This is a genomic window from Noviherbaspirillum suwonense (assembly GCF_900182955.1).
Taxonomy (GTDB): domain Bacteria; phylum Pseudomonadota; class Gammaproteobacteria; order Burkholderiales; family Burkholderiaceae_D; genus Noviherbaspirillum_A; species Noviherbaspirillum_A suwonense.
The window spans coordinates 115,344-173,014 of sequence record NZ_FXUL01000012.1 but is presented as its reverse complement, the minus strand read 5'-3'; the positions used below and the strand labels follow the sequence as shown (position 1 = coordinate 173,014).

Below are 57,671 nucleotides of genomic sequence, written 5' to 3'. Positions count from 1 at the left end.
GGCAGCTGTCGTTGCGGCTACGGCCTGCATTGCGCCACTCCCCTCCATGGCGGCCAGCCCAGGCAACGTGCTTTATCAGGGAATGACCCTCCCCTCAGGCCTTGTAAAAATTGGCAATGACTACTGGGTTTCGGACCATGTATTTGGCTTTTGCAAATTGGTTGCCGGCGCAACTGGATCTGCCCCTGGGTACGTAGACCAAGGCTCCTGCAATACAGCGCAAGTCTCCCCTGGCCAAGCCGCTGCAAAGGAAGCAACAGATCCAAATGACCCAAACGCGAAAGTTACTTATGCCTATGTACCCGACAACTCATCGAAAGGCAGAGGCGTCTGGCGACATACCATTAAAGATGGGTACGTGCTGAATTCAGTCATGTTACCCAACGCGAGCATTGATGGAAATCGCCCGATGGCGGTTGCCATGGGACCGGACGGGCATCTCTATGTTTCGCTTGGGCGTAACAACAGCATTATGAGAATCAGAAACCCTGATCCGAGTTTTGATGGCACTCCAGCACAGAGGACCGAAAAAATTGGCAGTAGTGTTGTTAAGGTTGGTCCACCTGCGCTTGCCTTTGTTGGCAATGCCTTATATCTGGCAGAAAACACGGGACTGACTGCCATCGGTGCCGAGCAGAACGGTAACGCGACTACGTGTGCAGGGGCATGTACGGCAAGATCTGTCAATACTGGGGTAGGCGCGCCGGTATTCGTCGCATCCGACGCAACCACCCTGTACCTCGCAGATCTGGGCAATGCCTATCGCTATAGCCCTGCAGCGTCAGGTATTCCCGGCTGCCTCAAGCCATTAGGAAGCGGGTACGGAAATGTTGCGTCGCTCGCGGTGAACCCAGCCACTGACACTGGCCCGGCCAGCCTCTATGTTGCGGATGATCCAACCGCTGGAACAGCATTCTTCAAAGCGATAGTCTATGGCGTCGATCCCAATTCAAGCGGCAACTGCGTCACCGCCGGCGGCCCTGTAATCGGTGGCGGAGGCGGAGGCGGCGGAGGCGGCGGTGTCGGCGCGCCACCGGTTGCCACGGCGCCGACGACGATTAGCGGCCCTGCAACGGGCGCCACGTTGCCAGCAGCACTCATCCAAATTAATACTGAAACTTGGATATCAGACCATTTACAAGGATTTTGCCGTCTCGGCGTCAATGGCCCTGAAACATGCGTTACCAATGCTGCCCTCGCCCCTGGCCAGGCAGTGGCCGTGCCATCTACGTTAAATGGTGCAGCAGTAACCTATGTGTATGTGCCTGACACGGCGTCCAAAGGCCTAGGCGTGTGGCGGCTTCTGCACGACGGAACCCGTATTGTTAATGCGACTCTGTTGGCGCCGGGCAAGCTCTCAGGGGCTCGGGCTTCTGCAGTGGCCTATGGGCCAGACAAAAAGCTCTATGTGGTTGCGGGGAAAAATAACAGTGTCATGCGAATCGATACCCCCGAAGGTAATTCGACCAATGTTGAAAATATTGGATTTGTCAGTGGTCGGGCAGGTCCAGCATCAATGACATTCCGCGGGGAAGACCTTTATTTTGCAGAGGCGACAGGTATCACTACAATCCCCGCCGCCAAAAACTGCAGCAGCAGACTCCTTTGCACGGCACGCACTTTCGCATCGCCTGTTGGGGCGCCGGTTTTTGTTACGTCCGATGGGAATTACCTGTATATAGCTGACGTCAGCAAGGCATATCGCTTTACGTTTGCAGGAACGAGTCCCAGCGCAATCACTGAACTGGGCACCGGGTTCGCCACAATAAGCGCAATCGGTTTCAACAGCCAGCCGCCAGCTAGCGGAATGCCTGGTCAGACCGTGCGTAACTTGTTTGTGGGCGACGACACGACAGCAGGAACCTTGACCGGTACAGGGCGCGTATGGAGGCTCGACATGTCGAACCTGACTTGGCCGTAAGCAGGTAACCGCGAGAGGCAGCTTCACTGCCACAGAAACATTCCTCTTGCCGCTCTCGCACGGCAAGAGGAATGGTAAGTAATCGGGGAGACATATGCCTTCTCTGGGAGAATGACCCTTAATTTCTAAGCAGGTAATAATGAACAACTACTATGGGACATTCCGTTACCTGATCCTTGTATCGATAATCGGGAATAACTTCTTCTCTTTCAGCAACTTCTGTTATTAACAGACGCCGCTTGCTGGCATGTCGTTAAAAAATATGTCGCTGCCAGGTCCAGACGACGAGGCGTTTATGCAGATCGTCAAGGACAAGAGACGGCAGCAATTCAGTCGGGTAAATCGCTGTTTTGGAATCCGCGGGTTGGCAGTGACAACAAGACGGCCTGTGCCACCTGCCACTTCAATGCAGGCGCGGATAACCGGACCAAACTCAAGTGAGTCCGGGTCTGCTGACCCGGTTTCCAAACCTGGCACCGGACAATCCCGACAAGACATTTCAGTTAGAAGGTACGCCAAATTATGTGGTTGGTTCTGCCAACTTCCCGCTGACTAGTTTTAACTCAGTAGATAGCAACGAGCCCGCCACTCGCTTTGATGTGAACGATGTCATTTCCTCTCAAGGCGTATTCAACGCTGTATTTCAGGATGTCAGCACGAATGGCAAAACGGCTGCCGATGGGTGCGTGAACCAGCCGGATCCAGACGGTTTCAACATTCATGGCATCAACACACGGCGCGTTGAGCCCAGAAATTCACCGACGGTGATCAATGCAGTTTTCAACTTCCGCATTTTTTGGGATGGACGTGGGAACAATGTATTTAACGGAGGTGACCCATTTGGTCTTCGGAATGCTGCCTCGCTGGTCTGAAAGTTTGAGGCTGGCCAGCTGCGTCCGGTTAGGGTTGCGCTGCCATCCTCTTCCTTGGCCTCACAAGCGTCCGGGCCGCCATCGTCCGGGACCGAAATGAGTTGCCGCAATCGTACTTTTGCCAAACTCGCTCATAAATCGCTCGGACATAAGATATTGGACGGACGAACCATCGCTGCAACAGGCAGTGTATTGGAACAATTCGCTCGTAGTGCCCCGACTTATCGTGCGTTGGTAAGCAGGGCTTTCCAGTCCGATCATTGGCAGGCGCCTAGTGTAGTTAAATTTACCACCCGGATTCCATGTCCTTCTAGGCGAGCATCAATACGTTCGGAATATCGGCTGCCTTCTCCCGCGGTCCACACTGATGGTCTGGGGTTGCAATTTGCAGGATCGTTTTCGATTCAAGAGGAAAAATGGCTTCTTTCTACCCGGAGGTTGCTCACGACCGCCGCATCAGTTCCATCTTGGGATTCATCTAATTTCCTTCCACATCGAACCGGCGCATCGTTTGCATGCAGCTTGGCTCGGCGGAGGCTTGCAGCTCGCTTTAGGCTGATCTGCTCCCCATTATTACAAGGCAATTACCGATTCCATGACGCAGGTAGGCGGCATTTCAATGAAGACCCATCCAGAACCGGTCGACTTGATCCTTGCAGCGACAACGCATGTGGAATATTTGACGCTGCAACCCATGCTTCGACTTCACAAATCTGCTTAAAAATTAAAAATTCGCGCATGCCCCGACAAGGATTGGCGTTGAATGGCTTAAAGCAGGCGCCCGGAGCCAGCCCATTATCGGATGAAAATCCTTATTACTGGAAGGTTTGTACGTAAAGCATCATTGTCCACTAGCTTTTGCTAGCGCGAAACAGATCATCAACCTAACCCCCTGCCATCATTTATGGTCACCAGAGTCGAAAAAAATCAGAGCAAGCAAGCATTGATGTTGGTCAGCGCAGAATCAGGAAAAAATCTTAGAGTGGTTAGGCTGCAGACGGGAAAATGTAACCATTCACCTTACCAACTAGGAGGTTGAAATGCGCAAAAAAAAATTATTAGCAAGTTTATCGGTATGTACGGCCTGTTTATTTGCCATGCATAATGCAACGGCAGACAGAGGCAACGAAGATCACAGCAATCAGCATGAAAATTCGCGCGAAAACCGAAGCGGACACAAGTTTAGCGTCACCGTGTCGTTCGGTGCGGGCTTAAATACCGCGCAGCCGGGTAATTCGGCGAATCATCATATCCTTCCGCCACTGATCAAGATTGCCCAAGGCGGCGTAGTCAATTTTGCGGTGGCTGGTTTTCATTAGATTATGGTCTACCAGCCGGGTATTCAGGCGGCAGATATTGCCCTTCCTGTAGATGCCAATGCGCTCTTTATTAACTTTACGCCGAACTTGTTCTATAGGGGAATCGCTCCTGCTGGTGGCCCGCCTCCCTCTAACCCACCTACCATTGAACCATCTAATGCCTCCAACCGGATAGAGTCAGTTTCTTTCCCGCAGAAGGGAAAATATTTGGTCATTTGCAATGTGCGTCCGCATTTTACGGACGGGATGTACGCTTACGTGCAGGTTGACTGATACGGTAGGGATCCAAGAATGCCGCAAAAAAAATAATCACTCGGCGCTGGCGGGAGGTTGCAATAAAGCCAATGACAATACAAGGCATCCAGCACAAGCGGCAATTATTTAAATACGCATCGGCTTAAAGACTTCATGCTCTTTTCACTTCTTCGGATTTATTTCAACAAGCAACTTGCTCATTTTTCTTTGCGATTCTTGAACGCCGGCAATTCGTGTCAGCTTCTATCAAGCAAAGCGCATGCGGCTCCATACGCAATGCGCTCATTCTACGTTCGAGACTCGTTCACCGGATTTACTACCACTCAGGTTTAGGATTGCCTTGTCCCTTCACCACGTGCACGTGGCAGTCACTTTGGCACATGTCCATCACTGTCTGGCAGATCAATAGCGGCACCCTGGCCGATTCATGCTGATGCGGCCGAACAAATGATGCTCGTCGAATTCCATTCGCTTAATCAAGTGTTGAATCGATCAATATCGATGCTTGATTTCACTTCGTCTGAACTTTTTCGAGAAATTTGATCCGTCGTGATGGCCTTGTACAGTATGGCCAGGCGACTAAAGATGGGTTATTTCAATTTGCCAGCTCCGCCTGCAGCGTACTGGATGGTCAACGATTTATATAGCGTTTTGGCCATCACGGAAAACGCCACATCTAGGTCAACCGTGTTGACTTCAATAACCTACATTTGAAAGCCATTGGCTTCCGATTCATTTTTCAGTTACCAGATCTGAAGCTTGATCACGCTAAACCCATCCACGACGCGTAAAAGCCCAACGCCCGTGGCCAACCGGTCAAGTCACGCGTCATTGTCTTTTACGCACATCAATGGCGCACACTGGAAGCAGACAGCGTCTCCCCACTAAACCGATCCCGGACGTGGACTGGGAGTAATGTCAATAGCGCATGGGGCAACAAAGGCACCAACATGAGGTCGTCGACGATGCCTAGCGCAAGAACGGCAATGTTCTACGGTACGGTGGCATACAGTCCTAGGGCGACGGCGGCCGGCAGCAGCCAGCCTGGGCGGATTGGATGCTCCAGTGCAAACCGTAGCAAACGCAGGTCGGCTTTACTCATCCGTCACATCACCGTTAAAAATCTCATCGAAATCCCAGTTATAAAGTAAGGCACAGGACGGATATGCAACCATTCATCGGCGATTGGTAGGCAAACAAGCACAATTAATTCGGTCCAAGCGCGCCGGGAACTTCGTGATCCGCATCCGTCGACCAGTCCTTTCCTTTTGCATTGCCGCAATACCGGAGACCAGCATGAACGGCGGTAATCGTGTTCTCGCCAGTTCTGCCTAATGCTGATGCACGGCATTTGGCGTTACAGGCAGTTACCGCTGAAACAGGTTGCCGGCTATTAACGTCGCAGGGAACCCATTACTGTAGAGACAAGACAAACACAGCGCATTCCTGGAGGATGAAATGAACCAAGCACCGAACCGCATTCACCCCTTAGTCGCAGGCGCCGCCGCCTCGGTCATGCTGGTAAGCCTTGTTGGCGTGGCTGCTATCACCGGCCTGTTTCCAAATTCACACAGCGTCGCGGCCGATGGCTCGCGTGCTTCCAGCCAACCGACAGTTGGCATTGCGGCAGGCCCGACGCCCACTCTCGTGGCGGCGCCAATTCAGCAAGCCGTATCGTCCCCTGCCCCGGCACAGCAGTACGCGCTGGTTCCTGTCCAGGCCCCACAGCAACAATCCGCCCCCGTGGTGGTCCGAGAAGTTGTCGAGCACAAGACCGTTGTTCACGACAGATATGTACAGCGCGCGGCTACCCGGCAGAACCAGCACCGGGCGCAGTACGCACAGTACGATCCCGCGCCACGTCATGCGCCTGCACCGGTCTACCAGCAGCCGAGTGCGAGCGCCGCTAACAGCCCGATCGGCATGGGCATTGGCGCGGTCGTCGGAGGCTTGGTAGGAAGTCAGATCGGCGGCGGCAATGGCAAGACCCTGGCAACCATCGCCGGCGCCGTCGGTGGCGGCTACCTGGGCAACGAGGTCGCGAAGCGGAATTTTTGAGCCGTGAAACATTCTTGCAAAAACCGGCAGAGCAGGTGTTAACCACATACTAGCGACGCGGAAACGACTGAAACTCGCTATTCATCGCGATAGAAAAAACCGTTAGACGGCGCCGTCGCATTGGGCATGGACTGACGATCGACCGTCATGCCAGCCTGCGACAGCGCCGCAGCTTTTAACGGCAAACCGCTTCACGCGCTTGCAGTTCCACTAACTATTCTTCCTCCTGGTCAGGCAGCTTGAGGCGGCCTGTATGGAAATCATATTCGTATACCTCTCCGTAACGCCCCCACTCCACCGCAATCTCCATTACCCGGCTCGCTTCTTCCTTCTCGAGAAACTCCTCCAGGAGTTCGATGAAGGGTGCCTCTGACACCGTTCCGGTCGGCTCTTCCTCAAGCTGCTGCCGAATGCGCGCCGCCAATGGCACGTGCGTTAAAAGCTGTTGGCCGAAGATATCGTGCCGTAGAGGTTGCTCGGCTTCCGCATAGCGCTGGCCCAGCGGTGTCAGCGCGATATCCCCTTTTTCGACCTGCGCAAATCCAAGCAGGCTCAGCGCTTCGTAGGTCGGGAAGAGCTCCTCGTCGGACAACTCCGTTTCTTCTGCCAGCTTGGGCAGGTCGGCCCGGCCATTGAACGGCTCGTCCGCCAGCAAAGCCAGCACCCCTTCAATATGGGTGACGTCCGCTTCCGGCAGGCGGTATCCGGGATGCGTTGCCGGCGTGGACGTGGCGACTGCGCCAGCTTGGGGCCGCATGGTCATCAGCCCATATACTTCGTCGATGAGCGCGCGTGCCTCCACAGAATCCGCCACGCGCGGGCGCACCAGGTCGACCTGAAATTCGGTGGAGATGCGCCCGGGCCCGCTCGACAGAATGATGATGCGGTCGGCCATCATCACGGCTTCCTCGATGTTATGCGAGACGATGAGAATGCCCTTGGTTGGAATGCGGCTGCTATCCCAGAGCGCGAGAATATCGTCACGCAGCGTCTCGCCGGTCAGCACGTCCAGCGCGGAGAATGCTTCGTCCATCAGCAGCACATCGGGGTTCGTGACCAATGCGCGGGCAATCCCCACACGCTGGCGCATGCCGCCGGAGAGTTCGCGCGGCAAGGCGCCGCCAAAGCCCGCCAGGCCCATCAGGTGCAGCATGGCATCGGCGCGCGCTTCCCGCTCCGCCGGCCGCACCCCTTGCGCCTCCAGCCCGAGCTCCACATTTTGCTGAACGGTCAGCCACGGAAAAAGCGCAAACGACTGAAACACCATGGCAATGCCCGATGCCGGTCCGTGGACACCGCGGCCGCGATAGGACACCGCCCCTGCATCTGCCGGAATCAGGCCCGCCATGATGCGCAGCAGCGTCGACTTGCCTGATCCCGATTTACCCAGCAGCGCGACGATTTCCCCTTCTGCCAGCGAAAAGTCGACGTCATCGAGAACCAGCCGGGGTGCGCCGTCCGCGCTGCGAAAGGACTTCGAAACGCCCTTCAATTCCATCAATTTATCCAGTGCCATGCGCCTACCTCAACGATTGCTATTTTCAGCGAGCAGATACAGCTTGCGCCAAAAAAACCGGTTTAATGCCATTACAAAGATGCACATCACGCCGATGCCGAGGGCAATGCGGTGAAAGTCGCCGACATCGGTCATCTGCTTGATATAACTTCCGAGGCCATCCGCGACCAGCGTCGTTTTGCCCCATGTGACATATTCGGCGACGATGCTGGCGTTCCACGAGCCGCCGCTGGCCGTGATCGCGCCGGTGACATAGGCCGGGAACACGGCGGGAAGATATACCCGCTTCCACTTCAACCAGCCTTTCAGGCCGAGATTGTCCGCAGCCAGGCGCAGTTCGTTCGGGATCGTCGAGGCGCCGGCCACGACGTTGAAGAGGATGTACCACTGGGTGCCGAAGACCATCAGCGGGCTGAGCCAGAAATTCGCGTTGAGCTTGTAAGTGACCAGCAAATACACGACCAGCGGAAACATCAGGTTGACCGGGAACGCAGCCACGAACTGCGCAATCGCCTGGACACGCTGGGAATACTGGGGCCGTAAGCCTATCCACACGGCAATGGGCACCCAGATTGCAGAAGCCAGCGCGATGAGGATCAGCACGCGCGCGAGCGTAATGAAACCGAGGACCACGACGTGGGCAGCCTCGCCCCATCCCACATCGCTATGCACGAACACGACCAGGCGATAGGCAGCAAGCGATGCGGCAAGCAGGATGAACACGTCCCAACCGCGTTCCCAGGAACGGCGACGCGTCTTTACGTGACGACCCGCACCGGTGCTGTCCCGCCTGACGCTGAACCATCCGAGCGTCCCGCGCATGGCCACCCAGAACCGATCGGTCAGGGCCCGGATCATGCGGCTGCGGCGACCCCAGTCCAGCAGCCACGAACGCTGGGCTGTGTCGCCCTGCGATTCCTCGAATCGGAACTTGTCCGCCCACGCCAGCAATGGACGAAAGAACAGTTGGTCATAGAGGAGGATGCCCGCCAGCATTGCGCCGATCGCCCAGGCAATCGCCCGTCCATTTTCCGCTTCGATGGCCACTGCGATATACGCGCCGATGCCTGGCAGCTTGATATCCTGCCCGGCAACCGACACTGCCTCTGCGGCGACCAGGAAGAACCAGCCGCCGGACATCGACATCATCATGTTCCAAAGAAGCCCTGGCATCGCATAGGGCAGTTCCAGGCGCCAAAAGCGCTGCCAGCTCGATAGCTGAAATACGCGCGATGCTTCGTGCAGTTCCGGCGGCACGGTGCGCATCGACTGGTAAAGGCTGAATGCCATATTCCACGCCTGCGATGTGAAAATGGCGAAGATCGCTGCGCATTCCACGCCGAGCAGGTTACCGGGAAACAATGCGATAAATGGGGCAATTGCAATGGCCTGAAATCCAAGGATGGGGACCGACTGCAACACGTCGAGTAGCGGAACCATGATCTTTTCTGCCGGCTTGTACTTGGCTGCGACCGCCGCAAACACGAAGCTGAATGCCAGTGCGCATGCGAGCGCGGTAAACATTCGCAGAATGGTGCGCAGCAGGTAATACGGCAGATATGACGGGTCCAGCGAAATCGGCGTGGGCTGGCCCACGGTGAATGGCCGCGTCATTTGCATGGCGCCGAAGGCCAGGGCCGCCAATACGGCAAGCACCAAGGGCAACAGGATCCAGTCCCAGCGGTTAAGCGGCGTTTTCAGCAACGACCGGTCACCACGGCGCGGATTGAACAGCTCAAACATCTTGCCCTCGCGGTAGTACTGCCCATGCATTCGAAGGAGGCCCAGAGTGACTGAGCCATGGTCTGCGTTATACGCTGGATTAGCGGTACGCCGACAGTCCACGCTCCCCACATCCCCTCGCCACGCCAGCACGTTAACAGGCTTCGACGGTTGATTCCGATTGGCAATTGTATCGACCGCCGCTGGTAACCCCACCATACCCTTGACCTTCGTGCCAGCCGAAAAGGAACTTCCGGTTCGCCAACACTCCATCAAATGGCGGCAAGGGATTTGCTCCGGTCTTGCCTGTAAAAACAAAATGCGCTTCCACAGCAGGTTGGTCCTGGCTGCCGACCTCTTTCGCCGGGGTGAGGCATACACCCTATTTCCTCACATAAATCCGCCGAGGAAGAGGCGCGGTAGTTTTAACTTGCCTGCAAGGACGGCCGGCTGCTGGAACCTGATGCTGGTCAACGCGGTTGCGCACAAGGGCGGATCAAACAAAAAGCCGCGGAAGTCCGCGGCTTGGATCAAGCGAATGCCTGGTTACTTCTTGACAGCGTCGACCTTGGTTTCGTTAGCGTCTTTCTTGGCTTCAGCTACTTTCTTGTGCGCCTTGGCATGGGCTTTGGCTTCATGCTTCGCTGCCTTTGCATCTGCCTTGGTCACTTCGACTTTTTCATCGGCCTTGGCCTTCGTTATTTTTTCCTGAGCCTTTGCATCTGCCTTTTCCACTTTTGCTTCCGCGTTCACATCGGCTTTCGTCGCAGGCGCAGCAGTGTGCGCGGCAGCGAAGGCCGACAGGGAAAACAGGCCAGCAACCAGGGCGGCGATCAGTTTGTTCATGTGTGTTCCTTTGAAGGTTAAGCAGTTTTGCCTGCCCGCCTATAACGGGCGGAGGTCAATTTCTGTTGACCGCAAATCTGTGAAGATTTGTAACGCCCTGCTCCGATGACGGCAGCAACGTTGTGCCCGCCTTCGGCACGGTCGGCCGCCGGCCGATCCGCCGCGCAGGTTTCAGCTCCTCTACACGCCAGGCGTCGCGACATCCGGGACGCGGGGTGGATGATTCAACGACGATTCGTTCACCGCCGCACCGTGTTTTCCACCAGGCAGCGTGTGACGACCGGCGGGGTTTCGCCGATGTGGAACGCCAGCTTGCGTTCGCGCAGGGCGACGTCGGCTGCGGTGACCCGGTCGAAACGGCGCAGGTGCTCGGTCCAGGACTGGTCGACGATCTGCTCGATATATCGCCCCGGGACGACGATATCGCGCAGCAGGTCCCACGACAGTGCGCCCTGCCGCAAGCGGCTGCGGCGGCTTTCCTGCATCAGCGCGCGGAATTCGGCCGCGCGCGCCGGCTGGATCAGGTACTCGATGGTCACCAGCACATGCCCGCTCGTCGGCGGATCGTCGGCGACGGGCACCTTGAATGCCTGGGATGGCGTCAGGTCTTCTTCCATCTCCCGGTCCACCACCAGGCGGTGCGCGCCGAGCATGGTGATGACGCCGGAAATGGCGGCGATCAGTAGGCTGGTCTTCACGGAAGTGACGGTCGCGACCTGGCCCCAGAAAGCCGCGCCCAGCGCACTCGCGCCCATGATGGCCATCTGGTACATCGACATCCCCCGCGCGCGGACCCAGTCCGGCAACGCCAGTTGCGCCGACACGCTCAGCGAATTCGCGGTGGTGATCCAGGCCATCCCGCCGAGAAACATCGCGCTGGCGGCCATATAAATGTTGGGCGCGAGCGCAACGGCCGCGGTCGCCAGTGCCTGCAGCACCGCGCCGGACAGGACCAGCCGGTCGCGCGCCATGAGTTGGCGCAGGCGGGGCAGGAACAGCGCCGCCACGATGGCGCCGCTGCCCATGGCCGCGAGCAGCACCGTATAGGTGCCGGCGTTTCCGCCCGCCATGCCGCGCGCAACGAGCGGCAGCAGGGCCAGCAGCGCCGTCGAATGGAGGAAGAACAGGGAGATGCGCACCAGCACCGCCTTCAACCGTGCGGACTGGAACACGAACTGCAGCCCGACCCGCATTGCGCTCACCAGGCGCTCCCGGCCCAGCGGGCTGGGCTTGTGCTCCCGCCGCCAGCGCATGATGACGAAGCCCGATGCGACGGACAGGACGGCATTGAGCACGAACACGTAGGCGCTGCCGAAGCTCGCGATCAGCGCGCCGGCAACGAGCGGACCGACGATGCGGGACGCATTCATTGCAATCCCGTTCAGCGCCAACGCCGCGGGCAACTGCGGCCGCGGCACCAGCTCCGGGACGATGGCGGCGAAGACGGGCCAGCGCATCGCCAGGCCGATCCCGTTGGCGAAGGTCAGCGCCAGCAGCAGCGGCGCGGTCATGCGGCCGGAGAGGATCGTCGCGCACAGGACCAGCGCCACGGCGGCTACCCAGAACTGGGTGACGATGAAGTAGCGCCGCCGATCCAGGATATCGGCCAGTGCGCCGCTCGGCAGGCCCAGCAGGAACACCGGCAACGTGGACGCCGTCTGCACCAGCGCGACCCAGATCGGCGACGCGGACAGCGACGTCATCATCCAGGCGGAAGCGACGTCGTTCATCCACATGCAGATGTTCGCGGTCAGCCACACGCACCACAGCATGCGGAACGTGGGAAGGCGCAGCGGCGCCAGCGCGGACTGCGACATCGGATGGGCCGGGGCGCTCTTGGCAGCGTCTTCGGTACGCGACATGGGCATGCTTGTTCCTCTGGTCCTGTTGACTCGCTAGAGTGTAACGAACATTGCCCATCGATCCATTACGCGGCAAGACACGGGTGCATCGCTTCCCGCCGATTTGATTCGCACTGCCCTGTCCCGGTGCCAAGCCAGCCAGCGGCTCAGTGCCCACAGCCACAGCGTGAACGTTAGCTCGCCATCGATGGCAGCGCAGCCGACCGCACCCGTTCGCGGATGCGGGAAGGCCTGGCCCCGGCGCCCTATTCCACCTTGATATTGCCGGTCTTCACGACCGTTTTCCACATCGCCAGTTCGCTATCGAGCATGGCCTGGAACTGGTCCGGGGCGGCGCTGTAGGCTTCCGCGCCTTCATTGACCAGCCGTCCCTTGAGCGGCTCCCTGGCCGAGGCTTCGTTGACCAGCGCATTGAGCCGGGCCACGATGGGCTTGGGCAGCCCGGCAGGTCCGACCACGCCCCACCAGGTGGTGATGTTGTAGTCCGGAATGCCGGCTTCGGCCACGGTCTGCACCTTCGGGAACAAGGGCGAGCGGGTCGTGCCGGTGGTGGCGATGATATCGACCGCGCCCGACTTCACGTACTGCAGCATGGTGGGAAAGGTCGCGAAGAAGGCATGGGTGCGGCCGGCCAGGAAATCGACGGTGGCGGGACCGCTGCCCTTGTACGGCACATGGGTCAGCTTCGCGCCGGTTTTCTGGATGAACAGTTCGCCGGCAAGATGGGTCACGCTGCCGGCGCCCGACGAACAGAAGTCCAGGCCCTCGGGCTTCTTCTTCGTCGCCTCGACGAACTCCGTGACGCTTTTCACGCCCAGGCCCTTGTAGGTGACGATCATCAGCGGGCCGCGCCCGATCATGGCAATCGGCGTGAAGTCCTTCCTGACATCATACGCGGCCTTGGTATCGGTGGCCGCATGCGTGACGAAGGTCGAGGTGACGAACAGCAGCGTATGGCCGTCGGGATCGGCCCGCGCCACCGTCTTGGCGGCAATAGCGCCGCCGCCGCCGCCGCGGTTGTCGACCACCACCGGCTGGCCCAGTTTTTCAGACAGGTACTTGGCCAGTTCGCGGGCAATGCTGTCGGTGCCGCCGCCGGCCGAAAACGGCACGACCAGCGTGATCGGGCGTTTCGGATAGTCCTGCGCCTGCACGGCCAGCGGCAATGCGGCAAGCGCAATCGCCAGCCGGATGGCCGTGCGTCGCCGCTGGCGCTGTTGGTCGGATGTCATGGTTGTCTCCTCGTTGTTTGTTATGAATACGCGATGCGCACCGGCCCGCGCGGCCCGCCGGGTCAGTCCGACCCGAGCTGCAGCTTGCTGGCCTGCCGTTTCTCGATGGCGGCCTTGAGCAGCGCGGCGCTGCGGTAAATGCCGTGGGCGAACTTGCCATACGGGAGGGTCGCAAACAGCGCCATGACGACGCCGAGGTGCACCGCCAGCAGCAGGCCCATCGCGCCGCTGTCGCGCCAGGCCAGCAGCGCCAGGCCGGTGGCGCTGGTCAGCAGCAGCAGGGCGATGAATCCGCGGTCCATCGGCCGCTGCCGGAGGTCGCCCTGCGCCGGATGCCGGCGCAGGTTCAGCCACAGCAGCCCGGCCGGCCCGACCAGCAGGCCGATGCCGCCTGCCGTGCCCAGCAGCACCGGCAGGCTGGTCAGCGCATAGGGCGCCGGCAGTCCGAGCAGGTAGTGGTACAGCGTGGCGACCGAGGTCGACGCGAAGCACAGCATGAAGCCGTAGAACGTGGCGTGATGGAAGCGGCGGCGCACCAGGGTGAACCGGTCGTCTTCCTCGTTGCAGCCCTCCCCGTGCCCGCCGCCCAGGTAGGTGAGCGCCAGCGCATGGTGCGCGGCCTCGGCCACTGCCGCGCCGGATGCGCGGCCGGGCGACACGTCCCGCCAGAAGCGGGTCACCCCGATGCCCAGCGCCAGCACCGCGAAGCCGAAAACGGCGCCGAACAGCGCGGCCATCAGGTTATGCGGGAAGATCGCATAGAAATTGCCGGCCAGCGGCGCATGCAGCAGCGTGCCGTTGCGAGCCAGTCCCAGCACCAGGAACAGCGCCAGGCCGGCGGCCAGCGCCAGCGCCACGGTCAGCCCGTTGCGCCGGTACAGCGCGCCCATGGCGGGCGGCCATGCATATTCCGCGTAGGTCTGACCGCGCACCACGGCCATTGCCTGCGGCACGTTGACGGCAAACTCGTGCGGCGGCGCGTACTGGCACGCGTGGTAGCAGGCGCCGCAGTTGTGGCACAGGTTGGCAAGGTAATGCACATCGGCCTTGGCGAATTCCAGCCGCCGCGTCATGGCCGGGAAGACCGCGCAAAAACCTTCGCAGTAGCGGCAGGCATTGCAGATCTGCATCTGGCGCGCGACTTCGGCTTCCGGCGCGGTCAGCGCCTGCACTGGTCTCTCCGGCTGCGGGCCGCCGGCCGGGCGCAGCACGCGGTCGTCGGAAGGGGCGGCCTGGTCGCGCGCGTCGCGCACCAGCGCGTCAAGCTGTTGCATGGTGTTGTCCTCGTCCTTGTGTTGCTTGCGCTGCATGCAGGGCGGCTGTCGCCGCGCGGGCGCCGGCGATGCGGCCGAATGCGGTGCCGATCGACATACCCACGCCGGCGGTGTAGCCCTTGCCGAGCACGTTCCCGGCCATCATTTCACCGGCCACGAACAGGTTGTCGCTGGGCTGTCCGCCAAAATGCACCGCCGCATGCTCATCGACCCGCAGGCCCAGGTAGGTGAAGGTGATGCCCGGCCGCAGCGGATAGGCATAGTACGGCGGCGTGTCGATCGGTCGCGCCCAGTGGGTCTTGGCCGGCGCGATGCCCTCGGTATGGCAATCGTCCAGCGCGGTGTGGTCGAAGGTGCCGACCCGGCAGGCCGCGTTGTAGTCCGCCAGGGTGCGCAAAAAGGGTTCGCCCGGCAGCCCGAGCTTTTGCGCGAGTTCGTCCAGCGTCGCCGCCGTGGTGCCGGGAAAGACCGGCGGCATGAAGCGGCCGATGGCCTTGGCGTCGATGATGGAATAGCCGATCTGCCCAGGCTGCTCGGCGACGAGCCGGCCCCAGATCGCATAGCGCTTCGGCCAGAAGTCCTCGCCTTCATCATAAAAGCGCTCGCCCTGCCGGTTGACCACCACGCCCAGCGAGACGCAGTCGATCCGGGTGCAGATGCCGCCGTCGTACAGCGGCGCCCGGGCGTCGATAGCCACGCAGTGCGACTGCGACGGGTCGCCGATCACGTCGGCCCCGGCGTCGATCATGTATTTCAGCAGGACGCCCTGGTTGAAGCGGGTGCCACGGATCAGGAAATTGTCGGCGGGCCATTCGCCCGCGGCGTTCTGGCCCCATGCCTCGCGCATCCAGGCCAGGTTGGACTCGAAGCCGCCGGCGGCCAGCACGCAGGCGCGCGCCTCGAAGCGCCGCTCGCCGCTGCGGGCGGCGAAGAAGCGGCCATCATCCAGTTCGATGGCGTCGACTGGCGTGTCGTACTGCACGGCCACGCCCATCGCCTCGGCGCTGCGGTAGTAGGCGTTGACCAGCGCCTTGCCGCCGCCCATGAAGAAGGCGTTGGTGCGCGCCACATGCAGCGCGCCCGACAGCGGCGGCTGGAAGCGCACGCCATGCTTCTGCATCCATGGACGGCAAGTGGCGGACGCGCGGATGGTCAGGCGCGCCAGGTGCTCGTTGGTCAGGCCGCCGGTCACTTTCAGCAGGTCCTGCCAGTATTCTTCCTCGGGATAGGCGTCGACCAGCACGTCCTGCGGCGCGTCATGCATGCAGCGCAGGTTGCGCGTGTGCTGCGAATTGCCGCCGCGCCATTCACGCGGCGCCGATTCCAGCAGCATCACCGATGCGCCGGCCTCGCGCGCCATCAGCGCCGCGCACAATGCGGCATTGCCTCCCCCGATTACCAGCACGTCCACCATACTTGTTCTCCCGACAGTAGGCGGACTGTATGCCGTGCTGCCGGATGGCGCCAGCGCCTTGCCGGCAACAGGCGTTCACGGTTCGTGAAGAGTCGCGCCCGGCCAGCGCCCCGCTTCGACGAGTTCCCGCGCGACGCGGTCCAGCACCACCCGGGCCGCGAGCCCTGCCGGCGACAATTCGTCGTCGGACAGGCTCACCAGCAGGTTGGGCCGGCGGGCCGCGCTGTCGACGACCTCGAGCACCGCCAGCGGTTCGTCGGTCCGGCGCGCCAGCGCGGCGCCCGGCTGGATGGTCGCGCCGTAGCCGGCATGGACCGCGTCCATCAGCATGGCCAGTCCGTCGATTTCCGCGACCACGTTCAGCGCGGAGCGGCCGCGGCTGGCCGCGGCATTGAGCAGCGCGCGCAAGCCGTGCTGGTTGCTGGGCAGGATGAGCGGCACGTCCGCCAGTTCATCGACCTCGATCGTGTCCCGCTCGGGCAGGCCGAACAGGCCGCGCCGGGCGATCAGGAACAGGCGCTCGTCGAGCAGCGGCAGCACGCTCCAGCGCTGGCCGCGGTCGGACTGGAACAGCACCGCCAGGTCGAGCTGGCGCGCGCGCAGCATCGCGGCCAGATTGCCCGACAGGCTTTCGACCAGGTGCAGGCGCACGTCCGGATAGTGTTCCCGCATGGCCGCCATGAACGGCAGGCCCAGCACCGCGCTGGTGCTGGGCGCGAGGCCAACGCTGACATGGCCGGACAGGCGTGCGAGCTGGGCGGCGCGCACCGCGTCGTCGGCATGCCGCAGCGCCAGCTGGGCCTGGCGCCAGAATGCCAGGCCGGCGTCGGTCGGCAGCACGCCGCTGGACGTGCGCTGCAGCAGCCGGGTCGACAGCTCGCTTTCCAGACGGCTGATCTGCTGGCTCAGCGCGGAGGTGACCACGCCCAGGTCTTGCGCGGCGCGGCCCATGCTGCCGAGTTCGACGATCCGCACGAAGTAACGTAACTGGCGCAATTCCATGATGCGCCTCAGCAGCCCTGCCGCTGCGGGCGGCGCTTAGCCGGCATGCCGGACGTCCGGGCTGCACAGGTGTGCGAGCAGGCTGCCGGCATGGCTGTCGCCGCTGTGCTGCGCGCGCATGCAGGCGTAGAACTGGCGCTGCGCCCAGTCGTCGTCGATGCGGACGAGCGACAGGCCGAGCGGGCCCAGGTAACGGCGGGCGACGTCCTCGGGCACCATGGCGATGCCGACGCCCTCCTTCACCATGTGGCAGCGCGCCTCGAAATTCGACACCGACAGCACCACGGTCGGCGGCCGCGACAGCGACGCGCCGGCCAGCTCCAGGAACAGGTCGAGGCTATGGCGCGGGAAGTTGCCGACCAGCGGATAGTCGAGCGCCTCTTCGAAGAACACCGCGCCGCGTGCCTGCAGAGGGTGGCCGTTCGGCACCACCAGGCCGATGCGGTCCTGCCGGTAGGGCGTCGACAGCACGCCGGCCGCCGGATACGGCGCATGGTAGATGCCGACATCGGCATGGCCGTCATGGACCATCGCCGGGATGTCGACGCTATGGCCTTCGGTCAGTTCGATCGAGGTGTTGGCGCGGCCGGCCAGGAAGCCGGCGATCTCGGCCGGCAGGCTTTGCAGGATGGATGTCTGGTTGGCCAGCAGCCGGATCTTGCGCACGCCGGTGCTGTCGAATTCCGCAAGCGCCTCGTCGGCGGCGCGCAGGCTGCGCAGGATGGATTTCGCATACAAGTAGAGCAGGTCGCCGGCGGCGGTCGGCTCGATGCCGCGGCCGTGGCGCTTCAACAGCGTGCGGCCGACCTGGCGCTCCAGTTCATCCATGCGCTTGCTGACCGCGGACACGACCAGGTGCATGTCCCGTCCGGCCTGGGTCAGGCTTTTTTTCTCGATCACGGACACAAAGAGGTCCAGCAGGTGGGTGTCGAGCGTTTTTGTCATGCTGCGTATGCCGTGAAACAGGGTGAGGCCTTCCGGTGCCAATGCCGGCCAGTGTAAGGCATGCGACATGGCCGCGTCACTTGTCGAGCCTTGAGCCGCGCGGAATGCATATGGCGTCGGCAATGCTGCCTTTCCAATCCGTCAACTCGGCCCGGCCGGGAATGGCTAGAATGCGTCAGCCATTCCGGCATCGATCCACCAACCGCTTCCGCAAACGATGCTCACGACTCCAGCCCGGCCGGCGCCGGTCATCCTGCTGTCGGACCAGGCCGCCGCCCATCTGGGCCCGGGCATGGCCCGGCTGTTCCAGGACCAGCCCTATACGATCGTCCGGCCTTCCGACCTGCCGGCGACCGGCAGCCACGACATCGATATTGCGTTCATCAGCCGCGACGTCACCGGCACGTCCAGCAAAACCGTGCTGACCGATGCGCTGCTGCGCTTCTACGACATCCTGCGGCATGCGCCGCGCCTGGCATGGGTGCATGGTCATTCGGCCGGCGCGGACCGGCCGATCTACCCGGAGCTGCGCGCCCGGGGCGTCATTGTCACCACCTCGTCCGGCGCCAATGCGGAAGCGGTGGCGCAGATGATCCTGGCCGCGCTGCTGGCGCTCGGCCGACGGCTGCCCGACCTGATGGCGGCGCAGCGGCGGCATGCGTGGGAGCCGCTGCTCGGGGCACGCGCGCCGCGCGACCTGGCCGGACAGACAGCGCTGATCGTCGGGCTGGGGCCGATCGGCCAGGAGGCCGCGCGGCTGCTGAAGATGCTGCGCCTGCAGGTCATCGGCGTGCGGCGCAGCGACGCGGCGACGCCGCACTGCGACCGCGTGCTGCCCTTCGACCGCCTGAACGAGGCATTGCCGCTGGCCGACTGGGTCATCCTCGCCTGCCCGTTGACCGGTCAGACCCGGGGACTGCTGGACGCGGCGCGCCTGGCCCTGCTTCCGGCAGGCGCCCGCGTCATCAACGTCGCCCGCGGCGAGGTCGCCGTCGAGCGCGACCTGGTCGCGGCGCTGGCCTCCGGCGCGCTGGGCGGGGCCTTCCTCGATGTCTTCGAGACCGAGCCGCTGTCGCCGCTGTCGCCGCTCTGGGACCTGCCGAACGTGATCGTCTCGCCGCACACCGCCGGCCATACCAGCGGCCACTATGCCGCGGTCGCCGAGCTGTTCCTGGACAACCTGGCGCGCTGGCGCAGCGGCCAGGCGATGCGCAACCCGATGCCCTGAAGGCATCGATGAATTATGAATGGATGAAGGAGACGACGATGGTAAAAGATGGCGTACTGCAGATTGCCAGCATGAAGGACCGCTGCTCCGAGGCGGAATGGGAAGCCCGGGTCAACCTGGCGGCCTGTTACCGGCTGGTCGAGATGTATGGCATGTCCGACATGATGGCCAACCATATCTCGGCGGCGATCCCCGGCGAGGAAGGCACCTACCTGATCAACCCATACGGCATGATGTACGAGGAAATCACGGCGTCCTGCCTGCTCAAGATGGACCACGATGGCAGGATCGTTACCGCGCCCGACTTCGGCGCGCTGAACTACACGGTCAACAAGGCCGGCGCGGTGATCCATACCGCCGTGCATGCGGCCCGCAGCGATGTCGGCTGCGTGATCCACACCCACAGCTGGGCGTCGATGGCCGTGTCCTCGCTCGCCTGCGGCCTGCTGCCGCTGACCCAGACCGCGATGCGCTTCCTGAAGATCGGCTATCACGACTACCAGGGCGTGGTGCTCAACGAGGCCGAGCAGGCATCGCTGATTGCCGACCTTGGCAGCGGCGAAGCGCTGGTCCTGCGCAACCATGGCGTGCTGACCGTGGGCCGCACGGTGGGCGAAGCCTTCAACTGGATGCACCGGCTGGAACTTGCCTGCCGCTCGCAGCTGGCGGCAATGGCGGCCAACAGTCCGTTCGCGCCGGTGCCGCAGCAGGTGCTGGAAGAGACCTGGAACAATTACCAGCCCGGCACGCGCCGGCCCTACGGCCTGATGGAGTGGCCGGCGCTGCTGCGCAAGCTCGATCGGCTGGATCCCAGCTACAAGACCTGATCCGCGCCCCTGGCCGCCGCGCCGGCGCATGCCGGGCTGCGCCGCGGACGGCAGTCGCTGGCCGTGGCTGCCGTATACTTTGCGCACAGGAGACGTCATGGCCAAAATAATTCCACCGCTGAATCCACTGCGGGTGTTCGAAGCGGTTGCCCGGCTGGGCAGCTTTACCAAGGGGGCGGACGAGTTGCATGTGAGCCAGTCCGCAGTGAGCCGGCAGATTTCGCTGCTGGAGGATTACCTGCAGGTCAGGCTGTTCCACCGGGAACAGCGCGGCATCAGCCTGACCGAGGCGGGCCGCGCCTACCAGCAGGAGATCGGCCCGGCGTTCGCGCGCATCGTGGCCGCGACCCAGAACCTGCTGACCCAGAGCCGCGGCGGTCCGCTCCGGGTGCGCGCCTACACGACCTTTGCCGCGAAATGGCTGATGCGCCGGCTGCCGGCGTTCCAGCAGGCGTACCCGGAAATCGATGTGCAGCTCAGCACCGATGTCACGCCGGCCGATTTTTCCAGCGACGCGCTCGACCTCGCGATCCAGTTCGGCGACGGCGGCTGGCCGGGCGTGCATTGCGACCCCCTGTTCGACGACTGCATCACGCCGGTCTGCAGCCCGGCGCTGCTGGACCGGCCGGGGATGCCGCTGCGTTGCGTCGACGACCTGAAGCACCACCGGCTGCTGCACTCGCGCTATCGCAAGGAGGACTGGCCGTACTGGCTGGCCGCGGTCGGCCAGCCTGCGCTTGCCGCGCACCCCGACAACATGGTGTTCTCGAGTTCCATCCTGACCTACCAGGCCGCCGTCGACGGCCTGGGCGTGGCCATCGGCCAGGTGCGCCTGCTCGACCATGAACTCGACAGCGGCACGCTGGTCTGCCCGCTGCCCAGGGTGGTGCGCAAGGGCCTGGCGTATTACCTGCTGCGCCCGCAGCGCGACGCCATGCCGCGCAAGGTCGCCGTGTTTCGCGACTGGCTGCTGGACCAGACCCGCCATACCCGGGCCTGATGCCTGCCCGGGCGCCGCGTCAGGCCAGGCGCACCAGCGCGTCGACCGCGGTGACGCCCTGCCCGGCCGGCAGCACGATCAGCGGATTGATCTCCGCCTCGGCCACCCGCACATCCTCCAGCAGCGCCAGGCCAGACAGCGCGACGATGGCCGCGGCCAGCGCGTCGAGGTCGCCCGGCGGCTTGCCGCGATAGCCGGCCACCGCCTGCAGCGCCCGGACCTCGCCGATCATGTCATGCGCGGTGTCGAGGTCGACCGGCGCCATGCGCAGGCTGCGGTCGCGGTAGATTTCCGTCAGCACGCCGCCGGCGGCCAGCATGACCAGCGGCCCGGCCTGGGCGTCGACGCGGTAGCCGATCAGCACTTCGCCCAGGCCCCTGACCATGGACTGCGCCAGCACCCGGTCCACCGTGGTGCCGGCCCGGCGTTCGGCAACGTCGTGCGCAATCGTTTGCACCGCGCGGGCCAGCGCACCGGCGTCCGCCACACCCAGCACCACGCCGCCGACATCGGTCTTGTGCGCAATCTCGGCATGCAGCACCTTGACGGCCAGCGGGTAAGCGAGCGGCACCGGCGGCAGCGCCTGGCCGACCTCGATCGCCATGACCGGCGCATGCGGCACGCCGATGCGCTCCAGCAGCGCATACGCCTGCAGCTCGTCGAGCAGGCGGCCGCCGGCCGGCGCCGCTTCGCCGTGTGCCGGCTGCGCCGGGATCGCCCTCGGCGCGCGGCGGCCGAAGGCGGCGGCGATCGCGTCGGCGCAGGCTTCGGGCGTGCGGAAGTTCGGCACCCCGGCCGCGGTGAGCAGGGCCAGCGCCTGCGGCGCTTCCGGCACCAGGAAAGCGACCAGCGGCCTGGGGCCATCCTTGCTGTCGATGATGGGACGCACTGCCAGGTCCGGATGATAGCGGGCCGACGAGCCCGCCACCGCCACGATCAGGTCGAACTCGGGGGCCGACGACATCACGTCGATCGCGGCTTTCATCACGTCATAGCGGGTGCCGGCCAGCGTCAGGTCGACGATGGCGCCATGGCCCACGTTGACGCCGGCATCGGCCAGGCGGCGGAAGGTGTCGTCCGACGGCCGGACCACGTTGACGCCGCGCATGCCGAGCTGGTCGACCACCATCGCGGCGCCGCCGCCAGTGGTGGTGAGCACGCCGACCCGCGCCGGTCCGCGCGCGGCGACCGGCATGCGCGAAAGGAGCGGCAGACATTCGATGAAGCCTTCCAGCGTTTCCACCCGGGCGATGCCGCAATCCTTCAGGAAGGCGTCGGCCACGTCATCCTCGCCGGCCAGCGCGCCGGTATGCGACACCGCCAGCTCCGCCGCGGCGGCGGAACGCCCCAGCTTGAATGCGGCCACCGGCTTGCCGCGTGCGGCGGCGGCCAGTGCGAACGAGCGCAGTTGGGCGCTCTGGCGCAGGGTCTCGAGAAACAGCAGGTAGCCCGTGATCGCGGGATCGTCCAGCGTCGCCATGCAGATTTCGCCGATGCCGAGATCGGCCTCGTTGCCGACCGAGACCAAGCCGGCGAAGCCGATGCCGCGCTCCTTGCCGCGCGAAACCAGCGCACCGATCATGCTGCCGCTGTGCGAGGCGACAAAGATGCCGCCGGGCGGCAGCTCGGGCTCGGCGAAGGCGGCATTGGCGGTGATCATCGAGCGCAGGTGGACATTGACCACGCCCAGGCTGTTGGGTCCGACCACCCGGATGCCGGTGCGCTTGCAGATCTCGCGCAGCCGCGCCTCGCGCGCCATGCCGTCCGGACCGGCTTCCGAGAACCCGTTCGCCAGGATGCTTGCCACCCGCACCCCGGCACGGCCGCATTCCTCCACGGCGTCCAGCACCAGCTCGGTCGACGTGACGATATACGCATGGTCGGGCACCTCGGGCAGGGCCGCCACCGAGGGCCAGGCCCGTTCGCCCAGCACCGTGTCGCGGCGCGGGTTGACCGGGTACACGGCCCCGGCAAAGCCGGCGCGGCGCAGGAACAGCACTGGCCGGCCGGACGTCTTGGTCGGGTCGTCGGAAGCGCCAATGATGGCGATGCTGCGCGGTGTAAACAGAGCCTGTCCCAGGCTGGCGTGCGGGATATCGGGCATGACGTTGTCGGTCCTCCTGGTTGCGGTTGGTGCGGGGCTTGCCGGATTATTGCACCTGGCTTTCCGCGCTCCGATTCCGATTGCGAATGCCGCCATGCGTTTTTGTAAAAGCCCTGCGGCGCGGTGGCTGCCATGAGTTTTTCTCATGCCGGCGTGCGTAACCGGAAATTGTCAAAGCCGGGACGTCAGCGCACACTGGCCCCGCCTGCACTCCTGCATCCCTGCACCGACAAGACCAAGGAACCGTCATGAATTTCGACCTGAGCGAGGAACACCGCGCCTTCGCCGACGCCGTGCGCCGCTTCGCCCAAGACAAGCTCGCCCCTGGCGCACTGGAACGCGCCCATTCGCGGCAGTATCCGTGGGACGTGGCCGCCATGCTTGCCGAACAGGGCCTGCTGGGTATCGCCTTCGACGAGGCCGACGGCGGCCAGGGCGGCACCCTGATGCACGCGGTGCTGGCGATCCAGGAAGTCGCGCTGGCCTGCCCGAAGAGCGCGGACATCGTCCAGGCCGGCAACTTCGGCCCGATCCGCACCTTTGTCGAATATGCCAGCGCCGACCAGAAGGCGCGCTTCCTGCCCGGCCTGCTGGCGGGCACCCGGCTGATCGCGCTGGGCATGAGCGAGCCGGACGCCGGGTCCGCGGTCACGGAGCTGAAAACCAGCGCGACCGAAGACGGCGACGGCTACCTGATCAATGGCAGCAAGGTGTTCTCCACGCACAGCCCGGAAGCCGACCTGTTCCTGGTCTATGTGCGCTTCGGCCCCGGCGTCAACGGCATCGGCTCGGTGCTGGTCGAACGCGGCACGCCGGGATTCTCGGTTGGAGCGCCATCGTCCTTCATGAGCGGCGAGCAGTGGAGCCAGCTCTATTTCGAACATTGCCGGATCCCGCGCGCGAACGTGCTGCTCGGCGAGGGCGGCTTCAAGCGGCAGATTTCGGGCTTCAACGTGGAGCGGCTGGGCAACGCGTCGCGGTCGCTGGCGCTGGGCCGCTATGCGTTCAATGCGGCGCGCGAGCATGCGCTGGGCCGCAAGCAGTTCGGCCGCGCGCTCTGCGAATTCCAGGGCATTCAGTGGAAGTTCGCCGAGATGGCGGTCAAGCTCGACGCGGCCCAGCTGCTGCTCTACCGCGCCGCGCTGGAAGGCGAGCACGGCCTGCCGTCGGCCCAGAGCACCGCGATGGCCAAGCTGGCGTGCAACCAGGCCGGCTGGGACGTCGCCAATGAAGCGCTGCAGGTTATGGGCGCCATGGGCTACAGCCAGGAGATGCTGATCGAATATTGCGTGCGGCGCACCCGCGGCTGGATGATCGCCGGCGGCTCGATTGAAGTCTTGAAAAACCGGATTGCCGAGGGCGTATTCGGCCGCACGTTTTCGCAGCGGGCCGCCAGCGCGACCTGATGCCGCAGCAGAAGCATGACCATCACAAAAATCAGAAGACGGAGACGCCAGACATGACCTTATCGACCACCATCCGCAAGCTCGCCATTCCCGTCGTCGGCATCGCGCTGACGCTGTTTGCGCAGCAGTCGCCGGCGCAGGACCAGGACTGGCCCAAGCGGCCCGTCAACATCATCGTCGGCTTTTCCCCGGGCGGCACCACCGACATCATTGCCCGCATGCTGGGCGTGGAGCTGAGCAAGGCCTGGGGCCAGTCCGTCATCGTGGAAAACCGGCCCGGCGCCGGCGGCAATATCGCCGGCGCGCTCGTTGCCAAGGCCGCGCCCGACGGCTACACGCTGTTCATGGGCTCGACCGGGCCGCTGTCCGTGAACACGAGCCTGTACAAGCGCATGCCGTTCGACCACCTGAAGGACTTCACGCCGATCTCGCTCGTGGCCGATGTGCCCAATATGCTGGTCGTCAATCCCAAGTTCATGCCGGCCGCGACATTCAAGGACTTCATGGGCCTGCTGAAGGCCAATCCCGGCAAGTATTTCTATGCGTCGACCGGCAGCGGCACCGCGTCTCACCTGGCCACCGAACTGCTCAAGCATGAAGCCAAGGTCGAGGCCACCCATGTGCCGTACAAGGGCGCGGTGGCGTTGAACGACCTGCTGGCCGGGGATTCGGTGCACTTCATGTTCGCCACCATTCCGTCCGTGGTCCAGCATGTGCGCAGCGGCAAGCTCAAGGCGCTGGCAGTGACCAGCAAGAAGCGCTCGACCGGCTTGCCCGAGATCCCGACGGTGGCCGAATCGGGTTACCCGAACTTCGATGCGAGTTCCTGGTTCGGGCTGGTCGGCCCGGCCGCGATGCCCAAGGCTGTCTCGGAAAAGATTTCCGCCGACATTGCCCGCGTGATGGCCACGCCGGACATGCGCGCGAAGTTCATCGAACAGGGCGCCGAACCGGTGGCTTCCACGCCGGCCCAGTTCGGCGACTACATGCGCAGCGAGACCGCCAAGTGGGAAAAGGTCGTCAAGCTGTCCGGCGCGAGCGCGGAATAAACGGGGAACCCATGACCATCGTCGAACAATTCGCCGGGTTCGCCGTCGGCTACCGGGCCGCGCCGATGAGCGCGGAAGTCACGCACCATGCCCAGCGGGCCGTGATCGACTGGTATGCGGCGGCGCTCCCGGGCGCCGTGCTGCCGCCGGCGACCTCGCTGCAGCAGGCGCTGGCCGACGAGGTCGGCCATGGCCGGGCGCGCCTGGTGTCTGGCACGCCGGCGACGATCCGTGCGGCGGCGCTGATCAACGGCACGGCGGCGCATATCGTGGAAGTCGACGATATTTTCCGCGAGGCGATCTATCACCCCGGCGCGCCCACCATTGCCGCGGCCCTCGCGCTGGCCCAGGCCAGGAAGGTTTCGGGTGCGGACTTCCTGCGGGCGGTGGTGGTCGGCTACGAAGTGTCGACCCGCATTGGCGCCGCGATGGGGCGCGCCCATTACCGCTACTGGCACAATACCGGCACCATTGGCTGCTTCGGCGCCGCTGCTGCTGCCGCCGAGATCCTGCAGCTCGATGCGGACCGGTTCGCGCATGCGCTGGCCACCGTGGCGACCTTTGCCGCCGGCCTGCAGCAGGCGTTCCGGATGGATTCGATGTCCAAGCCGCTGCATGCCGGCCGTGCCGCCGAAGCCGGCGTGACCGCGGCGCTGGCCGCAGCCGAAGGCGTGACGGGCTCGCTCGATATCCTGGAAGGCGACAGCGGCCTCGGCCGCGCGATGAGCGACGGCCCGGACTGGCGTCAGGCGGTCGCCACGCTGGGCCGGGACTTCCATATCACCCGCATCACCTTCAAGAACCATGCGTGCTGCGGGCACACCTTCGCGCCCATCGACGGCGCGCTGGCGCTGCAGGCGCAGCATGGCGTGCGTCCAGACGACATCGAGCGCATCGACATTCTCACTTACCGTGCCGCGCTGGAGGTGGCTGGCTACGAGCATCCGGCCACGCCGGCGGAAGCGCGCTTTTCCGTGAAGTATGCGGTGGCCAGCGCGCTGTGCCACGGCAGCGTGCGGCTGGCGGCATTCGAGCCGGCGCGGCTGGCCGATCCGGCGACACGGGCGCTGATGACCCGCATCGTGCTCGGCGTCGATCCGGAGCTGGACGGCGCCTTCCCCGGGCGGCGCGCGGCCCGCATCCGCATGCAGCTGCGCGACGGCCGCGTGCTGACGCTGCTGCAGCCGACCCGCAAGGGCGACCCGGAGCAGCCGCTCACCGATGACGAACTTGCGCAGAAATTCGACGAACTTGCCGTGCCCGTGCTGGGCCAGGCCGCCGCCGACGCGCTGCTCGGCCGGCTCCGGCAAATCGACAGGCTGGACACGCTGTGAACGATCGGGCCGGTGTACCCATGGCTGTCAGCGGTTCCCGGGGGTCCATGCAGGACGAAGACAGGGAACGGAGCGGCACGCCGACAGACCCGCGTTGCCCACCCGAGGCCGGCGCGCTGGTGCACGGCATGACCGACACCTCGCTGGGTCCGCTGCATTACGTGCGGGCCGGCAGCGGCGCGCCGCTGGTGCTGCTGCACGGCGGCTTCGGCAGCTGGCGGCACTGGGAAGCCAACATTGCCGCGCTGGCCGAACGGCATACGGTGCTGGCGCTCGACCTGCCCGGCTTTGGCGGGTCATGCGACGCGCCGCCCGACAGCAGCATCGAGCAGCTGGCGCGGCCGGTTGCACAGGCCATTGCCTCCCTGTGCGCCGGCCTGCCGCCCGGACTGCGCAACGTTCCGCCCGGGATTGCCGCGTTTTCGTTCGGTACCGCGGTCGCCGCCACGATCGCGCGGCTGGACCCGACGTCGGTGCGCGCGCTGCTGCTGGTCAATCCGCCGGGACTGGGGCCCGTGTCGGCGGAAGTCAAGGCGATCCAAGCGCGCGCCGCCGACGCCGCGCGGGCGAGCGGCTTGCGCGCCGGGCTGGAGATCACGCTGCGCGAACTGATGGTGCATAATCCGGCGCTCGCCACGCCGGCCGCGCTCGACCTGCTGGAAGACTGCGTGCGCCAGGCCCGGTTCGTCTCGCGGCCGCTGTCACGCGCGGTCCAGCTGCGGCCGGTGCTGGCGGCGCTGCCCATGCCGGTGCAGGTGGCGCTCGGCGAGAACGACCCGCACCAGCGGCATGAACTCGTCGAACGTCACGCGTGGCTGACGAAGGCGCTAGGGCCCGACCGCGTGAGCGTGGTCGGCGCATGCGGCCACTGGCTGCAGTATGAGCAGGCCGCGCGCTTCAATGCGCTGGCCGCCGAATTCTTTAGCGAGCCGCTTCCATGAAGATTGCCATCCTCGACGATTACCAGGATGCCGTCCGGTTCCTGCACTGCTTCGGCAAGTTGGCAGGCCACGAAGTCACGGTCTGGCATGACCATGTCGAGGACGTCGACCTGCTGGCCGAGCGCCTTGCCGAGACCGAAGTGCTGGTCCTGATCCGGGAACGCACGCCGGTCGGCGCAGACCTGCTGGCGCGGCTGCCGCGGCTCAAGCTCATCAGCCAGCACGGCGTGACGCCGCATATCGACCTCGCTGCCTGCAGCCGGCACGGCGTGCTGGTGTCGGCCGGGCAGTACGGGCGGCCCTCGTACGCCACGGCGGAGTTCACCTGGGGCCTGATCCTCGGCGCGTTTCGCCATATCCCGCAGGAAGTCGCGCAGCTCAAGGCCGGGCGCTGGCAGACGACGATGGGCGACGTGCTGCATGGACGCACGCTCGGCATCTTCGGTTACGGCCGGATCGGCGCGCTCCTTGCCGGCTACGGCCGGGCCTTCGGCATGCGGGTTCTTGTATGGGGCCGCGCCACGACGCTGGACAAGGCCCGCGCCGACGGTTACGACACGGCCGGCAGCCAGCGCGCGCTGTTCGAGGCGGCCGATGTGCTGACGCTGCACGTGCGGCTGAATGCGCAGACCCGCGGCATCGTATCGGCGAACGACCTGGCGCGCATGAAGCCGGACGCGCTGCTCGTCAACACGAGCCGGGCGGAGCTGATCGAACCGGGGGCGCTGGTCGCGGCGCTGCGGGAAGGTCGGCCCGGGCGCGCAGCGGTCGATGTCTACGAGCAGGAGCCGCTGCCGCCGGACGACCCGCTGCTCGCGCTGGACAACGCGCTGTGCACGCCGCACCTCGGCTACGTCGAGCGCGATGCGTATGAATTCGGCTTCGGCAAGGTGTTCGACCAGATCCTTGCCTATGCGGCCGGGCGGCCGGAGCATATCGTGAACGCGGGATAGCTGCGCGCGGGGCATGACAGGCGCCGGTTGCACGCGGCCGCGTCAGGCAGGCGACAGGACTTTCGCGGGGACATGCCATCCGTGCGGCGTAGCGCCGGCGCTGCCATGCCGGGCCGGCAGCGCCGCTTACTCGCCCTTGATGCCGGCGTCCCGTATCAGGCTGGCCCACTTCCCCTGCTCGGCCCGGATAAAGCTGGCCGCCTCCGACGGCGTGGCGCGCATCGGCACGCTGCCCTCGGCTTCCAGCGTGGCCAGCAGCGTCGGCTGCGTCAGCGCCCTGGCCACTTCGCCGTTGAGCCGCTGGATGACGTCCGCGGGTGTGCCCGCCGGCGCCACGACCGCCTTCCAGTCCATCGCCACGAAATCCGGGTAGCCCGATTCGGCCACGGTCGGCACGTCCGGCAGGATGGCCAGCCGCTTGCGCGAGGTGACCGCCAGCGCGCGCAGCTTGCCGCCCTTGATCATGCCGATGACGGCTTGGGGCGTGGCGAACATCGTGTCGGTCTGTCCGCCGATCAGGTCCGTGATTGCCGGCGACGCGCCCTTGTACGGGATATTGAGCACCTGGATGCCGGCGCGGCGGTTCAGCAGTTCGCCGGCCAGGTGGCCCACGGTGCCGGTGCCGGCGAGCGCCTGCTTCATCTCGCCGGGCTTGGATTTGGCAGCCTTGATCGCGTCGGCCAGCGTTTTCCACGGCGCATCCGCGCGCACCACCATGACGGTCGGCAGTTCGGCCACCAGCGCCACCGGGACCAGCTCGCGCGCCGCATCGAACGGCATTCTCGGCGTCAGGGCCGGATTGATCGCCAGGTTGGATGTCTGGCCCATGCCGATGGTGTAGCCGTCGGGCTTGGCCTTGGCCACCGCGTCCATGCCGATGTTGCCGTTTGCGCCTGGCTTGTTGTCGACCAACATGACCCACTTCGTGCCTGCCGTGATCGTTTCCGCGACATGACGGGTCACCGTGTCGGTGCCGCCGCCCGGCGTATAGGGGACGATGAAGCGGACCGGCTGGCTCGGCCAGGCGCCGTTCTGGGCAAGGCTGGCGCCGCCCGCGAGCATCAGGCCGGCAGCGACGGCGCCGAGGGTCAGGCTGCGCCCGAGTGTAGGCATCGTGTTTTCTCCTGTCAGTTAACGGACAATCTGTTGGCGCTGCAGCTCGGCGATGGCGGCGTCGCCATAGCCGAGTTCGCGCAGGAGCGCTGCGCTGTGCTCGCCCAGTCCGGGCGGGTTCAGGCGCACGCCGGGCCGCCTGCCGCCCAGCGTCAGCGGCAGCAGCGGCGTCTGGGTCGTGCGGCCGTCGGGCAAGGTGATCGGGGCCAGCCCGCCCGTGGCCTTGAGATGCGGATCGTCCAGCAGGTCGTGCGGGCGGGTGATTGGCGCAAACGGCAGGCCATGCCGCTCGAACACGGCCGACAGTTCGGCCGCGCCGTAGCGGGCCATTTCCGTGCGCAGCGCCGGCATCATCCAGTCGCGCGCCGCCACCCGGAGGTTGTTGGTGGCCAGCCGGGGGTCGGCTTTCAGTTCGGCCAGCCCGAAGGCGTCGCAGAACAGCGCCCACTGCGTGTCGGTGACGACTGCCAGGAAAATCTGTTCGCCGTCCTTGACGCTGAAGACATCGTAGACCGCCCAGGCCGAAATGCGGCTGGGCATCGGGGCGGCCGGCTTGCCGGTGACGGCGTACTGCATCATGTGCTGGGCCACCAGGAAGACATTGTTTTCATACAGCGCGCTCTGCACCTCCTGGCCGCGCCCGGTCTGCGCGCGCTGCGCCAGCGCCGCCATCGCGCCCAGCGCGCCGAAGACGCCGCCCATGATGTCGTTGACGCTGGTGCCGGCGCGCAGCGGGTCGCCGGGCCGCCCGGTCATGTACGCGAGCCCGCCCATCATCTGCACGACCTCGTCGAGCGCGGTGCGGTGGTCGTAGGGGCCGGGCAGGAACCCCTTGTGGCTGACGTAGATCAGGCGCTCGTTGCGCGCCGACAGGCTGGCATAGTCCAGCCCGAGTTTCGTCATGGTGCTCGGCTTGAAGTTTTCACTGACGATGTCGGCCGTGTCGATCAGCTCAAGCGCCAGCGCCAGTCCCTCGGGCCTATGCAGGTCGATTGCGATACTTCTCTTGTTCCGGTTGAACATCGGGAAAAACCCGGCGCCGGAGCCCAGCAGCGCGCGGGTGTTGTCGCCCGTGATCGGCTCGATCTTGATGACGTCGGCGCCAAGGTCGGCCAGCACCATGCCGCAGGTCGGTCCCATGACCATGTGGGTGAATTCGACCACCCGGATGCCGGCGTACGGGAGCGGGCTAGTCGACATGGACGGCATCCTGGACAAACCCCTTCGGCAATCCGGCTTCGGGCAGCATGCCGTACAGCGCTTCGCCGGGCAGACCCGCCTTCAACGGCTCGCGGGCGGCAAGCAGTTTCGCCAAATCGATGCCGGTACACACGCCCATCGCCTCGAACATGAACACCAGGTCTTCGGTCACCACGTTGCCGGATGCGCCCGGCGCGTAGGGGCATCCGCCCAGGCCGCCGAGCGAGGCGTCGAACGTGCGCACGCCGGCCTCGTACGCCGCCAGGCAATTGGCCAGCCCGAGGCCGCGGGTATTGTGCAGGTGCGCGGCGCCCGCCTTGTCGCCGATCTCGGCCCGCAGGCGGCGGAACAGGCGGCCGACCTGGGCCGGGTTCGCGTACCCGGTGGTGTCGGACAAGCCGGACTCGTCGACGCCCGCGGCGACGCAGAGGGCTGCGGTGCGGATGACATCGTCTTCCGGCACCGCGCCCTGGATCGTGCAGCCGAACGCCGTCGACACGCCGGCCTCGATCTTCACGCCGGGGGCAAGGGCATTGCGCAGCGCGACGATGTCCCGCACCGTGGCCACCATCTCGTCCCGCGACTTGCGCACATTGGCCAGCGAATGGGCTTCGCTTGCCGACACCGGGATCGTCAGCTTGTGCACGCCGGACGCCAGCGCCGCCTGCGCCCCGCGCAGGTTCGGCACCAGCGCCATGACGGTCAGGCCAGGCAGGGTCAGCGCATGGCGGACCAGCTCGGCGGTGTCCGCCAGCTGCGGCAGCGACGATGCGGGCACGAAGGAGCCGACTTCGATCTCGCGGATGCCGGACGCATGCAGCGCGTTGATCCAGCGGATCTTGTCGGCGGTGGACATGATGGTCTTGACCGACTGCAAGCCATCGCGGGGACCGACTTCGCTGATCAGCACCGCGGGTACGGCCACGGAAGGGAGATGCACAATCGACTCCTTGTTCAGGCCCGGCGCGCAGCAGCCGGACGGTTCAGCGTCATCTCATCCAACAAACGCGTCCAGGCTGAGCGTTCCGTAGGATAGAATGCCGTTCCAATAATGCATTTAGTGTGCGGTCGAGCAGGCCGCCTGTCAAGCGCATCGCAGTCCAGGAGGCAGTGCCCATGCCCAAGAAAGCCCAGTTTCACTCCGTTGCCGATGCGAACGCGGCGCCCAGCGGCGCAGCGTCGGTCGACAAGGCCCTGTCGCTGCTGTCGGCGTTCCGCGCAGGCGATGCGTCCCTCACGCTGGCCGAACTGGCCGAGCGCAGCCAGCTGTACAAGAGCACCGTCCTGCGCTCGCTGGCCTCGCTGGCGCACGCCGGCTATGTCCAGCGGCTTCCCGACGGCCGTTACGCGCTGGGCAGCGAAATTGCCCGCCTGTCCGCGGTGTATGCCGCGTCCTTCTCGCTCGACCGCATCGTGCTGCCGGTGCTGCAGGCGCTGGTGCAGCACACTGGCGAGAGTGCGGCTTACCATGTCCGGCAAGGCGGCGCCCGCCTTTGCCTGTACCGTGTCGACTCCCCGCACCCGATCCGCGACCATGTCCGGGCAGGCGAAGTATTGCCGCTCTACCGCGGCTCCGGCGGACGGGTGCTGGTCGCGTTCGACGATACGCTGCTGACGGATGTGCCGGCCGTCGACCGGGCGCTGTACCAGCAGATTGCCGCGCAGGGTTATTACGCGGCGACGGGAGATCGGCTGGCCGAGGTGGCTGGCATTTCGGCCCCCGTGTTCGGGCGGGACAAGCGCATTGCAGGCGCGCTCACGCTGACGATGCCGGTGCACCGGTATAAGGAAGAGTATGTCGCGCAGGTGATCGATGCAGCGGCGGACCTGTCGACCCGCTTGGGCGGACTGTAGGTCGGACAGGCGCAAATGCCTGGATCGGCCGCGTTCGGGCTTACGATCTGCGCCGGCATGGCGCTGGCCATGCCGGCCAGGAATCGTCGATAGCCAGTTGGGACAATCCGCGGTTCCTGGCGGATCTTTATTTCACCGTTAAAAAGCATATTCAGGCAACGCATTTCCCCGCAATTGCCGGGCGCTCACGCGTGTTTTTGCCCTCCGGATTTTGTATCTCAATCGGCGCCATTTGATAAAACACAAGGAAAAAAGAAAATGCGGCGCAGCAAATATTGCCGATCCGACCAAGGGCCCTGTCGCCGAATATAAACCTTTGGTAACGTGTTTTTTATGTACCGAACATTAAATGGCCGGCAGGCCTGATGTCACCGATGAGTTTTACGGTTCAGGCCCGGCACGTTTATCCCGCTCACGCAGCAGAAACCTTCGCAAAGACAGGAGCAGTGGCCATGGAGACGGTGGAGAACGCAATAGAGAATGCAGCGCTCAGGAACACGCTCGAATATGCGGAAGCCCGCGCGTTGCTGATGGAAAGGGACCGGTTACGCGCCGAGATTGCGCTGATCGATATCCAGATCGGGAACATCAGGAATTCGGCGCCGCTTGCATTTCAACTGGCAAAAGCCGATATGCAACTCGCTACGGAAAGTATGCTCTGCGCAGGTTCGCAAGAATACGATTCGGCGATCAGGGGACAAAATATCCAGCCCGATTTTCATTCACGCAATCTGCATAACATCCTGTCGCTGGGCCGGCATGCGCTGCAAGCAACGGACATGGATGCGGAGCGGATCAATATCCGCCTCCAGCGGTTTTTATCGGGCATCGACCAGGCAGTGCCGTGGAGCGAAATTGAAGCCCTGATTACGCCCGTTTATGAACGATGGTCATTGTCCACTCCCCGGGTCTGCCTCCTGTCCATGATACGGCTGTATTTTCTTCACCAATGGTGCAGCTTATCCGATGAGGAAATCATCGATAAGATCTATCACTGCCCTGTCATCCGCGGTTTCATAGGCATACACCCGAGATACACGGTGCTGCCCGACCAGGCGGCGCTAATTCAGTTCAGGGGCCTGCTGGAACACACCGGCCTGGCGCAAAAATTATCGATGCTGATCGTCGACGCGGTAGCGCCCCGGAATCAGGATCGTTGCGATGTCACCTGAACGTCCTCACCGCATCGGGGCGGGCAGGACCGGAAAGAGCCGGAAAACTGGGAACCGCCTTGGCCCCTGGGGTAGAAAGCGCAGGTTTCCGGCGCTGGGCGAAACTGGCACCCCAGCGCCGTTCCGTTTGCTTAACTGGAATGCCGACTCGTTAAAGCCTGCTACTTGCGGACCGCATGTTTCACCGCGAGCAGCGCCGCCTCGACCCGGCTTCGTACCTGTAATTTCTGGAAAATATTGGTCACGTAGTGCTTGATCGTCTTTTCGGACAGTTGCAGGCGCTCGCCAATCGCCCGATTGGTCAGGCCCGCGCCGATCAGGGCAAGGATTTCATGTTCGCGTACGGTCAGTTCCTGTAACGGGTCCAGCGCCGGGCGACGCCCGAGGGAAACCAGGATCTCGGCGGCCAGCGAGGGCGGCACGTAGACCTCGCCGGCGGCGACTGCGCGCACCACCTGCACCAGCTCCTGCCCCGCAACGCCCTTGAGCACGTACGCACGGGCGCCGGCCTTGAAGGACCCCATCAGCATGTCCTTTTCCTCCGAGACCGTCAGGATCACGATCCCGGTCGCGGGGCACACCATGGACACCTTCTGCATCGTCTCCAGGCCGTTCCAGCCTGGCATGCTCATGTCGAGCAGCATGATGTCCGGCATCAGTTCAGTCGCCAGCCTCAACGCCTCCTCGCCGGATGCGGCCTCACCGACCACCGCGATGTCGGGCGCGGTATTGAGCGACTGGACGACTCCCTGGCGGAACAGCGGATGGTCGTCGACGACAAGAACGCGAACGGATTCAGGCATAGTTCATTCCGGGTACGGTTAAAGGAAGTGTGACGTGGATAACGGTTCCGCTATCCGAACTGCTTATCTGGAAAGTCCCTCCCAAAATCTCGACGCGGCCCCGCATTCCCTTCAGGCCGAGATGCTTGGCATCCCTGTCGTCCTGCGGGAAAAATCCCTTCCCGGCGTCGTTCACCCGCAAGTGGATCCTGCCGTCGGCCTGCACCATGGACACGGACTGGCCGATGCCGCCGGCATGACGAAACCCGTTGGCCAGCGATTCCTGCAGCACCCGATAGAGCGTGATCTTGACCGGCAGGATGCTTTCCGGTTCCAGTTCCGGCTCCGATCCCGATTCCGGCCCGTCCATGCCGGGCGAAACGGCCACTTTCACCATCGCTCCGCTCTTGCCTTCATAGTCGCGCACCGCCCTTTCGACGACATCCGGAAGCGGCAGGTTCGTGATGTCCGGCAGGCACAGTCCTGCCGAGATAGTCCGCAGTTCGGCCATTGCCGACCTGAGCGACTGGCTCAGGGTATGGAAGTCCCCGGCGCCGAAGTTATGCGCCTGTTCCCTGCCTGGACATGCCATGCAGCGCGCGATGATCGTGTCTATCTGCATCAGGGCAAAGCCGAGATCCTGGCCGGGACCGTCGTGCAAATCCGAGGAAATACGCCGCAGGAAATTTTCATTGAGCGAGGTTGCACGGGCGGCCGCACGCCGCACCCTGTCGTTCAACATCTGGTTCTGCTCATTCAGTTCCATCAGCGTCCCGATCTGACGTTCCAGTTCGCTTCGCTGCCGCGTGATCGTGTCGCTGCCCTGGCGTACCAGTCCCAGCAGCAGCAGGTAGATGGCCAGGAACGTTGCGGCGACGATGACCCAGCTCTGCAACTGGGCCATGCTGGCCTCGCGCGACAGCTCTTCCGTGGTCTGGTAAAACTCGGCGACGGCGATGATGCGCTCGTCGCCAGGCGTGCGGATCGGCACGTACGTCTCGATCAGCCGGTCCCAGCGTGCCTGTTCCGTCGCATGCTCCTTGTGGGATAACTGGCTGATCTCCGAATGGATATTGCCCGCATAGGCTTCCGCCAGGCCATCCTCTATTGGAAAAGACTTTCCGATGAGGGAAGCATTTGGACTGTAGAGAATTTTCCCTTCGCGATTCCACACCTTGAACGCGACAATTTTTTTCCCTAAGGGCGTTCCTTTGAGGATCGATTGAAGCGCTGCCCGGTCCTGTTCGGTCAGATCGCCGCCGCGGGCCGCGGATTGCAGATAATTACCGATGAAGCTCTCGACATAGAGCGCGGTCACGCCGCCGAGGCGATAAGCAACGCTATTTTCAATTTTCTTTGAAACCCAGGTCCCGATCAGCAGGGTGGATATCAAAAAGATTGGAAAGCTTGCGAGCAAGAACTGGCACCACAAGCTTTGCTGCGAGAACGGCTTGATCTTCATTCTTGCGTTTTATCGAGTAAAGATACGTTGAAAATCCGTTGCCGCACCCCGTGCGCTGGAAAATGCAGTCCATTTATTCTATCTATAATTGCACAATTGGCAACTGTTATGCGCCTTTAATCCATGAATTATTCTCGCTGTCGATCAGTTCAATGTCCTTTTGCGCGAGCAACACTACTTTCCGGGATAGGCGCTGGATACCCCTGAGATCGACATCGATGGCCTGGAGCTGCAGCTTGTAGCTTCTCTTGAGTTTCATGAGAAAAATGGCCTCCTGGTATTCGGCGCCTGCCCGCGAATTCCGGCCAGGTTTCGTATTGGTCTTCATCTGTTTCCTTTCGCCTGAACGCGGTGCAATGCTTGATCGCAGCCAGCCGCTGGCATGCAGGCGACAGGGATTGATCGAATTGGATTCTCTGCCTGGAATGAATGGATGCCGTAACGCCGGCACCTCGCATTCATGCGAATACCTGTCCAGAATCCCCGCCCTTTTCCCGTGAGCGACAATACGCGCGCCTTCTTCCACTCGACAACCTGTAAATAAACGCGAGGATCCTGCTCGAAAACGGTGGCATCGCTGCCGATTACTGTTGCCCCATGGTTTAACGCGAGATCTCCGGTACCACCCCTATAACCGGACGTGTTTCGATCCGTTCATTGCAAACGGCATTTTTATTTGTAGGCACATACCGGCCTGCCAGGCATCTGCTGGCAGGCCGGCTGTATCGTTTCAGCGCGGTCCTGGCGACTGGATACGAGGTTTATCGGGAAGCCATCAGTCACGGAAACTTGATCCGTTCCATGACGCTCGGCACGCTGTATGCCTTGCCGCGAATCCCGATCTTGACGTTGACTGGAACCGCCCGGCCAGTGTTGCCGCCGTAGGTATAGTTGTCGACGCGGAAGCGGTAGGAACCTGAACCCGGTGTGGCGGCGTCTTCGGTGCATGTGGCATTCGTCGCTGCCGTTTCGGGAACCTTGTCGAGGTTTCCGAGGTCGGACTGGTTCGTCGCGACATTGTTCGGCATGAACCATCGGGTCACGGGCGCTGTACTGCCGGCCGGAATGGCGGTGCTGTCCACCACGATCCGGATTGCCTGCGTGCGGTTCGGCGCGGCCCCCGAGACGTCGAGCGTCTTCGAATCGCCGATCACGCATCCTCCCCTGATCTCCATCCGCGAGGCCGTCGTGCTGCGAAACTCCAGCGTCGCGCGTTGCACCGTCGGTGCGGGCAGCTCTTGCACGGGATCTGTCGGCTTCGGCTTCCTGGGATCTCCGCCGGTCGTTTCAATCGCAAACGCATAGAATTTTCCGTCCGCGAGGTAACCCTCGGCAGCTGACAAGTCATCCTTGGGCACGGTCCCCAATACCACGGGATAGCCAAACTGGTTCACCGGGGGCGACGCAACGATCCGCCTCATCGGATCGGGCGTGCCCGTGTTGGGGTCGCGATTCGGGTCGCCGGCAGGAAGGGCCAGCGCGGGATCCTGGAGATGGGTCGTGTCGTCGGTCAGCACGATAATGGGCACCCCCATGATCGAGAACTGCTCCGTCGGCCCGCTGGTGACGGGGCCAACCAGGACGTTTTCCGCCGGCTCCCCAAAGAACGTGTCGGCGATAAACGTGGCGCCGCTGCTGTTGCCTTCGATGATGCAGGTGCCGCCTTTCAACGCGACATCGCTTCCGTTGCCGAAACCGGGGAAAGCGGTTGTGCTGAAAAACGCCGCCTTGGCGACATTGGCGCTTGACGGGGTCGAGTACACGGTTTTGGCGGGATCGACGCTCTTTAGCGCAACGCGTGAGCCATTGCATTCAACAGCTGCGACATTCTCGCCTGACGCGCCGGGTGCGCCGCTGGCATCGTAGAAATTGGTCAGTTTTCCCTCGATCGAAAACTCGACTGCATAAGCAGATACGCTGCTCGCGGCAAGCGCAGTGGCGAAAAATAGTTGCTTACGTGTGATCTGGCACATGATTACCTCGCTGACCTTTAATAAGTAATGGTTGCATCTGGACCGCGGACCGCTAGCCATTCGATTCCCGCTCGGATTCGCAGGCTTCCCTGCGCGCGCTCTGGCGCATGGCCTTGCGTGCTGCGCCGTCGCCGGCCTCGGTGCGGGCGCGCCTGATACACTTTCTGCCCGCAAGCTTCACGGTCGCCGACTGGCCCGACTGGACGATCGGGTCGGTGCGCTCCACCGCCGTGGTGCGCGACGCCAGCATGGTGGCGCCGGACGCTCCGCCTGCGGCAACGCCGTCACCCTCGCCGCCGCCGCCGCATGCCGCCAGCGCGCCAAGGACAAGGCAGGCGACGCCTGCTCTCAAACATCTCGACCCGGCGCGACTATCCATTACCTCTTTAAGATGATTCATCATCACTCCTGTATGGCGTTAATTGATGCCGACATCCCCGGATTTTTCCCAGCCTATTTATGAAGGGAATGCGCATCTGCACAGCAGGCAGCCGGCGCAAGCCGGCGGCCCGGCCATGCGGTCAATCTTCTCCCTTGATTCTCGTGGCAACGTACTCCGCGCCCGACCAGACGGCTTCCACTTTCAGTTTCCTGCCGGGCTTGATTGCATCGGATGCGATATCGTCGAAACGGGTATTGGCGTCCCACATCACGGTAAATCCGTTCATCTGAAAACTGCCCCGGCCAACCGCCGCCACGACGCCTTCGAACTTGCTTTCCTCGCCGCCTGCCCGGCCGTTACTCGCGTCGTCCCGATCGACCCGGGAGGCGACCAGCACTCCGTTGCGCATGACGCCGCGCACCTCGACCCGCACGTTGTTGGCAAGCGTGCCTGTGATGACGGCGCCGGCGGCGTCGACGCTCATGCCGTTCACCTTGAAGCTGGATGGCGTAATGAAGTCGGTGACGTAACCCGCTTCCTCGACGCGGTAACCCTCCAGACTCACAGCGGCGCGCTGCCCGCCGTTGATTTCGCTGGCCGCGATGACGCCGGGGCTGGATCGAACGCCTTCCACCCGCACCGTCATTCCCTCCGCCAGGCCGGCGCCGACATTCTCGATCCTGGCATTTGAATAGGTCACGATGGACCCGGACAGGACAAAGGTTTTCTGCGCCGTGTTGAGTTGTGAAAGCGCGCCGGTCAGCGCAAGGTCTTCCGGTGCGCCGGCGGCAGCGGCGGACTTCCGCTCGATGCGGGTAGCGACCGCGCCGGTCGGTCCGTTGGCTAGGCCGCTGACTTCGACCACTTCTCCGACCTTGAACGAGGCGTCTCCCAACCCGGCCCAGCCTTCGAATACGGTGTTGGACGGTACGGCGATGGTGATGCCCATGACGCTGATGGTCCGGGCAACGAGGTCGATCGCATCCACCCTGCCTTCGGCGAAGCTGTTGGCCCGGACAAAGCGGGCAACCGGTGACTGCGTGGCGTCATGGCGTTCGGCTTCCACTTCGACGACCATGCCGAGCTTCAGGTCGTCGAGCAAGCGTTCACGGCCATTGATGCGTACCGCGGCGGTCCGGTCGTCATAGTGAACACCGTTGACGACCAGGCCGCCTAACGCACTGACAGGTCCACGGGCGACGACCAGCGTGCTTGCCGCGGTTGTGCCGCTGGAAGGCACCGCGCTGTCGGCCGACCTGGGCGCTTCGGCTTCGTTCGTGCGCGACGCCGTCGTGGTTTGAAGCGGGGTCCCATCGCCGCCTCCCCCGCCGCATGCGGTGAGCAGGACAGCCGCACACACCGCGGCTGCCATCGTGAGTCTGGCCGGGTGGTTACCGGAAAGGTTGTTTGTCGTCGATTTCATGTGCCCTCCTTTGAACTTGTTAAGGCGAACGACGCGCCAGCCTGCAATGCCGCCCGTCATCCGCACGCCTGGCCCATTACGCAAGCCAGCATTGATGCTTCGTCCCTGTTCTTATTTCTGCCTCCTTGCACCCCGAGCCATAATTTTTGGCAAACGGCTTCCCCGACTTCGAACTGTGCGAAAGAAAAGTCATTAATGGAGCCGGCTTTTTCCTGTTAATTGCAGATTGTTTTCGGCTCGCAGGAAAACGTTGAATTAAGAATCGTGAATCTAAGATCAGGTTTTTCTAATTGGCCAAATTTGACATTTATCAAATCTGAGGCGAAACCGATAAAAATAGTTTCTTTTGCTCAAATGGTCGGATTGGCGTTCAGACCTTTGTCGCTAAAAAAATAAAAGTTTGCCGGATAAGTCTTTTCCGTGTTTTAAAAAAGCGACGCATGTGCCTATCGTCGAGCTTGATTAAAGCCTTTTTCTCCCCGCAATGTCCCGTATCGACCATCCAGGATTTTCAAACGGGAACGTCAAATGACCGTCGACAACAGTATTCGTTGAGACCATGCAAGAAGCGAAGAACTGGCCTATCTGCAGCCTTCTTTCCAAGCAATCGCAGGCGTACGAATCTTTCGTGAACCTACTGTTGAAGGATAGAACCGTTTGGAAATTACGCGTTCTATGCCGGATTTCTGATTGTTGCCGCGGCTGGTCGCAAAGGAATCAGCGCCCGGATTTGACTAGCACGAATGCAGAAAAATAACAACGGACTTAAGTCTGGCACCTGGTCGCACACCCATTTTTCGCTGAAAGTTTCGACCCACGAAATTTGATAAAAATCAAAAAACACGGAACAGAACAACACAAGATATATTCCGGAATGCGAATAAACGAAAAGCGCATTGAAAAACGAATTCGGCGTTTTTCCGCCCTAATGCGCCAGAAAAGAGTTTGCTTCCATGATCCCTATTTTTTGTCAGGAGATGATTTAATGGACTTTCCAAAACCACGGGAAACCGAGGATGCTGAAATCGATCCTGCGATAAGCACGGCTCCAGGCGAATTGAAATCGATAAGTCTCAAAGGCGACTTTTCGCGACGCGCCCTGCTGAAACTGGGCACCGGCGTAGCAGCAGGTTATGCGCTGCTCGGCCATAAAGCCGCAACCGCAAAAGACGCGAATGCAGAATTCGACGAAGCGGGAATGGCGCCGCGGCCGGCGTTGACCCCATTTGCAATGCCCTTGCCTATTCCTGCGATTAAACAGTGGAAGGATCCGGCAGATTTGTGGCCGCGACCCGCCGAGATGCCGGTGGAAGGCGAGTGCGGCCGCGACCGGCATCAGTTCTGGGTCGGGGAGCGGGAATCGCCCAAGAAAGCCTGCGAGCTTTACGTCAGGGAGGCCGATCATTCATTCCACCCGCAGCTGCCGACCCAGAAAATCTGGGGTTACGATGGAACGGTTCCCGGTCCGACCTTCGTGGCGCGTTACGGCACGCCGGTGCTTGTGCGCATCCATAACCACCTGCCGTCCTCGGCGACGCACATCGGCTATGGCTCCCCGGAGATCTCGACCCACCTGCATAATCTGCATGCGCCGTCGGAAAGCGACGGCTTTCCCGGCGACTGGTACAGCAAGGATAAATTTGGCCCTTCCCTGACCCGGCCCGGCAGCTTCAAGGATCATCATTATCCGAACTGCTATGCCGAGCATGACAAATATCCGGAAACTGACGGCGAGCCGCGCGAAGCCCTGGGCACGCTCTGGTATCACGACCACCGCATGGATTTCACCGCGCCCAATGTCTACAAGGGCCTGGCGGGTTTCTACCTGCTGTTTGATGAGGTCGACTCCGGGAATGAATACGATACCAATCCCAAGGCGCTGCGCCTGCCCAGCGGCGTGGGCAAGTACGATATCCCGCTGGTGTTCCAGGACAAGAAATTCGATTCCGGCGGCTACCTGCAGTTCGATCAGTTCAATACCGATGGCATCCTGGGCAACAAGGTTTGCGTGAACGGGAAGATACAGCCTTATTTCAAGGTCGAGCGCCGCAAGTATCGATTCCGCCTGCTTAACGGGAGTTCGTCGCGCTTCTACGAATTCTTCCTCACGGGCCCCGGCGGCGACCAGTCGTTCAGCTATATCGCCAATGACGGCAACCTGCTTGCCAAGCCGCTGACCATGAAGAAGGTGCGTCTTTCGCCTGCCGAACGCGGCGACATCGTCGTCGATTTCTCGAAATTCCCGATCGGGAGCAAGCTCTACCTGGTCAACCGGCTGCTGCAAACCGATGGCCGCGGTCCGAAGGAGTCGCTGAGCAGCGGCGGCCCCCAGCTGCTGCGCTTCGATGTCGACAGCAACCCGCCGACCGAGGACGTCAGCCAGGTTCCACCCTTGCTGCGTGAACAGCCGCCATTCGACCCGAAAGACGCGGTCAGGACGCGGGTGTGGGAATTCGATCGCAATAACAGTACCTGGTCGGTTAACGGGCAACTATTCGACGTGACCAAGCCGGCAGCCATCATCAAGCGCGGCACCGCCGAAATCTGGGTATTGAAGGGCAAGGGCGGCTGGTGGCACCCGATCCATATCCATGCGACCGAAGGCCGCATCCTGTCCCGCAATGGCAGGCAGCCGCCCGAGCACGAACGCGGCCGCAAGGATGTGTATCCGCTCGGCGAAGGCGAGGAAATACGTATCTATTTGCGCTTCACCGACTTCGTCGGCAAATACATCATGCATTGCCATAACACCGTCCATGAGGACCACGCAATGATGGTGCGCTGGGATGTCGTGCCTTGAGCCGCAGCGGATGCCCTTTACCCTCACTTCCCATGCGAGACAAGCCATGAACGACAGCATAAACCCGACGGTTCCATCCAAGCGCCATTTCCTCAAGGGCGCCTTGTCCCTGGCCACCCTTCCCTCGTTATCCGCGGCGGTGCCGGCGGCGCGCAAGGCCGGTCCGCGCGAGGGCTACTTCCCGAATGCGCTCCTCCAGACGCATGACGGCCGCACGGTGCGTTTCTACGACGACCTCGTGCGCGGAAGGACAGTGATCTTCAACATGATGTACGCGGTGTGTACCGGCGTGTGCCCGGCCACCACGGCCAACCTGATCCAGGTGCAGCAGAAACTCGGCGGCCGCGTCGGCCGGGACATATTCATGTACTCGCTGACGCTGCGCCCGGAATTCGATACGCCTGCGGCCCTGCGCGACTATGTCAAACAATACGATATCGGGCCGGGATGGACTTTCCTGACCGGGAACCCGGCCGAGATGGACCTGATCCGGCGCCGGCTGGGCTTCTATGACGTCGATCCGGCAGCCGATGCCGAACTGTCGCAGCACACGGGGATGATCCGCTTCGGCGATGAACGGCGCGATCGTTGGGCGATGTCGCCGGCCGCCAGTTCGGCAAGCCAGATCGCCCGGTCCATCCTGACCTTATAGGCGAGCCCTTGCCCTTGTGCTGCGTGCGGCAAAAATCGCGTCTTTTCCGTGTTCATGGCGGTTGGCATGGTCGGAGGATGCGAAGGAAAGGCGCGCACACCGGGGTATCCTGGCTACAAGGTGTTTGAGGAGGCAGCCCAGGCAGGCGAGAGCGAACGGCCTGTTCCCGATGGACCACGCCGGCGTCCACCTCTTCTTGAAGCCCTCGAAGCAGGCCGGGCGGGCGTTGGCAGGCACTCTGGAGGCCGGAGCCCTACCTGCTGTGCCATGATGAATCCACTGTAGTTATCCGACAGGCATGGCGGGTAATGAAAGCCGCATCAGTTGCCTGGACCGGCGAAGCGCTGCAGGCCCTGCGTGTCCATTCCGTGAAGATCTTCCTTCCGCTACAACCTTGGCGCAGCCGCGCCCATCGAACACGAAATTGATGAGTGTTCGACCGTCAATTGCAGCCGCTTTGGTTAGCCGTCCTGCGATTCAGCCCCTTGCCCTTATACTCCGGTTATTTGCTTACCTGCCGCGTTGCACGAACCGGTCCGCTACCATGCCGGCGCACCGGCATGAAGAGCGGTACGTCGCACCGCGGCTTGCCGCGCCGACCGGATTATCGGCGCAGCCGGGCGTGATATGAGCGAGGATATCTATCTGGACAAACCGACTGCCGTGGCTCGCGCTTACCGGGATCAGACCCGTGCCGTACTGCTGGCGGCACTGCTCGGCGACCTCGGCCTGCATCACTTCTATCTGCGCCGGCCATACCTCGGCCTGCTGTCCCTTGCGTTTTGCTGGACCGGGATCCCGGGCGTTCTTGCGTCGCTGGACGCGTGGCGTTACGCATTCATGCATGCCCAGGCCTGGGCGGAACGCCATAACGGCGGCAGGCTGGGCAAGCCGGTGCCGCGATGGCTGCGTCCTGCCCTGGCCCTGATGCCGATTGCCATCCTGGTCGCGATCTTCGGCATGCTGTATGCGGGCTATGACTTTTAACTGTCGGCGCCCAGCATTCCGATGCCGTCGCAGACCGTGGCGCCTCATGTCGCAGCGTCACAGGCAAGACCCTCCGCCACAATCCAGGGAGGTGCGCTGCGACTGGTAGCAACGGCCATGCTGACGGGGTGCCGGGCACTATGCGCCAACAAGGCGCTGCGCCGCCCGGCTACCTGCTGCGCGCAATTCGCTTCGTCAATGCAAGCACCGCCTGCGCCCGGTCTGCAAATGGACGGTCGATCATCTTGCCATCGACTACGATCGCGCCGCGCCCCGCTGACGAAGCCTCGTTCCAGGCTGCGACGACACGTTCGGCAAATGCGATTTCATGCTCGCGCGGACTGAATGCCGCATTGGCGACGGCGACCTGGGTCGGATGGATGCAGCTCTTCCCCTTGAAGCCGAGCCTGCGCGCATGCTCGGCCTCGATCCGAAAGCCGTCGATGTCCCGAACGGCCGCGAAAGCGCCGTCGTAGGCATCGACGCCGGCTTCCCCGGCGGCCAGACGCACGGCCAACTGTACCTGCCTGACGGCAGCCAGATCGTCGCGGTCGATGCCAAGTGGCTCGAACAGATCGCCGAATCCAAGCTGCAGGCCGATGATGCGGCGACTGGCCGCGGCGATGTCGGCGGCCAGTCGCAAGCCGCGTGGAGACTCGATATTCGCCAGGATGCGGATAGGCTGGGCAAGGCCGCGGTCGTGCTCGAGCCGGGCAAGCAGCTCGCTGACGGTGCGCACCTCGCTGGCGGACTCGACCTTCGGCAGGTTGAGCACTGCCAGACCGGGCCGGACGACGGCTTCCGCATCGGCGCTGAAATGCGCGGTCGACAGGCCGTTCACCCGCACCACGACCATCGCGGCAGAGCCAGGCAGGGCAGCTTGCCGGTCCAGGAACGCCGCTGTCAGCATGCGCGCCTAATCCTTGCAGTCATCCGTGACGGCGTCTTCCAGGTCGATCGAGATTGCGTCGGCGCCGCTTTGCAGCGCTTTCTCAAAAAGTTCCGGCCGGGACCCCGGCACGAACAGCTTGGTGCGCATGATGATGGCACGCGGCTTGGCGTCATGCATGATGAACCTCGCTTTGCAATCGGCTGTGGTTGCAAAGCATGGTGTCAGACCGGCAGCCGCGTAGACCTTCGGGACCGGTATGCCGTCCAACTCGCATGCATGCGTCCTGCATCAATCCACCATCCGCTTTTCAGCGTTTGGCTCCAGCAGGTTACGGTCGTGCACCGACGGCAGTTCGGCAAAGGGCTTGCGATATTGCGCCCACAGGCGGTGATCCTCCGGCGTGTGGAACACCTGGCTCTCCGGCATATCCGGCCACGAAGAAACGGAAAGCCATAGCCGCAGCAGATGACGTCGCTTGGACAGCTCTTTCTCGTCCTGGTAGTCGGTCCGGCCGTGAACCATGATGCGATTGTTGAGAAACTGGATGTCGCCGTCCTTAAATCCCATGTCGAGAAAGAATTCGGGCGATGCCGCAATCTTGCGCACGGTGAGCAAGGCCTCGGACTCGAGCGGCGTAAAAGGCCGCTGCCCACTTTTCTCCGCGAGCCGCGCATAGCCGGTCGGCAGATAGCAGGTGATCTCGCCATCGTCTTCATGGAAAAACGGCACCCGTTCGCTGCTGTAAGTCTTCGTGGCGCGCCGGCCGTCTTCATCGGTGCGCTTCAGGTACAGCCCCTCGCGAAGCACCGCAAGCAGGTCGGGACGATGTTCCGCCAGGTGGTTGTGAATGGCCAGCGCGCTCGAAATTCGGCTTTCTCCACCGGCGATGGCGGTGCGCAGGCACATCAGGCCGATGATGTCGCATGAATCCGTGTGCATCAGTTGTCCTCCGCCCTTGCGGTAGCCGCGGGATTTCGGCTCCAGGTCGCTGACGTCAACCACGTGACCAAGGATGTCTCCCAGATAGGACTGCACCATCGGCTTGCCGATGTAGGCGCCCAGACCGAAGTAGATCCGGGTCATGTCATCGTCAGAATATTTTTCCCGCGGCAATCCACGCAGCATCAGGAAGCCCCGTCCATTGCGCAGGCGGTCGGGCAGCGACGCCATCAATTTGCCGACGCCGTCGAGTGGAAATGTTTCGACGGTGATCTGTGGGAAATCGACTTCGCCGAGGGAAAGCAGGTGCTGCAGCGCACGATCGATTTCCCCGAGTTCTTCGGCAGAGAGTATATGGAGGCCTTCTTCTTTCCAGTCGATCTCGGGACCTTTCCAGACACCACGCGATTTGATCGGTTGGCCTAACTGATTCATCATTTTCTCCAATGTAGTTAACCGCTAGATAGATGCCTGCGCGATGCTTCGAACACGCAGATTGTGGCCCTGCCCTAGGTTTCGGCGGCCGTGCTGCTTGCCGCGGCAGACGTCGCCAGGCTGCCCTCGACAATCACGCCCTCGCCTACCAGTCTTCGATAGCTTGCCGACCCGAGCAAAGGCTCCAGCAACTCGGCGCTGTGCTGCCCCATTACCGGCGCCGCCATGCGAAAACTGCCAGGCGTGCCCTGCAGTCGGGGGACGATGTTATGCACCGGCATCAGGCCAAGCTCGTCATCCTCGATTTCCACGATGCTTTCACGCTCGATGACATAGGGGTCGTCGACAAGCTGCGCGGCATCGTAGATCGGGCCGATGGTCACGCCGGCCCGGTCGAACAGGGATAGATTTTCTGCCAGTGTTTTTTGCGAAATGAAATTCTGTACGACGAGCTCGACCTCCTCGAGATGCGCAAGGCGGGCAGCGTTGGAGCTGAACCGCTGGTCGCTGTTCATATCAGCGCGCCCGATGGCGGCGAACAGCCGTTCCGCCATCGTCTGGGTCGAAGTCGACAAGCATAGCCATTTCTTGTCCAGCGTCTGGTAGGCGTTTCGTGGCGCGGTGGTGCTCGACCGGCTGCCCGTGCGCGCCTTGACCGTGCCCGTCAACTTGAAGTTGGCGGCATGCGGTCCGAGTATGGACAGCGTTGGCTCGAACAGCGAAAGGTCGATGACCTGGCCGTCCCCATGGTTGACCCTGACATTCCAGAGCGCCGTCATCACCGCACTTGCGCCATAGAGGCCGGTAGCCATATCGCCAAGGAACATCGGCGGCAGCACCGGCTCGCGGTCGGCAAAGCCGTTCATTGCGGCAAAGCCGGAGTACCCTTCCACCAGCGTGCCGAAGCCGGGCTTGTGCCGGTAAGGGCCGGTCTGGCCCCAACCGGAAATGCGGGCAATCACCAGCCCTGGATTCAGCCGCAAGAGGACGTCCGGCCCCAGGCCCATCTCTTCCATAACGCCCGGACGGAAGCTTTCCACCAGCACGTCAGCCTGCGCCGCCAGTTGCAGGACCAGCTCGATTCCTTCAGCTCGACGAAAGTCAAGGCAAACGCTCTTCTTGTTACGCGCGTAGGCTTTCCAGAACGTCTCCAGGCCGTTGGTCCGGAACGCACGCAAGGTGTCGCCTTTCAGCGGCTCGATCTTGATGACATCCGCACCGAAATCCGCAAGCTGCAGCGTAAGCATGTTGCCGGCCACCAGGCGCGACAGATCTACGACCCGTATGCCGTGCAGTGGGCCGCGGGCATCCGGGGTGTACTCTTTTTTATGCAGCATTGTCATCAGTGTCTCCAAAGTCGTTCGCAGGTACGGATGCCCTGTGAACGGGATGGTTCGTCCCGGCGTCACCGCTTGCGGTATGCCGCCTTAATCAAACCACGCGATACAGTCTAACTAAAAATAGACATCATGTCTATTATAGAAAACGGCTATTTTGCGGGCGTGATGTTTCACAAGCGGTTGCATCGACGGCTGTTTTCCTTCATCCTCAGGCTCCTGTTTTAATGACATTCCCCCGAACTCTGCACAATGAAACACTCGCAAGCGAAATCATCCAAAACATCTGACGCCACCGCCGAAGCGGAACCAGGCGTTGCAGCAGTCAACCGCGCCCTGACCATCCTCCAGGCATTCGAACAAAGCATCGACGGCATGACGCTGACCGAATTAATGAATGCGACGGGGCTGTATCACAGTACGATCCTGCGGCTTTGCGAGTCGCTCGAACATTTCGGCTATCTGAAGCGGCTCGCTGATGGACGGTACATGCTGGGCCCGACGCCGTTTTTCCTCGGGATGCTGTACCAGGAATCATTCCGGCTGCAGGAGTACGTGCTCCCGGTGCTGCGCGAACTGGTTAGGCAAACGGAGGAAACGGCTGCGTTATACGTCAGGGAGGGCGACGAGCGTGTCTGCCTGCACCGCCTCCATCATGTCCGCAGCGTGCGCATGAACTTGCGTGAGGGGGAGCGGGTTCCTCTCGACAGGGGCGCTGCCGGCAAGGTGCTGCTGGCGTTTTCAGGGCAGCCTGGAGAAAACTTCAACAGGATACGCACCGCCGGTTACGCGGTCTCGCTCGGCGAGCGGGATTTCGAGACGGGCGCCATCGCCTGCCCGGTCTTCTCCGTCCGGCAGCAGCTTGTCGGCTCCGTGTCGCTTGGCATTCCCCTGTTTCGCTTTAACAAGAAGGCCTTCGATACGTGCCTCCCTTTTGTGATGGAAGCTGGGCGCAAGCTCACAGCCGACCTGGGAGGAAATCCTGCGATCTTCTCCCCGCCGTTCGAGAAGCTGGCCGGCGTACGAATACCGACATGAGCACTGCGATTTTTAGTTCACGGTGATATTGCGCTCTCGAGCAAGTTTCTTCCACTTATCCACTTCTTCTCCTACGTAGGCGCCGGTCTGTTCGGGTGTCAGCGCCGTCGGTTCGGCGCCTTCCTGGGCAAACAGCGTGATCATGTCCGGCTGGACGCTCACTTCGCGAACTGCCGCATTGAGCTTCGCGATCATCGGCGATGGAGTCTTTGCCGGTGCAAACATGGCCCACCAGACATCGACCTGATAGCCAGGCACCGTGTCCGCGATCGGGGGCACGTTGGGCAGGAATTTTGATTGCTGCTGCGACGTCACCGCGACCGGTCGAATCTGCCCGGCCTTCAGTTGGCCTCCCACTGAAGCAAACGTGGTAATCATGAAGTCGATATTGCCGCCGATCATATCGGTCACCGCATTGCTGATGCCCTTGTAAGGGACATGCAGCGAGGTCGTTTTAGCGACCGAGTTGAGCAGCTCCGTGCTCATCTGGCCGATCGAACCCGGGCCGGCCGATCCATAGTTCAATGTATTCTTGCCGTCTTTTGCGACCTTCATCAAATCGCCGAACGACTTGTACGGCGTGTTGTTGCCGACGACAAGCACCATCGCGCCCTTGGCTACGAGCGCAACGGGCGCGAAAGACTTGACGGGGTCGTACGGCAGTTTGGCCTGCACGGCAGCGTTGGTCGCAAATGATGTCGATGTCAGCAGCAACGTTGCCCCGTCCGCATCCGCACGCGCCACCGCTTCCGTCCCGATTGTTCCGCCGGCGCCAGGACGGTTGTCAACGATGACATTCGTGCCGAGCCTTGCCCCGAGTTTCTGCGCGACGGCGCGCGCAAACAGATCGTTGCTCCCGCCGGCAGAAAAGGGAACGACGATCTTTATCATTTTGGGAACGCCTGCCTCCTGCGCCGCCGCAGATGAAAGATTCAACAGGGCCGGTCCCAGAACCAGCGCGAACGTACCACACACACCCAAACCGTTTCGCATCGTCTTCTCCATTTTAGACATCATGTCTGTTTTGTGAAAACAGTATAGGCAGCCGTTTTGGGTATGTCTAGTGATTCCTTAACGCGCCTTGCAGCAAAAATCGGGTCTTTTCCGGGTTCGTGGAGGTCGGCATGGGCTTAGCAGGCAAAGGAGAGCGCGCACCGAGGTATTTCGACTGGCATTTTTCCGACGGGACGATTTGGGTAGACGAGCGCAAGCGGCCCGTTCCCATAGCATCAATACCAGCGCTAGCCTTTATGCATGGCGCTTGGGTCTCACTGGGCCTGCTAACTGGAAGCACTCCGAAGACGCGTGCCTTGCCTCCGCTCGTGTCCCAAGCGCCTTGCGATAACTCGACAGGCGAAGTCGCACAATTGCAGACGTATCGGTTCCACAGGTCGTTGAAATGCTGCCGCCCCTGCTTATCCATCCCATGAAGTAAAGCTCGTCGTCGCGACCCTGGCGCAACCCGGTCTATTGACCACCGGCTATCTGCGCATTCGACTGGCAACCGAGGCCGTCTCGTAGTCGGCCCACAAGTTACCCTTGCCCTTATACTCCTAGTCCTTGGCTACCTGCCGTCGCGCACTGTTAGCTCTTTCGAGAAAAGGCCATTCCTGCAGCATCGGGTTATCGAATCGAATAGACGAATGTAAAAAATTTACGTATTTATGGCCAGCATCCGGCGTTCCCTCTTCATTAACTTTTTTGCCTCGACCGGCGACACGATGGTCCAGTTCGCGGTCAGCCTGTTTCTGGCACGGCTGCTCAGTCCGAGCGACATCGGCGTGTACTCGATGACCATCGTGTTCGTCAATATCGCCCATATTTTCCAGGGATTCGGCGTGGGAAGTTATCTCCAGAGGGAGAAGGACCTGACGCCGGAAAAGCTGCGCGCCGCGACCGGGGTGCTCTTCACGACGTCGTGGCTGATTGCTGCAGCCATGTATGCCGGAAGCGATTGGTTCGGCAGGTGGTTCAATGAGCCTCAAATGATTCCAGTGATGAAGGTGCTGGCCATTTGCTTCGCGTTCATTCCCTTTGGCGCCATTACCCATTCCCTGCTCACCCGGGAGTTTGCTGCCGGCAAACAGGCGTGGGTGACGGCAGTGAGTACGGCAGCCTCGGCAGTCACCTGTGTCAGCCTTGCCGTCATGGGGTTTGGCACGATGAGCATGGCGTGGGGGAATCTCGCCAATATCATTGCCTGTTGCCTTGCCTATATTCCACTTCGCCCGAAATACCTTCCCTGGCTGCCTTCGTTCAGGCACTGGCGCGAGGTCGTGCATTTCGGATTAAGTTCGCTGCTGACGAATTGCCTGGATTCGGTCAACAATTCGCTTCCCGATATTCTCTTGGGGAAACTCGGAAATGCCAGGCTGGTCGGTCTTTTCAGTCGGGCCAATTCAACCGTTACCATCTTTTTTCATATCGCCGGGAGTACTGCAAACTATGGGTCGGTGTCTTACATTGCGCAGGCTCACCATCGTGGGGAACCGGTCGGCGCACTACTGAGCAGGGCAACGGCTCTCCTGCTTGGCATTGCATGGCCCGCATTGGCATTGACCTATATTTTCGCCACAGAAATCATTACGGTGCTGTATGGCGAAAAATGGTTGCCTTCGGTACCTGCCATGGATGGATTGCTGGTCAGCTGCGCAATCGGGACAATCTTTAACTACTATCCTGCAGCCATGACCGCCATTGGCAGGCCATACCTGGCCGCGCTCCCGACTGCCGTCACGCTTCTTTCACGCATTGCCTTTGCTCTTGCGCTATTCGACGGCAGTATCCGGAGTTTCTCGTGGGTGATTTGCGCCGCGACTCTCGTTGCGACGCCGGTGGTCATCATCCAGCAGCGCATCTACTTCCATTACCGATTTGGCGCGATGCTGGTCGCTTTATGGCCCAGCGCCGCAGTTGCAATCATGTGCATGGCGGGCGCGGCTTTGCTGAAAGTGGTTCTCCCCGCCTCCGTTCCACCGGCCGCCGTACTTCTCCTTTCAGCCCTGCCACTCGCCTGCCTCTGGTATCTGTCGCTCCGACTGATGGGACACCCATTGACCGCCGAGATCCATAAGCTGGCGTCCGGGTTTCAGTCACGCTTCGCGTCGAGTTAACGCGAAGTCGGTCGACGAACCTCGCCAGCGCTCGGGAAGATATCTGCTAACGGCATAGAGCGCCGTTTCTTTTTGCTTGTCTTTAATGCAAGTGCAGACGCCGTTTTGATGATAACCTTCTAACGGTATTTGTTCCTTCCCTTGTCACAACGCGTCCTGATGGGTAACCGGCCGGTATGCTAGTTTCTGAAGATCAACTATCTCAGCACGTGTTTGTGGTATTTGCGGATGACTGGGGGCGTCACCCGTCGAGTTGCCAGCATTTGTTCCGCAGGATCATTCCGCAGGCACAAGTGATCTGGGTAAATACGATCGGGCATCGCATGCCCCGTTTCACCCAATACGACATTGGAAGGGCTGCGCAGATACTCCGCACCTGGATTCGTCCACGCGTCGCGCCTGACGGGATGCCGGCAGGACACTCGGTGATGCAAAGCGCGCACGGCCTTTCCGGGACGCTTTTGGAGGACGCGCCGCTTCCCCATGTTCTCAGCCCGCCCATGTTGCCTTCATGCGAGGGAGCGACGACACTGGCGCTCAATCAGCGCCTTCTTTCGCGCGCTGTGCACAAGGCGCTTCGTCATCTGGCCCCGGACAAACATCCGATCCTGGTGAGTACGTCGCCTACCGTTCCCGGTCTCTTTCGCGACCCCGCCTTCAAGCGCAAGGTCTATTACTGTGTGGACGATTTCACGCATTGGCACGGCATTAACGGTGAAGCCATGCGGCGCCTGGAGCAAGAAACGCTGGATGCCTGCGATCTGATGATCGCTACTTCTACGGCTATTCTTGAAACACGCTCCGCGTTCGTTGGCGCCTCGACCCTGCTGACCCATGGCGTGGACCTGGCGCACTTTTCTCGCGCTGCTCCCGATTGCTCCAGTCCGCTGGCCGCCTTGCCGCATCCGCTGGTGGGCATGTTCGGCGTGTTCGACCAGCGTGTCGACGGACAAGCGCTGAAGGCCGCCGCCCGGCTGTCCCCGCAGGCGACCTTCGTCGTTCTCGGCCCGGTCGTGGATCGGGCCCCGGGCGAATTCCGTGATGTATCCAATCTCCATTTCCTGGGCAACGTGCCCTATGCGGACCTGCCGCGTCACGTTTTTCACTTCGACCTCTGCGTCCTTCCCTATGTCGTCGACGAATCGACCCGGAACATCAATCCGCTCAAGCTCAAGGAATACCTGGCCACGGGCAAACCCGTCATCGCCTCGCCCCTGCCCGAGGCAGTCCAGCTTGCCGACTACCTTACATTGGCGGCTCCCGAGGACTTTCCGCGTGTCGTCGCGTCGGCCCTCGCCACGTTGGAAGCAGGCCCGTACAAAACCCCTGCCCGCCTACAACCGGGCCTTGAGCGCTTTCTCCAGAGCGAAAGTTGGGAAGCGAAGGCCAGGCGCTTCCTGTACCACATCATGAAGGGTCTATGACCGACCGCTTGCGCATCCTCTCCATCTCAACGATGTTCCCCAACCCGCGGATGCCGGTGCATGCCCAGTTCGTCAAGCAGCGACTGGACGCACTGTCCGCGAAAGCGGACTTGATTGTCGTCTCCCCGATCCCCTGGTTCCCGGGGGAAGGATACGTCCCGCGCTATGCCAACAGGAGCCGGATTACGTCGCAGACAAACGCGAATGCCTATCCAACCTATTTCCCGAAGTTCTTCTCCTTTCCGCGCGTGCTCAAGCCGCTCGACGGTATTTTCCTGGCCGTTGCGGTCTGGAAGTTCGTCGCAGCCCATCGCCTCAAGGACAGTATCGATGTGCTCGATTGCCACCTGGGGTTTCCGGAAGGATTTGCGGGCGCGCTGTTGTCCCGGATGCTTGGCAAGCCCTACGTCGTGACCTTGCGCGGCCATGACATCAACGATCTTCCGCGATTCCCAGTGCGGATACGCCAGGTGCTTTTTGCCCTCCGCCACAGTGCGCGCTACTTCGGCGTCGCCAGGGCGCTGGTCAACGAAGCCGTGCGGCTGGGCGCGCCGCCAGAGAAGGGATTTGCCTCCACCAATGGCGTGGATACGGCACGCTTTCGGCCCACTCCCAAGGAACACGCCCGCAAGACGCTCGGCTTGAACGGCGCCAGCCGCTATATGCTCTCGGTGTCCCACCTGGTTCCACGCAAAGGGGTGGATATCCTGTTGCAGGCCCTGGCCTTGCTGCGAACCGCAGGACATACCGACCTGTGTTTCATCGTGGTGGGGCAAGGGGGAGAAGAAGGCGACTGCGAGGCCGACCTTCGCGCGCTGGCGACCGAACTTGGAATTGCGGACGCGGTCGTTTGGGCCGGGGCCGTGCATAACACCGATCTGCATGCCTGGTACTCCGCGGCTGATGTGTTTTGCCTCGCCAGCGAGAAGGAAGGCTGGCCGAATGTCGTCCTAGAGGCGATGGCTTGCGGCACGCCGGTGGTCGCCCATCGTACCTGGGGCGTACCGGAGATCATTCCCCGGCAGGACCTGGGCATCCTGGTTGGAACCAGGGAGCCTGCGGCATTCGCTGACGCCATCGGCGTGGCATTGAACCAGGCCTGGGACCCGGACCGTCTACGGGCACACGCGCTGGAGAATACCTGGGATAAGGTGGCGGACGGACTGTTGCAGCATTTCCAGGCAGTCGCGCAGTCCGGCCGGCCCCGGTAGCCAGGAATCGATAGGCGGCGAATTTCCGGACGACAGCACGCGGTCCGTCTCGCAAGGCCAGGTCATGACGCGGGCGGCTTACTGCAATCGGCGGTCTTCATGCGCCGGCGACCGCAATGGCGGGGCAGATACCGTTTGCGGTCCGCGGCCGGGTCAGGGCTCCACGGAATGGACACGCTTCAGGCAGCGCAGCGCAAAGGTGGACCGGCTGTGGCGAATACCCGGAATCTTGTAGAGTTTCTGCCTTAGAAACCGCTCGTATCCTTCCGTCCCGGAGACTGCCACCTTGATCAGGTAATCGTATTCGCCGGTCAGGAGATAAGCCTCCATGACCTCCGGCAGCGTCGCCAGCGCATTGCCGAAACGCTCGAAAATTTCGTCGTCATGCCGCTCGAGCGTGACTTCGATGATGACGGTGTCCGGCAGGCCAAGGGCACGCTGGTCCAGTAGCGCGACATATTGGGTGATGAAGCCGGCTTCCTCCAGCGCCTTCACCCGGTTCCAACACGGCGTCGGCGACAGGTTCACCATGGCGGCGAGCTTCTGATTGCTGATGCGCCCGTCGCGGCTCAGGTTCCGCAGGATCTTACGGTCGATTTCATCCAGGCCATTTTCTTTCATATTCCGCCTTCCATTCCATGAACATACACAAGGAGAGACAAAATATCCTGAAATTGGCTATTTTGCAGGGCTTTATTTTTCGATAACGGTAATTCAGGCTATAAAACGGAAGCCTATTTCAAACCGCCTGCCGTAATATTTACCCGTGCCCACAAGGCCCCACCCGCCTGCATTCTCGCGCTGTCCTGACCATGGAATAGTGAAGATGCATCGGCTTCCTAAAAACCATTTAGGCGACTTTCCCCACGAAGCGATTGCAGCCGCAATCCTTCGCATCCAGCAGATTTTTTCGCTACCTGGTAGCGCTGGCGTCACGTGTCCCCGCGCTGTTCAATGTTTCCGGACAGCGCGGTAGCGGCACGACTTTCCGCGGCAGGGCAAGCGGGCGATGCGCTATGTTCCCGTGCGTACGGGAGCAGCGATCCCAACGAAATGAGGAAATGAGGAACGGCGGCAGATTGCGGCAGTCGAACACCTGCTGTACATCCGCTGTGTTCGAGACGTCTGAAAATGAAAACTGGCCAGCCTTGCACTTGGAAGGCGAATATCGGGAGGAAGTGCAACCCGATAAAACATCGTCGTTGCACTTCCGATTGCGGCGGTCGCCAGGCTCAGCCTGCACCGCCGCTTGGCGCCGGTTAAGCGTGGTTCATGTACACCACTTGCGTTTCCAGGTGCTCATACAAACCATGCTTGCCGTCAGCGCCGCCGATGCCGGATTTCCGTCGACCGGCATGGAAGCCCTGCATGGCCTCGAAATGCTCCCGGTTGACGTAGGTCTCGCCAAATTCCAGCTCGTTACACGCCTGCATTGCATGGTTCAGGTTGGACGTGAAGATCGAGGATGTCAGCCCGTATTCACTGTCGTTCGCATACCTGATGGCTTCCTCCAGGCTGTCGACCTTCTGGATCGGAACGACCGGGCCGAACACCTCCTGGTGCATGATATTCATGCCATGCCCACAGTTTGCCAGGACCGTCGGTTCATAGTGGTATCCCTTCTCCCGGTCGGCAATCCGCCCGCCGGTGACCAGTTCCGCTCCCTGGGCAAGCGCTCCGCGCACGAGTTCGTCAACCTTCATCAGGCCCTGGCGGTTGATGAGCGGTCCCATGTGCAGCGTGGATTCGGCCAGCGGATCGCCGTAGCGCGTGCCCTTCATATGGGCGGCGATCTTTTCCGTCAGCGCGTCCGCCACGCTGGCCTGGACGTAGATACGCTCGGCGCAGTTGCAAAGCTGGCCGGTGTTGGTGATCCGGGAGTCCCAGATGGCCTTCGCGGCAAGATCCAGGTTCGCATCCGCCAGCACGATCGCAGGCGCCTTGCCGCCGAGTTCCAGGTTCACGCGCGTGAGGTTCTGCGATGCCGCTTTCATGATCTGCGAGCCGACCGCGACACTGCCGGTGAAGCTCACCATGTTGACATCCTTGCTGCCCGACAGGCGTGCTCCCACCGATGCGCCTTTACCGCTGACAAGGTTGAAGACGCCCTTCGGTAGATCGGTTTCGGCGACCAGCTTGGCAAACTCGAACGCGTTCATCGGGGTTTCTTCGCTCGGTTTGATCACGATGGTGTTGCCGGTAATGAGCGCAGGGGCCATCTTCCGCGCCACCAGGAAGAAGGGGAAGTTCCACGGAAGGATGCCGGCGACGACGCCCAGCGGCTTGCGCAGCAGGAAAATGGTTTCGTTCGCGCGGTCGCTCGTGATGACTTCCCCTTCGATGCGCCGGCCCCATTCCGCCATGTAGTCGATGTAGTCGGCCGTGAAGTTGACTTCCACCTT

Annotated in this window: 46 protein-coding genes and 1 pseudogene (2 of these 47 cut by a window edge); 22 read left to right on the top strand and 25 right to left on the bottom strand. The window is 62.4% G+C overall.

From position 1 onward, the window contains the following. The 5 genes from QOL82_RS16230 to QOL82_RS16215 all read left to right on the top strand — a co-directional run. Positions 1–1,921, top strand: the 3' portion of a protein-coding gene (locus QOL82_RS16230; RefSeq protein ID WP_283443335.1) for a hypothetical protein. Its footprint begins 113 nt before the window's first position; 1,921 of the gene's 2,034 nt are visible here — the last part of the coding sequence; its start codon lies off the left edge, out of view; its stop codon occupies positions 1,919–1,921. A 219-nt stretch (positions 1,922–2,140) separates the two neighbouring features. Beyond that, positions 2,141–2,362, top strand: coding sequence for a cytochrome c peroxidase (locus QOL82_RS29275; protein WP_430438498.1), 222 nt, complete (start codon positions 2,141–2,143; stop codon positions 2,360–2,362). Continuing rightward, positions 2,359–2,793 carry a hypothetical protein gene (locus QOL82_RS16225; RefSeq protein ID WP_283443334.1) on the top strand — a complete coding sequence of 145 codons (435 nt, stop codon included), beginning with the start codon at positions 2,359–2,361 and terminating at the stop codon, positions 2,791–2,793. The genes QOL82_RS29275 and QOL82_RS16225 overlap by 4 nt, the downstream gene beginning before the upstream one ends. Positions 2,794–3,833: 1,040 nt before the next feature. Next, entirely contained in the window at positions 3,834–4,112 is a 279-nt protein-coding gene (locus QOL82_RS16220; protein WP_283443333.1) for a hypothetical protein, read from the top strand. 1,713 nt (positions 4,113–5,825) lie between these two features. Beyond that, the gene (locus tag QOL82_RS16215) at positions 5,826–6,425 is read left to right on the top strand and encodes a glycine zipper 2TM domain-containing protein (protein ID WP_283443332.1); all 600 of its coding nucleotides are present in this window, start codon (positions 5,826–5,828) and stop codon (positions 6,423–6,425) included. A gap of 214 nt (positions 6,426–6,639) precedes the next feature. Here QOL82_RS16215 and QOL82_RS16210 read toward each other — a convergent pair whose 3' ends face one another. From QOL82_RS16210 to QOL82_RS16170, 9 genes are all read right to left on the bottom strand, one after another. Beyond that, complete coding sequence (locus QOL82_RS16210) at positions 6,640–7,941, bottom strand: ABC transporter ATP-binding protein (RefSeq protein WP_283443331.1); 1,302 nt, start codon at positions 7,939–7,941, stop codon at positions 6,640–6,642. Positions 7,942–7,950: 9 nt separating this feature from the next. Continuing rightward, a complete protein-coding gene (locus QOL82_RS16205; protein WP_283443330.1) occupies positions 7,951–9,684 on the bottom strand; it encodes an ABC transporter permease in 1,734 nt (577 codons plus the stop codon). 525 nt (positions 9,685–10,209) lie between these two features. Beyond that, positions 10,210–10,509, bottom strand: coding sequence for a hypothetical protein (locus QOL82_RS16200; protein ID WP_283443329.1), 300 nt, complete (start codon positions 10,507–10,509; stop codon positions 10,210–10,212). 239 nt (positions 10,510–10,748) lie between these two features. Beyond that, complete coding sequence (locus QOL82_RS16195) at positions 10,749–12,326, bottom strand: MFS transporter (protein WP_283443347.1); 1,578 nt, start codon at positions 12,324–12,326, stop codon at positions 10,749–10,751. Positions 12,327–12,616: 290 nt separating this feature from the next. Further along, the gene (locus tag QOL82_RS16190) at positions 12,617–13,603 is read right to left on the bottom strand and encodes a tripartite tricarboxylate transporter substrate binding protein (protein WP_283443328.1); all 987 of its coding nucleotides are present in this window, start codon (positions 13,601–13,603) and stop codon (positions 12,617–12,619) included. A 62-nt stretch (positions 13,604–13,665) separates the two neighbouring features. Further along, positions 13,666–14,877: a tricarballylate utilization 4Fe-4S protein TcuB gene (gene tcuB, locus QOL82_RS16185; RefSeq protein ID WP_283443327.1), complete on the bottom strand. Its 1,212-nt coding sequence runs from the start codon at positions 14,875–14,877 to the stop codon at positions 13,666–13,668. After that, positions 14,864–16,291, bottom strand: coding sequence for an FAD-dependent tricarballylate dehydrogenase TcuA (gene tcuA / locus QOL82_RS16180; protein ID WP_283443326.1), 1,428 nt, complete (start codon positions 16,289–16,291; stop codon positions 14,864–14,866). Before tcuA ends, tcuB begins: the two co-directional genes overlap by 14 nt. A gap of 75 nt (positions 16,292–16,366) precedes the next feature. Further along, on the bottom strand, positions 16,367–17,293 hold the full coding sequence (locus tag QOL82_RS16175) for a LysR family transcriptional regulator (protein WP_283443325.1): 927 nt from the start codon (positions 17,291–17,293) through the stop codon (positions 16,367–16,369). 36 nt (positions 17,294–17,329) lie between these two features. Then, positions 17,330–18,238: a LysR family transcriptional regulator gene (locus QOL82_RS16170; protein ID WP_283443324.1), complete on the bottom strand. Its 909-nt coding sequence runs from the start codon at positions 18,236–18,238 to the stop codon at positions 17,330–17,332. Between the two features lie 217 nt (positions 18,239–18,455). Between QOL82_RS16170 and QOL82_RS16165 the strand changes: the two genes are divergently transcribed. From QOL82_RS16165 to gcvA, 3 genes are all read left to right on the top strand, one after another. Beyond that, a complete protein-coding gene (locus QOL82_RS16165; RefSeq protein ID WP_283443323.1) occupies positions 18,456–19,466 on the top strand; it encodes a D-2-hydroxyacid dehydrogenase in 1,011 nt (336 codons plus the stop codon). Between the two features lie 38 nt (positions 19,467–19,504). Continuing rightward, entirely contained in the window at positions 19,505–20,293 is a 789-nt protein-coding gene (locus QOL82_RS16160) for a class II aldolase/adducin family protein (RefSeq protein ID WP_283443322.1), read from the top strand. Between the two features lie 97 nt (positions 20,294–20,390). Further along, positions 20,391–21,293 carry a transcriptional regulator GcvA gene (gcvA, locus tag QOL82_RS16155; RefSeq protein WP_283443321.1) on the top strand — a complete coding sequence of 301 codons (903 nt, stop codon included), beginning with the start codon at positions 20,391–20,393 and terminating at the stop codon, positions 21,291–21,293. A gap of 19 nt (positions 21,294–21,312) precedes the next feature. On the opposite strand, the gene QOL82_RS16150 is transcribed toward gcvA, so the two are convergent. Next, a complete protein-coding gene (locus QOL82_RS16150) occupies positions 21,313–23,397 on the bottom strand; it encodes an acetate--CoA ligase family protein (RefSeq protein WP_283443320.1) in 2,085 nt (694 codons plus the stop codon). 248 nt (positions 23,398–23,645) lie between these two features. Between QOL82_RS16150 and QOL82_RS16145 the strand changes: the two genes are divergently transcribed. Genes QOL82_RS16145 through QOL82_RS16125 form a run of 5 tightly spaced genes read left to right on the top strand, consistent with a single transcriptional unit; the run spans position 23,646 to position 29,080 of the window. Further along, on the top strand, positions 23,646–24,803 hold the full coding sequence (locus QOL82_RS16145; RefSeq protein ID WP_283443319.1) for an acyl-CoA dehydrogenase family protein: 1,158 nt from the start codon (positions 23,646–23,648) through the stop codon (positions 24,801–24,803). A 53-nt stretch (positions 24,804–24,856) separates the two neighbouring features. Next, entirely contained in the window at positions 24,857–25,852 is a 996-nt protein-coding gene (locus QOL82_RS16140) for a Bug family tripartite tricarboxylate transporter substrate binding protein (protein ID WP_283443318.1), read from the top strand. Positions 25,853–25,863: 11 nt separating this feature from the next. Further along, positions 25,864–27,186, top strand: coding sequence for an MmgE/PrpD family protein (locus QOL82_RS16135; RefSeq protein ID WP_283443317.1), 1,323 nt, complete (start codon positions 25,864–25,866; stop codon positions 27,184–27,186). Positions 27,187–27,233: 47 nt separating this feature from the next. After that, positions 27,234–28,127: an alpha/beta fold hydrolase gene (locus tag QOL82_RS16130; RefSeq protein WP_283443316.1), complete on the top strand. Its 894-nt coding sequence runs from the start codon at positions 27,234–27,236 to the stop codon at positions 28,125–28,127. Beyond that, a complete protein-coding gene (locus QOL82_RS16125; RefSeq protein WP_283443315.1) occupies positions 28,124–29,080 on the top strand; it encodes a D-2-hydroxyacid dehydrogenase family protein in 957 nt (318 codons plus the stop codon). Before QOL82_RS16130 ends, QOL82_RS16125 begins: the two co-directional genes overlap by 4 nt. A gap of 126 nt (positions 29,081–29,206) precedes the next feature. On the opposite strand, the gene QOL82_RS16120 is transcribed toward QOL82_RS16125, so the two are convergent. From QOL82_RS16120 to QOL82_RS16110, 3 genes are read right to left on the bottom strand one after another with little or no spacing between them, the layout of a single operon-like run. After that, positions 29,207–30,193: a Bug family tripartite tricarboxylate transporter substrate binding protein gene (locus QOL82_RS16120; RefSeq protein WP_283443314.1), complete on the bottom strand. Its 987-nt coding sequence runs from the start codon at positions 30,191–30,193 to the stop codon at positions 29,207–29,209. Positions 30,194–30,211: 18 nt separating this feature from the next. Further along, the gene (locus QOL82_RS16115) at positions 30,212–31,402 is read right to left on the bottom strand and encodes a CaiB/BaiF CoA transferase family protein (RefSeq protein WP_283443313.1); all 1,191 of its coding nucleotides are present in this window, start codon (positions 31,400–31,402) and stop codon (positions 30,212–30,214) included. Continuing rightward, complete coding sequence (locus QOL82_RS16110; RefSeq protein WP_283443346.1) at positions 31,383–32,318, bottom strand: hydroxymethylglutaryl-CoA lyase; 936 nt, start codon at positions 32,316–32,318, stop codon at positions 31,383–31,385. The genes QOL82_RS16115 and QOL82_RS16110 overlap by 20 nt, the downstream gene beginning before the upstream one ends. A 191-nt stretch (positions 32,319–32,509) precedes the next feature. On the opposite strand from QOL82_RS16110, the gene QOL82_RS16105 reads away from it, so the two are divergent. Both QOL82_RS16105 and QOL82_RS16100 read left to right on the top strand, forming a co-directional pair. Then, a complete protein-coding gene (locus QOL82_RS16105; protein WP_283443312.1) occupies positions 32,510–33,247 on the top strand; it encodes an IclR family transcriptional regulator in 738 nt (245 codons plus the stop codon). Between the two features lie 452 nt (positions 33,248–33,699). Continuing rightward, on the top strand, positions 33,700–34,419 hold the full coding sequence (locus QOL82_RS16100; RefSeq protein WP_283443311.1) for a transposase: 720 nt from the start codon (positions 33,700–33,702) through the stop codon (positions 34,417–34,419). Positions 34,420–34,580: 161 nt separating this feature from the next. Here QOL82_RS16100 and QOL82_RS16095 read toward each other — a convergent pair whose 3' ends face one another. The 6 genes from QOL82_RS16095 to QOL82_RS16070 form a co-directional block, all read right to left on the bottom strand. Then, positions 34,581–35,222 carry a response regulator gene (locus QOL82_RS16095; RefSeq protein WP_283443310.1) on the bottom strand — a complete coding sequence of 214 codons (642 nt, stop codon included), beginning with the start codon at positions 35,220–35,222 and terminating at the stop codon, positions 34,581–34,583. Next, entirely contained in the window at positions 35,215–36,663 is a 1,449-nt protein-coding gene (locus tag QOL82_RS16090) for a sensor histidine kinase (protein ID WP_283443309.1), read from the bottom strand. Before QOL82_RS16090 ends, QOL82_RS16095 begins: the two co-directional genes overlap by 8 nt. Positions 36,664–36,769: 106 nt before the next feature. Beyond that, positions 36,770–36,991 (bottom strand): hypothetical protein, encoded by a 222-nt coding sequence (locus QOL82_RS16085; protein WP_283443308.1) that lies wholly within the window; start codon positions 36,989–36,991, stop codon positions 36,770–36,772. 451 nt (positions 36,992–37,442) lie between these two features. Then, positions 37,443–38,636 carry a hypothetical protein gene (locus QOL82_RS16080; RefSeq protein ID WP_283443307.1) on the bottom strand — a complete coding sequence of 398 codons (1,194 nt, stop codon included), beginning with the start codon at positions 38,634–38,636 and terminating at the stop codon, positions 37,443–37,445. A 52-nt stretch (positions 38,637–38,688) separates the two neighbouring features. Beyond that, positions 38,689–38,988: a hypothetical protein gene (locus QOL82_RS16075; protein WP_283443306.1), complete on the bottom strand. Its 300-nt coding sequence runs from the start codon at positions 38,986–38,988 to the stop codon at positions 38,689–38,691. Between the two features lie 169 nt (positions 38,989–39,157). Beyond that, the gene (locus QOL82_RS16070) at positions 39,158–40,441 is read right to left on the bottom strand and encodes a DUF5666 domain-containing protein (RefSeq protein ID WP_283443305.1); all 1,284 of its coding nucleotides are present in this window, start codon (positions 40,439–40,441) and stop codon (positions 39,158–39,160) included. Between the two features lie 823 nt (positions 40,442–41,264). Here QOL82_RS16070 and QOL82_RS16065 point away from each other — a divergent pair. From QOL82_RS16065 to QOL82_RS16055, 3 genes are all read left to right on the top strand, one after another. Continuing rightward, a complete protein-coding gene (locus tag QOL82_RS16065) occupies positions 41,265–43,241 on the top strand; it encodes a multicopper oxidase family protein (RefSeq protein WP_283443304.1) in 1,977 nt (658 codons plus the stop codon). A gap of 46 nt (positions 43,242–43,287) precedes the next feature. Continuing rightward, complete coding sequence (locus tag QOL82_RS16060; protein ID WP_283443303.1) at positions 43,288–43,893, top strand: SCO family protein; 606 nt, start codon at positions 43,288–43,290, stop codon at positions 43,891–43,893. Positions 43,894–44,520: 627 nt separating this feature from the next. After that, entirely contained in the window at positions 44,521–44,880 is a 360-nt protein-coding gene (locus QOL82_RS16055) for a TM2 domain-containing protein (protein ID WP_283443302.1), read from the top strand. A 169-nt stretch (positions 44,881–45,049) separates the two neighbouring features. Here QOL82_RS16055 and QOL82_RS16050 read toward each other — a convergent pair. The 3 genes and pseudogenes from QOL82_RS16050 to QOL82_RS16040 all read right to left on the bottom strand — a co-directional run bounded on the left by QOL82_RS16050 (position 45,050) and on the right by QOL82_RS16040 (position 48,489). After that, positions 45,050–45,919: pseudogene (locus QOL82_RS16050) on the bottom strand (HpcH/HpaI aldolase/citrate lyase family protein). A gap of 141 nt (positions 45,920–46,060) precedes the next feature. Beyond that, positions 46,061–47,146 carry a TauD/TfdA family dioxygenase gene (locus QOL82_RS16045; protein ID WP_283443301.1) on the bottom strand — a complete coding sequence of 362 codons (1,086 nt, stop codon included), beginning with the start codon at positions 47,144–47,146 and terminating at the stop codon, positions 46,061–46,063. Between the two features lie 74 nt (positions 47,147–47,220). Next, positions 47,221–48,489, bottom strand: coding sequence for a CaiB/BaiF CoA transferase family protein (locus QOL82_RS16040; RefSeq protein ID WP_283443300.1), 1,269 nt, complete (start codon positions 48,487–48,489; stop codon positions 47,221–47,223). 246 nt (positions 48,490–48,735) lie between these two features. On the opposite strand from QOL82_RS16040, the gene QOL82_RS16035 reads away from it, so the two are divergent. Then, complete coding sequence (locus QOL82_RS16035; protein ID WP_283443299.1) at positions 48,736–49,521, top strand: IclR family transcriptional regulator; 786 nt, start codon at positions 48,736–48,738, stop codon at positions 49,519–49,521. A gap of 12 nt (positions 49,522–49,533) precedes the next feature. Here the strand turns inward: QOL82_RS16035 and QOL82_RS16030 are convergent, their stop codons facing one another. Then, a complete protein-coding gene (locus QOL82_RS16030; RefSeq protein WP_283443298.1) occupies positions 49,534–50,526 on the bottom strand; it encodes a tripartite tricarboxylate transporter substrate binding protein in 993 nt (330 codons plus the stop codon). A 659-nt stretch (positions 50,527–51,185) separates the two neighbouring features. On the opposite strand from QOL82_RS16030, the gene QOL82_RS16025 reads away from it, so the two are divergent. The 3 genes from QOL82_RS16025 (at position 51,186) to QOL82_RS16015 (ending at position 55,269) form a co-directional block, all read left to right on the top strand. Next, the gene (locus tag QOL82_RS16025; protein WP_283443297.1) at positions 51,186–52,634 is read left to right on the top strand and encodes an oligosaccharide flippase family protein; all 1,449 of its coding nucleotides are present in this window, start codon (positions 51,186–51,188) and stop codon (positions 52,632–52,634) included. A gap of 176 nt (positions 52,635–52,810) precedes the next feature. After that, a complete protein-coding gene (locus QOL82_RS16020) occupies positions 52,811–54,058 on the top strand; it encodes a glycosyltransferase (protein ID WP_283443296.1) in 1,248 nt (415 codons plus the stop codon). Further along, the gene (locus tag QOL82_RS16015) at positions 54,055–55,269 is read left to right on the top strand and encodes a glycosyltransferase (protein WP_283443295.1); all 1,215 of its coding nucleotides are present in this window, start codon (positions 54,055–54,057) and stop codon (positions 55,267–55,269) included. Before QOL82_RS16020 ends, QOL82_RS16015 begins: the two co-directional genes overlap by 4 nt. 153 nt (positions 55,270–55,422) lie before the next feature. Here the strand turns inward: QOL82_RS16015 and QOL82_RS16010 are convergent, their stop codons facing one another. Continuing rightward, entirely contained in the window at positions 55,423–55,890 is a 468-nt protein-coding gene (locus QOL82_RS16010; protein WP_283443294.1) for an Lrp/AsnC family transcriptional regulator, read from the bottom strand. A gap of 638 nt (positions 55,891–56,528) precedes the next feature. Continuing rightward, positions 56,529–57,671: the 3' portion of an aldehyde dehydrogenase gene (gene aldA / locus QOL82_RS16005; protein ID WP_283443293.1), read on the bottom strand. It continues 297 nt past the right edge of the window; 1,143 of the gene's 1,440 nt are visible here — the last part of the coding sequence; the start codon falls outside the window, past its right edge — the gene reads right to left on this strand; the stop codon is at positions 56,529–56,531.

Excerpts from the sequence above, each read along its gene's own strand:
- QOL82_RS16220 (WP_283443333.1), top strand. The coding sequence starts at position 3,834 with ATGCGCAAAAAAAAATTATTAGCAAGTTTATCGGTATGTACGGCCTGT.
- QOL82_RS16215 (WP_283443332.1), top strand. The coding sequence starts at position 5,826 with ATGAACCAAGCACCGAACCGCATTCACCCCTTAGTCGCAGGCGCCGCC.
- QOL82_RS16210 (WP_283443331.1), bottom strand. The coding sequence starts at position 7,941 with ATGGCACTGGATAAATTGATGGAATTGAAGGGCGTTTCGAAGTCCTTT.
- QOL82_RS16205 (WP_283443330.1), bottom strand. The coding sequence starts at position 9,684 with ATGTTTGAGCTGTTCAATCCGCGCCGTGGTGACCGGTCGTTGCTGAAA.
- QOL82_RS16200 (WP_283443329.1), bottom strand. The coding sequence starts at position 10,509 with ATGAACAAACTGATCGCCGCCCTGGTTGCTGGCCTGTTTTCCCTGTCG.
- QOL82_RS16195 (WP_283443347.1), bottom strand. The coding sequence starts at position 12,326 with ATGTCGCAGTCCGCGCTGGCGCCGCTGCGCCTTCCCACGTTCCGCATG.
- QOL82_RS16190 (WP_283443328.1), bottom strand. The coding sequence starts at position 13,603 with ATGACATCCGACCAACAGCGCCAGCGGCGACGCACGGCCATCCGGCTG.
- tcuB (WP_283443327.1), bottom strand. The coding sequence starts at position 14,877 with ATGCAACAGCTTGACGCGCTGGTGCGCGACGCGCGCGACCAGGCCGCC.
- tcuA (WP_283443326.1), bottom strand. The coding sequence starts at position 16,291 with ATGGTGGACGTGCTGGTAATCGGGGGAGGCAATGCCGCATTGTGCGCG.
- QOL82_RS16175 (WP_283443325.1), bottom strand. The coding sequence starts at position 17,293 with ATGGAATTGCGCCAGTTACGTTACTTCGTGCGGATCGTCGAACTCGGC.
- QOL82_RS16170 (WP_283443324.1), bottom strand. The coding sequence starts at position 18,238 with ATGACAAAAACGCTCGACACCCACCTGCTGGACCTCTTTGTGTCCGTG.
- QOL82_RS16165 (WP_283443323.1), top strand. The coding sequence starts at position 18,456 with ATGCTCACGACTCCAGCCCGGCCGGCGCCGGTCATCCTGCTGTCGGAC.
- QOL82_RS16160 (WP_283443322.1), top strand. The coding sequence starts at position 19,505 with ATGGTAAAAGATGGCGTACTGCAGATTGCCAGCATGAAGGACCGCTGC.
- gcvA (WP_283443321.1), top strand. The coding sequence starts at position 20,391 with ATGGCCAAAATAATTCCACCGCTGAATCCACTGCGGGTGTTCGAAGCG.
- QOL82_RS16150 (WP_283443320.1), bottom strand. The coding sequence starts at position 23,397 with ATGCCCGATATCCCGCACGCCAGCCTGGGACAGGCTCTGTTTACACCG.
- QOL82_RS16145 (WP_283443319.1), top strand. The coding sequence starts at position 23,646 with ATGAATTTCGACCTGAGCGAGGAACACCGCGCCTTCGCCGACGCCGTG.
- QOL82_RS16140 (WP_283443318.1), top strand. The coding sequence starts at position 24,857 with ATGACCTTATCGACCACCATCCGCAAGCTCGCCATTCCCGTCGTCGGC.
- QOL82_RS16135 (WP_283443317.1), top strand. The coding sequence starts at position 25,864 with ATGACCATCGTCGAACAATTCGCCGGGTTCGCCGTCGGCTACCGGGCC.
- QOL82_RS16130 (WP_283443316.1), top strand. The coding sequence starts at position 27,234 with ATGCAGGACGAAGACAGGGAACGGAGCGGCACGCCGACAGACCCGCGT.
- QOL82_RS16125 (WP_283443315.1), top strand. The coding sequence starts at position 28,124 with ATGAAGATTGCCATCCTCGACGATTACCAGGATGCCGTCCGGTTCCTG.
- QOL82_RS16120 (WP_283443314.1), bottom strand. The coding sequence starts at position 30,193 with ATGCCTACACTCGGGCGCAGCCTGACCCTCGGCGCCGTCGCTGCCGGC.
- QOL82_RS16115 (WP_283443313.1), bottom strand. The coding sequence starts at position 31,402 with ATGCCGTCCATGTCGACTAGCCCGCTCCCGTACGCCGGCATCCGGGTG.
- QOL82_RS16105 (WP_283443312.1), top strand. The coding sequence starts at position 32,510 with ATGCCCAAGAAAGCCCAGTTTCACTCCGTTGCCGATGCGAACGCGGCG.
- QOL82_RS16100 (WP_283443311.1), top strand. The coding sequence starts at position 33,700 with ATGGAGACGGTGGAGAACGCAATAGAGAATGCAGCGCTCAGGAACACG.
- QOL82_RS16095 (WP_283443310.1), bottom strand. The coding sequence starts at position 35,222 with ATGCCTGAATCCGTTCGCGTTCTTGTCGTCGACGACCATCCGCTGTTC.
- QOL82_RS16090 (WP_283443309.1), bottom strand. The coding sequence starts at position 36,663 with ATGAAGATCAAGCCGTTCTCGCAGCAAAGCTTGTGGTGCCAGTTCTTG.
- QOL82_RS16085 (WP_283443308.1), bottom strand. The coding sequence starts at position 36,991 with ATGAAGACCAATACGAAACCTGGCCGGAATTCGCGGGCAGGCGCCGAA.
- QOL82_RS16080 (WP_283443307.1), bottom strand. The coding sequence starts at position 38,636 with ATGTGCCAGATCACACGTAAGCAACTATTTTTCGCCACTGCGCTTGCC.
- QOL82_RS16070 (WP_283443305.1), bottom strand. The coding sequence starts at position 40,441 with ATGAAATCGACGACAAACAACCTTTCCGGTAACCACCCGGCCAGACTC.
- QOL82_RS16060 (WP_283443303.1), top strand. The coding sequence starts at position 43,288 with ATGAACGACAGCATAAACCCGACGGTTCCATCCAAGCGCCATTTCCTC.
- QOL82_RS16055 (WP_283443302.1), top strand. The coding sequence starts at position 44,521 with ATGAGCGAGGATATCTATCTGGACAAACCGACTGCCGTGGCTCGCGCT.
- QOL82_RS16045 (WP_283443301.1), bottom strand. The coding sequence starts at position 47,146 with ATGAATCAGTTAGGCCAACCGATCAAATCGCGTGGTGTCTGGAAAGGT.
- QOL82_RS16040 (WP_283443300.1), bottom strand. The coding sequence starts at position 48,489 with ATGACAATGCTGCATAAAAAAGAGTACACCCCGGATGCCCGCGGCCCA.
- QOL82_RS16035 (WP_283443299.1), top strand. The coding sequence starts at position 48,736 with ATGAAACACTCGCAAGCGAAATCATCCAAAACATCTGACGCCACCGCC.
- QOL82_RS16030 (WP_283443298.1), bottom strand. The coding sequence starts at position 50,526 with ATGGAGAAGACGATGCGAAACGGTTTGGGTGTGTGTGGTACGTTCGCG.
- QOL82_RS16025 (WP_283443297.1), top strand. The coding sequence starts at position 51,186 with ATGGCCAGCATCCGGCGTTCCCTCTTCATTAACTTTTTTGCCTCGACC.
- QOL82_RS16020 (WP_283443296.1), top strand. The coding sequence starts at position 52,811 with ATGCTAGTTTCTGAAGATCAACTATCTCAGCACGTGTTTGTGGTATTT.
- QOL82_RS16015 (WP_283443295.1), top strand. The coding sequence starts at position 54,055 with ATGACCGACCGCTTGCGCATCCTCTCCATCTCAACGATGTTCCCCAAC.
- QOL82_RS16010 (WP_283443294.1), bottom strand. The coding sequence starts at position 55,890 with ATGAAAGAAAATGGCCTGGATGAAATCGACCGTAAGATCCTGCGGAAC.